The following is a 55,583-nucleotide window of genomic DNA, read 5'->3' as shown; positions in this document are numbered from 1 at the left end:
TCGGTCCGTTCAAGACCTTCTTCTTCGGCGTGCTGCCGCAGGTCCTGCCGACCTGGCTCGGGACGATCTTCTACCGGCTGGAGACCAATGTCCGGCAGTCGACGGTGCTCGGCATGGTCGGCGCAGGCGGCATCGGCTTCGAGCTGGTCTCATCGATGAAGCTCTTCAAGTACCAGGACACCGCCACCTGCATCCTCGTCATCCTCGCGATGGTCTTGGTGGCCGACCTCGTCTCGTCCCGCGTCAGGGCGCTGATCCGCTGAGCGGCGCCGGCGCAAGGAGTTGGTCATGAACGCACATTCCAAGATCGGCTCGGATGTTGTTGCGAACGGTCGCAACTATGCCCGCCCGCAGCGCCCGACGGTGGTGATCTGCATGGACGGCTCGGAGCCGGCCTATATCGAGGCGGCCAGCGCCAAAGGCCTGACGCCGAACCTCGACCGGATCATGAAGACCGGCGCCAGCACGCACGCCTATTCGGTGATCCCGAGCTTCACCAACCCGAACAACCTCTCGATCATCACCGGCCGCCCGCCGGCCGTGCACGGCATCGCCGGCAACTTCTTCTATGACCGCGAGGCCAAGGAAGAGGTGATGATGAACGACGCCCGCTTCCTGCGCGCGCCGACCATCCTGGCCGAGTTCCAGAAGGCCGGCTTCAAGGTCGCGATGGTCACCGCCAAGGACAAGTTGCGCACTTTGCTCGGCAAGGGGCTCGACTTCGCCTCCGGCAGCGCCATCGCTTTCTCCTCGGAGAAGGCCGACAAGGCCAATAGGCCTGAGAACGGCATTGCGGACGTGCTCGATTTCGTCGGCATGCCCGTGCCGTCGGTCTATTCGGCCGATCTGTCGGAATTCGTCTTCGCCGCCGGCGTCAAGCTGCTGGAGACCTTCAAGCCCGACCTGATGTATCTCTCGACCACCGACTATGTGCAGCACAAGGCGGCGCCCGGTTCGGAGATGGCGGACTCGTTCTACGCCATGTTCGACGGTTACGTCGGCAAGCTCGACGCGCTCGGCTGCACGCTGGTCATCACCGCAGATCACGGCATGAACGACAAGCACCTCGCCAATGGCGAGCCGGATGTCGTCTATCTCCAGAGCCTGATGGATGAATGGTACGGCAAGGGCACGATGCGCGTGATCCTGCCGATCACCGACCCTTACGTGGTCCATCACGGCGCGCTCGGCTCCTTCGCCACGGTCTATCTGCCCGATGGCGTGAGCCAGGAAGAGGTTGCGGCCCGCATCTCCGGTTTGGACGGCATCGCGCTGGCGGTGACCTCGGCGGAAGCCTGCGAGCGCTTCGAATTGCCGGCCGACCGGATCGGCGATGTCGTGGTCGTCTCGACCCGCCAGAAGGTGATCGGCACCTCGCCGGACAGGCATGATCTCTCCGGCCTGACCGAGCCTTTGCGCTCGCATGGCGGCATCACCGAGCAGCGCGTGCCGATGATCGCCAACCGGCCGATCACGGTGCCGATGGGTCGCACGCTTCGCAATTTCGACGTCTTCGACGTCGCCCTGAACCTGGTGAACTGAGATGAACGCTGCGGTGAAGCCGCCGGTGCGGCGCGAGGCGATGCGCATCGCCGGCAAGCTGGTCACGACCGACGACATGGTCGAGGTCAGGAACCCCTATGATGACAGCATCGTCGGCCTGATCCCGGCCGCCCGGCCCGAGCATGTCCGCGAGGCCTTCGCCAAGGCGAAGGCGTTCAAGCCGACGCTCTCGCGCTACGAGCGCCAGCAGATCCTGCAGAAGACGGCCGAGCTGCTGCGGGACCGCAAGGAACTCTTCGCCAAGCTGATCACGGCGGAAGCCGGCCTGTGCTGGAAGGACTCGCTCTATGAGGCCAGCCGCGCCTATGACGTCTGGTCCTTCGCGGCGCAGCTCACCATCAAGGACGATGGCGAGATGTTCTCCTGCGACATCTCGCCGAACGGCAAGGCGCGCAAGATCTTCACGACGCGCCAGCCGCTGCTCGGCGTGATCTCGGCGATCACCCCGTTCAACCACCCGCTCAACATGGTCAGCCACAAGCTGGCCCCGGCGATCGCGACCAACAACCGCCTCGTGCTGAAGCCGACCGAGCTGACGCCATTGACCGCGCTGGCGCTCGCCGACGTGCTCTACGAGGCCGGCCTGCCGCCGGAGATGCTCTCGGTCGTCACCGGCAATCCCTCGACCATGGGCGATGCGATGATCACCGACCCGGACGCGGATCTGGTGACCTTCACCGGCTCGGTCCGCGTCGGCAAGCACATCGCCGCGACCGCCGGCTACAAGCGCATCGTGCTGGAACTGGGCGGCAACGACCCGCTGATCGTCATGGAGGATGCCGATCTCGACAAGGCGGCCGAGCTCGCCGTCACCGGCGCGACCAAGAACTCGGGCCAGCGCTGCACGGCGGTGAAGCGCATCCTGGTGGTCGAGAGCGTCGCCGACGCCTTCTCCAGGCTCGTCGTCGAGAAGGCGAAGAAGCTGAAATGTGGTGATCCGATGGACCCCGCCACCGATGTCGGCTGCGTCATCAATGCCCGCTCGGCCGCGCTCTTCCAGGCTCGCGTCGACGATGCCGTGAGCAAGGGCGCCGAGGTGCTCTACGGCAAGCGGGCGGAAGGGGCGCTGTTCCACCCGACCGTGGTCGACAAGATCCCTTACACCTGCGAGCTGGTGCATGAGGAGACCTTCGGCCCGGTGATCCCGATCATCCGCGTGCCCGACGACATCGCCGAGGTGATCCGGATCTCGAACTCCACCGCCTATGGTCTCTCTTCCGGCATCTGCACGAACCGCTACGATTACATCCAGCGTTTCGTCGCTGACCTCGAGGTCGGCACGGTCAATCTCTGGGAGGTGCCGGGCTACCGGATCGAGATGTCCCCCTTCGGCGGCATCAAGGATTCCGGCCTCGGTTACAAGGAGGGCGTCGTCGAGGCCATGAAATCCTTCACAAACGTCAAGACGTGGTCGATGCCCTGGACCGCGTAAGCAGTCCTCGCGATCTTCTCGCAGCGCGATAACGTCGACGCGGGTGCCATCATTCGCCGATACCGTGACCATGACCGGACGCGTTGCTCACGCGGACGGCTCGTGGAGCGCCCTCGTCTCAGGCTTGAGTGCCGTTCCGCAACGACTGCAAGGTGCTTGCGCGTGGCTCTAGCCGAAATCGGCGAACAGGAAAGTCAGCAAGCGATCTGCCGTTTTGCGCCGGCAAACCTGGGGGTCGAACACCGCCGTGAGGAGAGACCCGTCTGATTTGAGATGTGGGAACGGCAGCTCCAGGCGCTTCTGCCGGATCAGGTCGGCCAGCACGCCAGGCGGCCCGATCACGCACCCCTGATCCGCGACGGCAGCCTCGACGGCAATATAGAAATGCGGCGTCGAGCGCGTCGCAACTGGCGCGTCGATGCCGGCTACAGCCAGCCAACCCTCAAGCTCGCCGGCCCGCGTCCGGGCGACCAAAAAAGTCTCCTGGGCAATCGCCGCAACGCCCTCTTGCCGGAGGCGTTGCGCGCGTTCCGGCGTGGCCAGCACCGTCAGGCGCTCGATTCCGATCGGCCGCCGTTCCAACCCGCCGGTATCGTCGGCCTGCCGTACGATTGCGATGTCGAAAGGCAGGCGCCGCCATTCGTCGGTCGTGTGCATCTGGCTGACCCGGACCGGGCGTCCGCCCATTTTCGCTTCCGCGTCGACGAGCCGGGGCAGGATCCAGTGCATCGACAGGGTGGCGTTGGCGGCGATGGTGATGACCCGCGTGTCCGACACCCGGGTCGCCGACATCCACGCCTCCTCGATATGCCGCAATGCGGTACCGACCGCCTGGGCCAGCTCGGTTGCCAAGGGGGTCGGCTTCAGCCGGTGGCCGCTTTCGAACAGCGGCGCCTCGATCTCATGCTGCAGCTGAACGAGCTGCTTGCTCACCGCGCCTGGTGTCACACGAAGGTCATCGGCGGCCGCCACGACGTTGCCGGTGCGAACGACGGCTTCCAGAACGGACAACGCGCGCAAGGACGGGAGGTGCATATCGATGTGAATTTGAGAAAACCTCACATTGGCATGACCATAATTCGCTTTCGTAAATCCGTAAAGTGAAGAAGTCTCAAGAACTGCCCGAGTTGTCCAAAAGTAAAATGGTGCGGTGCACAATGTCTATCGAAGTGAATGGGCGTGTTTACGCTTGCCCTGCGCGCCCGAGCGTCGTGATCTGTTATGACGGTTGTGATCCGGCCTATGTGGCAGATGCGGTCATCCGCGGTGTCTCGCCGCGTTTGAAACAGATGCTGGCGGACGGGTTCTACGCCAATGCCCTGTCGGCGATGCCGAGTTTCACCAACCCCAACAATGTCTCGATCATTTGCGGCGCGCCGCCGAGGGTTCACGGCATCTCGGGCAATTACTGGTATGACCGCGCCACGAAAACCGAAGTGATGATGACCGACGCAGGGCCGCTGAGCGCCCCAACGGTGCTGGCCAGCCTGTCCCAGGCCGGCGTCAAGGTGGCGGCGGTGACCGCAAAGGACAAATTGCGCAAGGCGCTGGCAGTGGGTTTGGCCGGTCCCGGCGCGAGCGGCATCGCCTTCTCGGCCGAGAAGGCCAGGAGCTGCACCGTGGAGGAGCACGGTATCGACAGCGCCGAGGCGCAAGGCGATGCGCCCGTGCCCGACCAATACTCGCCGGAGCTTTCGCTGTTTGTGCTCGACGCCGGCGTGCGCCTGCTCAAGGCCGCCCGCGCCGAGCTGCTTTATCTCTCGCTGTCGGATTTCGTGCAGCACGCTTACGCGCCGGGCGCACCGCAATCCGATGCATTCATGAAGGCGGTCGACGACCGCATCGGGGCCCTCCTCGATCTCGGCGCCGTTGTCGGCGTCGTGGCCGACCATGGCATGACCGACCTGTCGCTTGCCGACGGAACGCCAAACATCCTCTATCTCGGCGACGTGCTCGATGCCCGCTTCGGTCCGGGCTGCCTCAAAGTGATCTGTCCGATCACCGATCCTTTCGTGCGCCATCACGGGGCCCTTGGCGGCTTCGTGCGCGTCCATGTCGTCGGCGAAGCCGACCATGCCGAGGTTCGCGATTTCATCGCCGGGCTGCCGGGCATCCAGCACGCCCTGATCCGCGAGGACGCCTGCCGCATGTTCGAGCTGCCGATGGAGCGGGAGGGCGATGTCACGGTGGTGGCCAGCAAGGGCGTCGCGCTCGGGACCAGCAAGGGCGCCCACAAGCTCGAAGAGCTCGCCGGCGCCAGATTGCGCTCGCATGGCAGCCTCGCCGAGCGCGACGTGCCCTTTGCGGTCTCCAGTCCGCTGAACGCCGAGTACCGGCAGAAGGCACGGAGCGGCCAACTCTACAATTACGATATCTTCGACTATGTCCTCAACGGCACGCAGGAGGCTCGGTGATGGCCGCCGGTTCGCAGATCAACAGCGGCCGTCGCGCGGTCGCGCTGATCCTCGATGGTCTGCGGCGCGATTTCGTGACGCCGGAGCATACGCCGAACCTCGTCGCCCTGAAGGCGCGGGCCACCTGGTGCGACAGCCACCGTTCGGTGTTCCCGTCGGTGACGCGCGTCGTCTCCTCGTCCTTCGCCACCGGATACCGGCCCTCGGGACATGGCCTGGCCGGCAATACTGTTGCGTTGCTGAACGGCGACGATCTCGAGCTCTATGATGTCGGCAAGCCCGAATTCCTTGGCCACAAGGAGCGCCTGACAGGGCATGTCCTGCGTCAGCCGACCCTGACCGAGCGGCTCGCCGAGACCGGCGGCGCTGTGATTTTCAACAATGTCTCGCCGGGTGCCGCCTACATGCACGACCCGCGCGGCCACGGCCATGTCTATCATCGCGCCGGCTCTTATGGCCCTGGCCGCAAACCGATCGAAGGGAGCGACGCGCTGAGCGTCGCCGGTGACATCGGCGGAGACAGGGCGGTGCTCGACCGCTTCATCGCCGAGGTCGTGAACACGCGGAAGCCTGCCTTCGCGCTGGCCTGGCTCGGCCACCCCGACACGACCCAGCATGAGGTCGCGCTCGGCTCGCCGCGTCATCTGGAAGCCCTCAGGATCGTCGACGGCCATGCCAAGCTCTTGATCGAAGCGGTCGATGCGGCGCGCGCTGCAGGCGAGGACATCCTCCTGCTGATCGGCTCCGACCATGGTCACCAGACTGTCACGGGGATCGTCGATATAGCCGGCGAACTTGTCGCCGCCGGGCTGAAGGATTCAGCCCAGTCCGGCGACGTCGTCGTCGCTCCCAACGGTACCGCCGCCTTGATCTATGTCGACCGCCGCAATGCCGACCGCATCCCCGCGCTTGGCCGTTTCCTCGCCGAGCAAGGCTGGGCGGGACGCGTGATGGGACCGGATGCCTTCGCCGCCGCCGGCATTCCCGAAGGCGGTGGCCTGGCGTTCGCTGTGGCGCTGAAGGCCGATGACGAAGGCGTCAATGAGTTCGGCGTTCCCGGCCTCAGCCTTGCGGCCAAGCCCGTCGAGGGCAAGGCCGACCGGCTCGGCTGCGGCCAGCATGGCGGTCTCGGCCGTTACGAGCAATCGCCCTTTCTGATCCTCGACGGCCCGGGTTTCGCAAGGGGCCACGAGATCTCGGCCGAGACCTCGGCGATCGATATCGCGCCCAGCATTCTGACCTTTCTCGACCAGCCGGCAGACGGGCTCGACGGACGGGCCCTGCAGAATCGGCAATTCGCCTGAACCCCTCAAAGGAGGCTCGCATGACAGACCGCATAACCGATCTCGCGATCAGCCGCCGCGCCCTGCTGGCGGGTACGGCCGCCATGACGGCCGGCGTCCTCGGCGTTCCCGGCCTGCCGCAGGCTCAGGCCGCCCGCAAAGGCGTGCTGAAATACGCCACGCTCGGCCTCGACACCGCCGATCCGCACCGCCACACCGGTTCGATCGCGGTGCAGCAGGCCTATGTCGAGACGCTGACCTCGATCGCGTCGGACGGCGCCGTCGAGCCGTTCCTGGCCGAGAGTTTTCAGGTCTCGCCGGATGGCAAGACCTACACCTTCAAGCTCCGCCAGAACGTCAAGTTCCACAATGGCGATACGCTGAAGAGCGCCGATGTCGCGGCCAATCTCGAGCGGGTGAAGAACAAGGTGAAGGGCGGCTGGCTCGTCACCGCGATCAAGCTCGTCAGCAAGCTCGAGACGCCCGACGACAACACGCTCGTGGTCACGCTCGACGCGCCCTATTCGCCCTTCCTCAACCTGCTCTCCGAATTGTGGATCCTGTCGCCGAAATCGGAAGGCTGGGACGAGACGATCAAGACGCCGATCGGCACCGGCCCCTTCACGTTCGGCACCTGGCAACCCAAGGTGAAGCTCGTCGCGCCTGCCTTCCCCGGCTACTGGAAGAGCGGCTTGCCGAAGGTCGAGCGGGTCGAGTTCGACCTGCGCGACGGTGTCGACAAGAGCCTCGCGCTGCGGGCCGGCGACCTGCACATCATCCAGCTCGACCGCGAGCCGGCCGAAACGCTGAAGAAGGTGGGCGCCGCCGACATTCTCGGTCTCAAGGACACCAGCTGGTTTTCGATCGCCTTCAACAACCGCAAGCCGCGCAAGCCGTTCGACGACATCCGCGTGCGCCAGGCGCTGGCACTCGCCGTCGACAAGCCGGCTTTCATGAACTTCATGGGCGGCGAGCAGGGCATCGTCACCAACCAGATCGTGGCCCCGGGCAATGCCTATTTCGACAAGGCCTGGCACGATGCCGATCCGTTTCGGAAGCCCGATCTCGACAAGGCCAAAAAGCTGCTGGCCGATGCCGGCGTGAAGCCGGCCGACCACACGATCGAGTTCGTGTCCTGGCAGGAATCATATGCACAGGTCGTGGTGCAGATGGTCCGGAAGCTCGGCTTCAAGGTCAACCATGTCGCGCTCGATGATGTCGGCGCGCAGAAGCGGCTTGGCCAATACGACTGGGACATGAATGTGATGTCGTCGGGGCCGCGCGCCGACATCTTCCTGCGCTATGTCCGGCTGATGAGCGACGGCCCCAACCCGACGCTGTGGGGTGGCATCCAGGATCCCGAGCTCGACAGGATGATCAATGCCGGCGTGCAGGAGCCGGACCAGGCCAAGCGCAAGGCGAACTATCTGACCGCGTCCAAGCACATCGACGACAAGGCCTATTTCTATGTCATCGGCCATTCGCCGAGCCTGATCGCGGTTAAAAAGGGCGTCAAAGGCTACGAGTCCGGCTTCACCTGGGCGTGTCACTGGGCGAGCGGCGGCGTCGCCCACACGACGATCGACAGCTGAGCGCGGATGGAAGGATTCGCGCCATGTCCGCTCCACCCATCGCCATGAGCGCGCCGCGCAGTGCTGGCCGGCGCTGGCCTGTCGGCGTGCTGCTTGCGACTGTTGCCGTGGCCATCGTCGCGCTGGCCGGCCTCGTGGCGCCGTGGCTGACAGCCAATTCGCCGCTGGACCAGGATCTGCTCGCGATCAACAAGGGGCCGAGCGCGGATTACTGGCTCGGGACCGACCATCTCGGCCGCGATATCTGGGCGCGCCTGCTCTATGGCGCACGCTTCACCTTCGGTATCTCGATCGCCGGCACGGCCATCGCCTTTGCGATCGGCGCCGGTCTCGGTCTCTTCGCGCTGGCGCTCGGGCGCTGGAGCGAAGCGATCCTCTACGCCGGCATCGACCTGATCCGCGCGCTGCCGGGAACGTTGCTGGCGCTGCTGCTGATCGTCGGCCTCGGCAGCGGCACCGGCCCCCTGATCGTGGCGCTCGGCATCTCGTTCGCCCCGCTCGTGGCCTATGTCGCGCGCGCCGCGTTCCATCGCGAGGCGGTGCGGGACTACGTGCATGCCGCCACCAGTTTCAGCGGCGGGCGCATCCACGTCCTGGTGCGGCACATCCTGCCCAACATCGTCGGAGCGCTGGTCACCCAGGCCGCGATCATTTTGCCGCGCTGCATCGTGACGGAATCGGTCTTGAGCTTTCTCGGAGTCGGCTCCTCGCCCGATGCTCCGACCTGGGGGCGGATGATCGCCGATTCCAGCCGCTTCATCGAGCGCGCGCCGCACGCCATCGTCATACCGGTCCTGGCGCTGGTGGTTCTGACGCTCAGCCTCTCGGTGCTTGGCAACGATCTGCGACGCTGGCTCGACCCGGTCCGCGAGAACGCCGGGGAGGCGGCCGAGCCGGCGGAGATCGACCCGCAACTCGCAATGCCGCGCTGAGGAGGCACAAGCATGGATCGTCTCGCTTCCGTCCTCTTCGCCGTGCTGCGCGGGCTCGTCCAGGCCGCCTGCATCGTCGCACTGACCTTCTTCCTCTGCCGCGTGATGCCCGGCGACGTCGTCGACGTGCTCGGTCTCGAGGGCGGGCTGACCGCCGACCAGCAGGTCGAGATGCGCCGCGCGCTCGGCCTCGACCAGCCGCTGCTGTCACAGTTCGTGACCTGGGTCTCGCACGCGCTGCAGGGCGATTTTGGTCGGTCGCTGCGCTTCGATCAGCCTGTTTCGGACATGCTGGCGAACGCGCTGCCGGTGACGCTGAGATTCGCCTTCCTCAGCTTTGCCTTCGGGGTCGGGCTGGCGCTGCTGCTGGCGATCGCTGCCACGGCTTTCCGCTCGCGCTGGCTCGACGGGCTGATCGACGGCATCAACATCTGGTCGATCGCGGTGCCGACCTTCTGCGCCGGTTTCGCCGCGATCCTGATCTTTTCGATCTGGCTCGGCTGGCTGCCGGTGATCGGCGGCCTGCTGATGCCGGTGATCATCATCGGGCTCGACAACGCCGGGCAGATCGTCAAGTCGCTGCGCGAGGAGTTGAAGGAGGCGGTCATGCTGCCCCATGTCCGCACGGCGCGCGCCAAGGGGCTCTCGCCCTGGCGCATCGCCATCGCCCATGTCCTGCCGGCGGCCGCGCCGATCATGCTGGCGCTGTCGGGTCTCGCGCTTGGCGGGCTCGTCGCGGGGTCGCTGACCATGGAGGTGCTGTTTGCGCTGCCCGGCATCGGCAGCCTGACGCTGAACGCCATTCACGGCCGCGACTATCCGATCATCCTCGCTGCCGTAACCGTCATCGCAGTGGCTCTGGTGCTGATCAACACTGTGATCGACATCCTCCACCGCCTGATCGATCCGAGGCTTGCATGATCGGCAAACTGCTCGAAATCCGCGACCTCGACGTCATCATCCACGGCCGAAAACTGGTCGACTCGATCTCCTTTGCGCTGGCGCCGGGCGAGACTGTGGCGCTGATCGGCGAATCCGGCTCCGGAAAATCGATGACGGCCTCAGCGATCATGGGTCTGCTGCCGCCCGGGATCACGCTGGCAGCGCGCTCTGCGATCGTATTCGACGGCAAGCTCCTCGATCCGGCGGACGAGGCCGCGATGCGGCCGTTGCGCGGTCGCGACATCTCGGTCGTCTTTCAGGACCCGATGAGCTGCCTCAATCCCTTCATGACGGCAGGCGCGCAAATCGACGAGGCATTGCGTCGGCTCGGGCACGGCGACGGCACCAAGCGCCGCGTGCGGATCCTCGAATTGCTTCAGCTCGTCGAGATGTCGGATCCGGCCACGATCGCCAGCCGCTATCCGCATGAATTGTCCGGCGGCCAGCAGCAGCGCGTGATGACGGCGATGGCGCTTGCTGCCGAACCGAAACTGCTGATCGCCGACGAGCCGACCAGCGCACTCGACGCCACCGTGCAGGCGGAGATCCTGGCCCTGCTCAGGCGCCTGCAGGACCGGCTCGGCAACGCGATGCTGTTCATCACCCATGATCTCGCCGCGGCAAGCCAACTCGCCGACCAGATCGTGGTCATGCACAAGGGGCGCTGCGTCGAGCAGGGTCCCACGGCCGAGGTGCTGCGCTCACCGAAGGACCCGTATACGCGGATGCTGGTCTCCACGCGCACCATGCTCGCCGAATTGCCTGTAGCCGCGCCGCGTTCGAGCGCCGAACCCCTGCTCGCGATCAGCGGCCTCCAATACGAATATCCGGCCAAGCGTCTGTTCTCGAAGCCGTTCCGGGCGGTGGACGATATTTCGATCGCGATCGCGCCGGGCGAAACGCTCGGCATTCTCGGAGAATCCGGTTCGGGCAAGTCAACCCTGGCCAAGCTGATCATCGGGCTGGCCCGGCCGGGCGGCGGCGACATCGCCTTGTTCGGTGAATCGCTGGCGGCGCGGAACTTCCGCCTGACACCTGCCATGCGCAAGCGCTGCCAGATCATCTTCCAGAATCCGTATGGTGCGCTCAACCCGCGGCTCACCATCGAGAAGGCGATGCGCGAGCCGCTCGAACTGCTCGGCCTCAGCGGTCCCGACGATCGTGCCAAGCTCGGCAGCGCACTCGCCGATGTGAACCTGACGCCCGACTATCTCGGACGCTATCCGCACCAGCTTTCGGGCGGGCAGCGCCAGCGCGTCTGCATCGCCCGCGCGCTTCTTTCCGAGCCGAGCCTTTTGATCTGCGACGAGATCGTTTCCGCGCTCGACGCGACCGTGCAGATGCAGGTGTTGCGCACACTCAAGGCGCTACAGCAGAAACGCGGCTTCGCCATGTTGTTCATCGGCCACGACATCGAGATCGTGCGCTGGGTCTCCGACCGGATTGCAGTGATGCATCGCGGCAAGGTCGTCGAGCAGGGCGAGGCCGGAGCGCTCGTCACGCACCCGATCGAGGCTTATACGCGCAAGCTGGTCGCCGCGATGCCTCGCCCTATCGCCCAGTAAGTCTAAAGGTAAATCGGGTTCGACCAGGCGATTTTGCCTGCTTCGTCGATGACGACGAGGCGGCACCAGTCGCCCTCGAATTTACGGCAGGGCAGGCGCGCAGAGGTCGTGCCGAGCCCCGAGATCTTCTCGTTCTTGGAAGCACGCCCGACCAACAAGATCTGGAAGGCCGGCGAGCACGCGATCTCGATGAAATCCCCGTCGACGGTGACGTTCTCGATGAGCGGGCCCTGGCTGGAATAGTGGCGGCCCTGCTTCAGCGCATCGACCAGCGCCTGCGGCTCGTTGGCCTCAGCCTTGACCATGACCCAGCCGCCGAAGGCATCCCGGTTACGATCGACCTCGACGGCCCAATGGGCATCGTCGCAGGCAAGTGCATCGATGCGCCGGCCCGTGCTGACTGATCCGACGAGCGATTATGCCCGCAAGCTTATCGATTCCGTCCCCGACATCGCTGGCCACCTCCAATTCCGCAGCAGCGCAGGCGAGGCTGCTTGGCCGAGTTCGGCAATTCAAGCAGAGAAGGTCAGCATCTCGTACGGCCGCTGCTTCGAAGACCGCACCAGCCCATCACCTCCTTCGCGAACGGCACGCCCTTGCCCGCAACAATCGCCGATTCTTTGGCGTAAAATTCAGCCGTTCTGTCGCCGGCCCTGTAGTAGCCTCGCCTGGTTGGGGCCGCTGACCGCCGAACCGTTGCGATGATGGCGGCCTTCAGTGGCCCATGTGGGCGCCATGCATCGCGGGAGAAGGCAGTGCAGAATACCGACAAGATTTGGACGATCGTCGATGCAAAGCAGGCTGATTACATCGAACTGAGCGATCGCGTCTTCGAAATGCCCGAGCTCAACTATCGCGAGGTCAAGTCGGCCGCGGCCCATGCCGAGCAGCTTCGGCGCGAGGGGTTTCGCGTGGAGACGGGCATCGCCGGATTGCCGACCGCGGTCATGGGCGAGGCGGGGGAAGACGGCCCGGTGATCGCCATCCTCGGCGAATACGATGCGTTGCCGGAGCTGTCGCAGACGCCGGGCGTGTCCGAGCATCAGCCGCTGCCGAACCAGCCGGCCGGCCATGGCTGCGGCCATAACCTGCTCGGCGCCGGCGCCATGCTGGCGGCTGCCGCGGTCAAGGATTTCCTCGCGGAACGCGGGCTCAAGGGCCGCGTCCGCTATTATGGCTGCCCGGCCGAGGAAGGCGGCGCCGGCAAGGCGTTCATGGTCAAGGAGGGCGCCTTCAAGGATGTCGACATCGCGATTTCCTGGCATCCGGCGGATTTCGCGGCGGTGACGGCGGCGATCTCGCTCGCCAACACGACGATCGATTTCGAGTTCACCGGCCGCGCCTCGCATGCCGCCGCCGCGCCGCATCTCGGCCGGTCGGCGCTCGATGCGGCCGAGTTGATGAATGTCGGCGTCAACTACATGCGCGAGCACATGCCGAGCGATGCGCGTATCCATTACGCCTATCTGGACGCCGGCGGCATCGCGCCGAACGTCGTGCAGGCCAAGGCCAGGCTGCGCTATGTCGTGCGCGCGACGATGGTCTCACAGGTCCACGAGCTCCTCGCCCGCGTCCGGAAGATCGCCGATGGCGCCGCGTTGATGACGGAGACCACCGTCACCAGCGAAGTCGTCAGCGCGATGAGCAGCCTGCTGGCGAACACGCCGCTGGAAGACGCCATGCAGCGCAATTTCGACCGGCTCGGCCCGCCGCCCTTCGATGCGGAGGACGTCGCCTTCGCCAGGCGCATGCAGAAGACGGTGACGCCCGCGCATATCGAAAGCGCCTTCCGCCGTTCGGGATTGCCGGCGACGGATTTCCCGCTGTGCAACGCGATCGCGCCCAAGGAAGCACCGGGACCGCGGATGATGGGCTCGACCGATGTCGGCGACGTCTCATGGGCCGTTCCGACGGTCCAGGCACGGGGTGCGACCTATACGATCGGCACGCCCGGCCATTCCTGGCAATTGACGGCGCATGGGCAGTCGCCGCTGGCCCACAAGGGCATGGTTCACGTCGCCAAGATCATGGCGGGCGTCGCTGCGGACGTGCTCGTCGAGCCGGGCTTGCTGGAACAGGCCAAGGCCGATTTTGCGGAGCGCCTGACCCGAACGCCCTACAAGCCGCTCCTGCCCGATAATGCCAAGCCGCCCTTCCACATGTTCTGAAGCGGCTTGTCGATCACCGTGATGCAAGGACGCCCGGCCCCATGGCCGGGCGGGGACCGCTGCGGCGCGATCCGGGCCTGCCGACCTGGTTGGCGCGTCAGGCTTCGGCTGCCTGCTCCGGCAGCCGCGAGATCACGCCGACGATCGGGCGCAGGTGCTGCTCGAGGATCGCCAGCGCCTTCTCCTCATCCCATTCGGAGAGGGCGGCGATCAGGGCGTGATGTTCCCTGCTGATCCGCGCGACGCGGGTCGGGTCGGTGCTGATCGCCGTCATCGCGACGCGCTGCTGGCGGGCGCCCAGCGACTGGTAGAGGTCCGACAAGACGACATTGCCGACCGCGGCGATCATGACGAAGTGAAACTCGCGGTTCAGCTCGACCCGATTGAAATAGTCGCCCTGCGGCAGGTGCTCCAGCTCTGCGAGGATCGCATGCATGTCGGCCGGAAGCGGCAATTCCTCTCGGCAGATGCGGCGGATCGCATGGCTTTCGATCATGCGCCGGGCCTCGTAGAGGTCGAGCAGCTCCTGCGCCGTGACCTGCCGGACGAGGGCGCCGCGGCGCGGCAGCAAATCGATGAAACGTTCCGCCTCCAGGCGATGGAAAGCCTCCCGGACGGGCGTTCGTGACACCCCGAGCGCCGAGGAGATTTCCTCCTCCTCGATGAAGCAGCCGCCGAGGAAGCGGCCGCGCAGGATCTGCTCGCGCACATAGAGATAGACCCGTTCCCGGGTTGGCTTGCCCCGCAAGGCAGCCATCTCGTCCTGTTCGATCATGGCCATCGACAACGCGCCCCCTTCGGTCTTTTCTAGGGCTGTCGAGAGTAGACAGCAAAAAATCCGCCACGTATACATGGCGCATCAAGAGCGCGGCTCGCCTATTCGTCTATAGCGAAGCCGTGCCGGGGAACCGCATGACCGTGCACGCCACCTTCGCGACAGGAAGCTGCAGACCGGGCCGATCGGCCCGGCGCAGGCGGCTTTGTCGGATCGCTGGCGCGGTTATTGCTCGCATCAGCCCGGCTCCGCCCTTCCCGCCATCGACGGGAACCGACAGGGCTTAAGCCCGCGGACAGCCGGACCCAGCAGCAGAGGATCAGCCCATGACCATCTCTCGCCGTTCCGTCCTTGGTGCCGGCCTTGCCGGCCCGCTGCTGGCCTCGCCTTTCCTGATCCGCCCCGCGAGCGCACAGCGCGCTGCCGGCATCATCCGCTACGGCCTGTCGGCCTTTCCGCCGAACCTCCAGCCATGGGTCTCGACGGGGGCGTCGGCCGGCACCGTCAAGATGCTGATCAACCGCAGCCTCGTCTCCTACGATTCCAAGGGTGAGCTGCGCGGCGAACTCGCTGAATCCTGGTCGCGCGATCCCGAGGGCGCCTGGGTCTTCAAGCTGCGCAAGGGCTGCGTCTTCCACAATGGCGAGCCGGTCACCGCCGATGACGTGAAATGGTCGATCGAGCAGATCGCCGGCGAAAAATCGACCGCTTATATGCGCACGCAATTCCAGCTGATCGAGAAGGTCGAGATTCCCGATCCGCAGACGGTCCGCCTCATCACCAAGGGGCCGCAGGCGACGCTGCCGAGCTGGTTCGCCAACTACAACACCTTCGTCATCTGGCGGAAATCGAGCCCGAACGAGCCGATCGGCGCAGGTCCCTTCCGCCTCGTCGGGCAGGAGCGCGGCACCTCGGTGGAGCTTGCGGCCTTCGACAAGTTCTACAAGCCGGGCATCCCGAAGGCGAAGGGCATCAAGTTCATCGTCTATGCCGACGAGAACCTGCGCAACGCCGCGCTGATCTCGGGCGATGTCGACATGATCGAATACGTGCCCTGGCAGTCGATGGCGACGGTCGAAGCCGATCCGCGCCTCAAGCTCGACAACCAGGAGGGGCCGTTCATGGACGTGCTCTTCAACGGCACGAAACCACCTTTCAATGATCCGCGGGTGCGCCGGGCCGTCGCGCATGCGGTGAAGCGCGAGGACATCGTCAAGGTCGCCTTCTTCGGGCGCGGCAAGCCGCTCGAAGGCGTGCCGATCGTCGAGGGCACGCCCTGGTACGACAAGGAGCTGGCGCATGGCTGGAACTACGATCCGGCCCGGGCCAAGGCGCTGCTGGCGGAAGCCGGCCATGCCAACGGCTTCCAGACGACGCTGCTCGCCACCGCCCAGTTCGGCATGCACAAGGACACCGCCGAGATCGTCCAGCAATATCTCGCGGCGATCGGCATCCAGGCGGAGCTGCAATTGCCGGACTGGTCGACGCGGGTGAGCCGCGGCTCGCGCGGCCAGTACGACATGGCGATCCACGGGGTGTCCTCGGACAACAACGATCCGGACGGATTGACCGTGGTGCTCGACACCTCGCTCTCGCCGACGCATGGCCGCTCCTTCAAAGTCGATGCGCCGCGCACCATCGCCGCACTCGCCAAGGGCCGGGCCGAGTTCGACCAGGATAAGCGCGTCGAGATCTACAAGGAGATGCAGCGCGCCGCGCTCGAGGAGGTGCCGCTCGTCGGCCTCGCCTGGCGCCAGCAGGGCTATGGCATGGACAAGGGCATCCAAGGCTTCACCAACCTGCCCGGTGCGCTCTCGACATCCTCCGGCAACCAGCTCGAGGAGACCTATTTCGGATGAGCGCGGCCTGGCTCGGACGGCGGCTGGCTCTGACCCTGGCGATGGCCTGGGTCGTGGCGACGATCGTGTTCCTGGCGCTGCATATGGTGCCCGGAGACCCGGCCGAGCTGCTCCTGTCGACATCGGGCGCCATGCCTGATCCGGCGACCGTGCAGGAACTGCGCGAGAAGCTCGGGCTCGATCAGCCGCTCCTGGTCCAGTACGGCCATTTCCTGGCGGGGCTGGCGCGCGGCGATCTCGGCACGTCACTGATCGACGATTATCCCGTGATCCAGGAGATCGGGCTCCGGCTGCCGCGCACGCTGGAGCTGATCCTGACGGGAACCCTGATCGCGCTCGTGATCGGCGTGCCATCGGGCGTCTATGCCGCGGTTCATCGGGGGGGCGCCTTCGACCGCGTCGCCTCCTGGATCACCGCGCTGTTGCTGGCGGTGCCGGTCTTCGTCGTCGGCACCCTGCTGGTGCTGCTGCTGGCACAGACGCTACGATTGATGCCAGCGGGCGGCTTCGTTCCGCTCACGCAGGACCCGGCCCAGCACTTCAAGCTCCTGACGCTGCCGGCGGTGGCGATCGCCAAGGGGCTGGCGGCCGTGCTGTTCCGGATGACGCGCGCCGCGACACTCGACGCGCTCGCCCATGATTATGTCAGGACCGCGCAGGCCAAGGGGCTTTCGCCGCGACGGGTCCTCGTCGTGCATGTGCTGCGCAATGCGCTGAACCCGGTCGTCACCGTGCTGGGTCTCCAGATGGGAACCTTGCTCGGCGGGACCGTTCTGGTCGAATACGTCTTCAACTGGCCGGGCCTGTCGACGCCGCTGCTGCGCGCCGTCGAGGGGCGCGACTACCCGATGGTGGTCGGCATCATCCTGACGATCTCGGTGCTGTTCCTGCTGATCAATCTCCTCGTCGAATTGCTGCACGCGGCGATCGACCCACGGGTGCAGCACGCATGAGGCGGCGCAGGTTCACACGGCTTCTGGTGCCCGGCGGCGTGGTCGCCGTGATCCTGCTGATGGCTCTGACGGCACCGCTTCTGCCGCTGCCCGATCCCGTCAAGCAGGACGTGGCGCAGCGCCTGGCCGGGCCGATGGCGGGGTCCTGGCTCGGGCGCGACGAATTCGGCCGCGACGTGCTCTCGCGACTGGTCTGGGGCGCCCGCACCAGCTTGTCCGTCGCCTTCGTCTCGGCGCTGTTTGCCGGGCTCGTTGGCATCACGCTCGGGCTGATCGGCGGCTGGGCGCGGAGCTGGGGCGCTTTTCTCACGGTGCGCAGCGTCGAGATCATCATGTGCTTCCCGCCGGTGCTGCTGGCGCTGCTGGTGGTGACGCTGCTCGGCCCCGGCGCCGGAACGCTGATCCTCGTGCTCTCGGTGCTCTATTTGCCCGGTTTTGCGCGGGTGACCTATGCCGAGGTGATCGCGGTGAAGGGACGCGACTATGTCGAGGCGACGCGAGCGCTCGGCGCCACGCAGTCGCATCTGCTGTTCCGCACCGTGCTGCCCAATATCGCCGGGCCGCTGCTCGTGCAGTTCTCGCTCGCGGTCGCTGCCGCGGTGGTGATCGAGAGCGGCCTGTCCTTCCTGGGCTTGGGCGTTGTGCCACCGGCACCGTCCTGGGGGCTGATGATCCGCGGGGCGCGCTCGACCATGGAGCAGGCGCCGCTGCTGCTGCTCTGGCCCTGTGCCGTGCTGACCCTGACGATCCTCGCCATGAACCTGCTCTGCGACGCGCTGCGCGACATCCTCGACCCGCGCACCAGCGAGCGCTGACGAACCAAGTATTTCCCAAGGAAGGACCACGCCATGGCTACCAAGACAGACCCTCTCGTCCATATGGGCACCATCACGGGCGGGGAGGCGCGCGAGCTGCTCCAGTCCAACCCGGTGATCCTGCTGCCGATGGGCAGCCACGAGGACCAGGGTCCGCATGCGCCGATGGGCGACTACCTGCTGGCCGAAAAGATCGCCGAGCTTGCCGCGCTGCAGGCGAGCAAGGCCGGCACGCGCACGCTTGTCGCGCCGGTGCTGCCCTATGGCGGGGCGGACTGGTTCGGCCCGATGATCGGCGGCATCGCCATCTCGCAGAGCACGCTGACGGCCGTGATCGCCGAGATGGTCGACTCGCTGCATCGCAACGGCCTGACCCGGATCATCGTGATCAATGGCCATGGCGGCAATGTCGGTCCGATTTCCGAGGTCGCGCGCGAGCTCTATCAGCGCGAGCGCATCGTGCTGCCGAGCCTCTATCTCTGGCGCATCGCCTACGGCATGCTGCCGGGCATCGTCGGCGCCGAGACGTCGGCGAAGGTCTCCGGCCATGGCGCCGACCCGCTGACCAGCCTCGGCCTGCACCTCTTCCCCGAGTTGATCCGCAAGGACCTCATCCCGGCCGGCAAGCCGATGAAGCGCGATCCCATCCTCGACCTGCCCTTCACGGGCCTGGGCACCGCGAGCTTCGACGGCGCCGAAGTGGGGGTGCCGCACGAATACGACGAGGTCTATCATGACGGCGTCGGCAAGGGCGATCCGACGCTCTGCTCGGCCGAGACGGGGGCGAAGCTGGCGGAGAAGCTGAGCGATGTCGTCGCGCGCTTCGTGGCTCATTTCGCCGCCAAGATTCCGGCCTGAGCTGACAGCTCGCTAACCAGCCGCCCGAGGCGGCGTCACAGCAGGAGTTATCCCATGCTCACCCGCCGCCTCGTCATCCAGTCCGGCCTCGCCACGATCGCGATGCCGGCCGTTCTCCGGGCGCAGACGCTCTCGGGGCAGATCACGCTGATGTCCTATGCGGGCATCTTCCAGGACAACTACACCAAGGCGGTGATCGAGCCGTTCCAGCAGGCGCATCCGGGCGTGAAGGTGAACTTCGTGCCCGGCGGCTCCTCGGCCCAGATGGTCGGCAGCGTGCGAGCGCAGAAGGCCGATCCGCAGACCGACGTGGTGATCATGGACGTCACCACCTCCAGCATCGGCAATCTCGAGGGGTTGTTCGAGAAGCTCAATCCCTCCGAATTCCCGGTGCTGAACGAGCTCCTGCCGGAGGCGCGCGCGGCCGGCGGCGAATTCGGCCCGGCGGTGACCTTCGACCATCTCGTGATCGTCCAGGATGCGGCGCTCTCCCCCCAGATCGCCAAGCTGGCCGATCTCTGGCGCCCGGATCTCAAGGGCCATATCGCGCTCGCCGCGCCGCCGAACATCCAGGGCCTGGCGCTGACGGCAATGACCGAGAAGATGGAGGGCGGCGACTACCGCAAGTCGATCGACGCCGCGATGAAGAAGCTGAAGGAGCTCGCGCCGGGCGTGAAGACCTTCGACCCCAACCCGGACGGTTATTCGCTGATCCTGAACGGCGTGGCGAAGGTCGCGACCGGCTGGAATGCGCGGGCCCAGCTCTATTCCGACCAGACCGGCGGCAAGATCAATGCGCTGCTGCCGCCCGAGGGCTCGGTCTTCCAGGTCAACACCATCAACCTGACGGCCGGCTCGAAGAACCGCGCTGCAGCGGCGGCTTTCGTCGCGCATGCGCTGTCGCAGGGCCCGCAGAAGGCCTTCACCGAGCGGATGTTCTATGCGCCGACCAATGCCAAGGCCGATATCGATGCCAAGGCACTGGCGCGCACCGCAGCCTCGCCGGAGAACCGCGCCCGTATGATCCCGGTCGACTGGAACGAGGTCCTGAAGGTGCGCGACCAGTGGAACAACCGCTGGCGGCGCGAGGTCATCGCGGCGGCACGCTGAGCGGCAGGCGATGAGCTATCTCGAACTCGCCGGGTTGCAGAAGCGCTACGGCAACTCGGTCGCGGTCGACGACGTTTCGCTCTCGGTGGAGCAGGGCGAATCCGTCGCGCTGCTCGGCCCCTCAGGCTGCGGCAAGACCACGACCCTGCGCATGCTCGCCGGGTTGATCGAACCGAACCGCGGCACGATGACGCTCGACGGCAGCGAGATCACCAGGCTGCCGGCTCATAAGCGCAACATGGGCTATGTCTTCCAGTCCTATGCGCTGTTCCCGCATCTTTCGGTCGGCCGCAACATCGCTTTCGGCCTGGAGGAGCGTGGCGTCTCCCGCGCCGAGATCGACAAGCGCGTTCAGGAGGGACTGGCACTGGTTCGGCTCAGCGGCCTAGAGCAGCGCCGCCCGAAGGAACTCTCGGGCGGCCAGCAGCAGCGCGTCGCCCTGGCCCGTGCGCTGGTGATCCAGCCTTCCGTGCTGCTGCTCGACGAATCCCTGTCCAATCTCGACGCCAAGCTGCGCGACGCGATGCGCCACGAGATCCGCTCGATCCAGCGCACGCTCGGCATCACCACGCTCTTCGTCACGCATGATCAGGTCGAGGCGCTGACGATGTGCGACCGGATCGCGGTGATGCATCGCGGCCGCATCGCCCAGATCGGCAGCGCCGAGGATATCTACGACCGGCCGGCGACGCGCTTCGTGGCCGAGTTCGTCGGGCGCGCCAATGTGCTGCCGTTGGCGCGCGACGCGCAGGGCCGTGCGACCGTCTGGGGACAGGTCGTGCCTGTGGAGGCGGCTGTCGATGCCGATCTGTTCGTTCGGCCGCAGCGCATGCGCATCGTGCCGGTTTCCGAGCCGGCCAGCGGCGATGCGGCGCGACTGACAGGCCGCGTCCTGCGCAGCGTCTTCGTCGGCGACCATGTCGAGGTGCTGGTCGAGGGTGCAGGCGGGCAGCTTACGGTCGAGATGCCGTCGGGCTCGGCCGCGCCGACCGAGGGCACCGAGGTCGCGGTCGTCTGGCCGCGGACTGAGAGCCGTGTCTTCGCGCGCGAGGCGTCATGACCGCCTCGCGCCGCTTGCCGCTGCTGCTGATCCCGGCGACGCTGTTCCTGCTCGTCATCTATGTCTGGCCGTCTCTGGGGCTGTTCCGCAACGCCTTCAACGAGGTCGGGCCGACCGGCGCGATGGTCGAGGCCTGGTCGCTGGAGACCTGGCGCGCGACCTTCCATGACAGCTTTACCTTCGAACTGACGCTGAATTCGCTCTGGCTCTCGTCGGTCTCGACGCTGATCGCGCTCTGCCTCGCCTATCCCGTCTCGCTCTTTCTGTTCCGTACCGATTCCCGTTTCCGTGGGCTGCTCGCCGTCGTCGCGATCATGCCGATGCTGGTCTCCGGTGTGGTGCGCGTCTTCGGCTGGCTCGCCATTCTCGGCGATCGCGGACTGGTCAATACGACGCTACAATCGCTCGGCCTGATCTCGACGCCCTTGAAGCTCGTCTTCAACTGGACCGGCGTCACCATCGGCCTCGCCGAGAGCATCATGCCCTATATGATCCTGGCGCTGCTCGCCGGCTTCGGCCGGCTCGACCGCACGCTGGAGGAAGCCGCGCGCTCGCTCGGCGCTTCGCCGTTCCGCACCTTCCGGCGCGTTACCTTGCCGCTCAGCCTGCCGGCGATCGCGCTCGCGGCGGGTTTGGGCTTCGTGCTGTCGATGTCGGCCTATATCACGCCCAAGCTTTTGGGCGGCGGGCGCGTCTTCGTGCTGGCGACCGAGATCTTCGAGCAGGCGACGACCAACACGAACTGGCCCGTTGCGGCCGTGTTGGCGATCTACACCCTCGTCCTGCTGCTCGCCCTGCTTGTGGTCTCCAATGTGGTGGCGCGGAGGCTGCAGCGATGACCGGGGCGGGGCGCGTTCTCTCCAGCTTCGCGGCGCTGGTCTATGTGCTGATCCTGGCGCCGATCGTCGTCGTGGTCATGCTGGCCTTCTCGGCGGATAATTTCATCCTGTTCCCGCCATCCGGCTATTCGCTACGCTGGTTCAACCAGCTCGCGAGCAACGGGCCGCTGCTGACGGCGCTCTGGCTCAGCGTGCGGATCGCGGCGGTGGTGACCTTGCTGTCGCTGGTGGTCGGCGTGCCTGCCGCGCTTGCCCTGGCGAAGGGGCAGTTCTCGGGCAAGGCGGCGCTGACGAGCTTCTTCCTGGCGCCGCTGCTGCTGCCGACATTGATCACCGGCCTCGCACTGCTGCTGTTCTTCTCGCCGCTGAAACTGACCGCGACGCTGCCCGGCCTCGTGCTCGGCCATATGACGGTGACTGTGCCCTTCGTGATCCGGATGATGACGACGGCGCTCGCCAACCTCCCTGATGATATCGAGGCGGCGGCCGCGACGCTTGGCGCCACGCCCTGGCGGGTGGTGCGACGGGTGACGCTGCCTCTGGCGACGCCGGGCCTGATCGCCTGCGCCTGCCTGTCTTTCCTGCTCTCCTTCGACGAGACGGTGATTTCGCTGTTCATCGCCGGTCCGCGCGCCTCGACCCTGCCGGTCGAGATGGTGCGCTATGTCGAGGGGCGAACCGACCCGCTCATCGCGGCCTTGTCCGTGGTGCTCATCGTCGCGACGCTCGCCGTCGTTCTCGTGGTCGAACGCCTGGTCGGCGTCGCCCGTGCCGTAGGGAAGTAGGAGATTTAAATGCCCGATTATCGCATCGAAGCCATGCCCGAGCAGCTCCCGGCGGCGCTGGTCGAGAAACTGCAGAAGGTCGAGACCGCGACCATCGGCCATTCCCAGCACTGGGGCTTCATGGATCGCCGCATCCAGCCGCTGCTGCGCGGCAAGCGCATCGCCGCGGCGGCGGTGACGCTGGCGATCCCCGGCCAGGATTCGACCCTGCTGCATCACACGCTCGGCCTGCTGCGCCCCGGCGACATCCTCGTGGTCGACCGGCTCGGCGACGACAAGCATGCCTGTTGGGGCGGCGGCGTCACCGTCGCGGCGAAGGCGGCCGGCGCGGTCGGCGGCATCGTCGACGGGCCCTGCACCGATCTGGCCGAGATCGAGGATTCCGATTTTCCGATGTGGTGCCGCGGCATGTCGCCGATCACGACCCGGCTCTACAATCTCGGCGGCACGCTCAACCTGCCGATCTCCTGCGGCAATGTCCCGGTCAAGGCCGGCGACGTGATCCTCGCCGATGAATCCGGCGTGCTGGTGCTCCCGCGCGCCGAGGCCGAGGCGATCGCCGACGCAGCGATTGCGCGGCAGGAGCGCGGCGAGCGCAGCCAGGGCCGGGTCAAGGCGGGCGAAAAGCTCGGCGACATCTCCGGCGCGACCAAGATGGTGCTCGACGCCATCGCGGCGGCGAAGGGCTGAAGAGGCCGATCATGAACGCTCCCGTCCCGGTCCCGCGCGTCGCTGACTTCACCTGCGAGAAGAAGCCGGCGAGCGGCTCGCGCGGCATGGTCGTCACCAACCATCCGCTCGCTTCGGCAGCCGGCGCGCAGATCCTGCTCGCCGGCGGCAACGCCATCGACGCGGCCGTCGCCTCGCTATTCGCGCTGACGGTCGCGGAGCCGATGATGGTCGGCATTCTCGGCGGGGGCCTGAGCCATATCCGGCTCGCCGACGGGCGCCATGTCGTGATCGACAATCTCTCGACCGCGCCGGGCAAGGCGACGGCCGACATGTACGAATGCCTGTCCGACGAGATCGGCAAGCAGCGCGACACGCGCGACCGCGAGAACGTGGTCGGCGCCAAGGCGGTCGCGGTTCCCGGTGCGCTCAAGGGCTGGTGCGAGGCGCTCGCCCGCTTCGGCACGCTGACGCTCGCCGATGTTCTCCAGCCGGCGATCGGGCTGGCGGAGCGCGGCTTCGTGGTGACGCCCTATCTCTCGAACTGCATCACCGACAATGCGGCCGATCTCGCTCGTGATCCCGGCCTTGCGGCGATGTTGTTGCCGGACGGAAAGCCGCTCCAGCCGGGCATGCGGCTTGTCCAATCCGACTATGCCGCGAGCCTGAAGCTGATCGCGGCGGAGGGGCCTGAGGCGCTCTATGGTGGGAAGCTCGGGCGGGCGCTGACCGATTACATGGCGAAAAATGGCGGGCTGATCGACCAGGCCGATCTCGCGAATTACCGGATCGAGACCCGCGAGCCGATCCGGGGCTCCTATCGCGGCTACGAGATCATCGGCCCGCCGCCGCCCTCGTCCTCGGGCGTGCACATCACGCAGATGCTCAACATCCTCGAAGGCTACGATATCGGCTCGCTCGGCTTCGGCTCGACGGATGCTGTGCATCTGCTGGCCGAGGCCCTGAAGATCGCCTTCGCCGACCGCGCCGTGGCGACCGCCGACCCCGCCTTCGTCAAGGTCCCGGTCAACAGGCTGATCGACAAGGCCTATGCCGACGAGCGCCGTGCGCTCATCGAGATGGAGCAGGCGAAGAGCTGGACGGCCGGGCTTTCCGGCGGCGAATCCGCCGATACCACCCATGTCACCGTCGCGGATGCCATGGGCAATGTCGTCAGCGCGACGCAGACGATCAACGGGCTGTTCGGCGCCTGCGTGCAGATCCCCGGCACCGGCATGATCGCCAACAACTACATGTACAACTTCGATCCGCATCCCGGCCGCGCGCTCTCGATCGCGCCGGGCAAGCGGGTCTTCACCTCGATGGCGCCGATGATGGCCGTGAAGGACGGCCGGCTCGCCTTTGCGCTGGGCCTGCCCGGCGCATTGCGCATCTTCCCCTCGGCGCTGCAGGCGATCGTCAACCTGATCGACCACCGCATGAGCCTGCAGGAGGCGGTCGAGGCGCCGCGCGTCTGGACCGAGGGCGGCGTGCTCGAACTTGAGGAAGCCATCCCCGAGGCCGTGGCGCAGGCATTGATCGCGCGCGGCCACAAGGTGGTGCGCTCGCCGCGCGTCGCCGGCGGCATGAACGCCATCGCCTTCAACCCGGACGGCACCTTGACCGGCGCCGCCTGCTGGCGCGCCGACGGCACGCCCGTCGCCATCTCCGGCGGGCTCGCCCGCGCCGGTGCCCGTTTCACCATCTGACCTGATCTTTTCGACTGGACCATCCCATGCCCGAGACCATCTGCCTCCTCGACATGACCACGCCCGAGCGGGCCGACCGCCTGCGCGAATTCCTGCCCGATGGCTTCGTGCTGACCCATGGCACGGCCCGCGGCGACGAGCACATGAAGGAGATCATCGCCGAGGCCGATTATGCGATCTCCGGCCAGGTCGGGGTCTCCGGCGATGTGCTGCGGGCCGCGAAGAAGCTGAAGCTCCTGCATAAATGGGGCGTCGGCTACGACAATATCGATATCGAGACGGCCAAGGAGCTCGGCATCAAGGTCGCCCGCACCACCGGGTCCAATGCGGTCGCCGTCTCCGAATTCGCGCTCGGCCTGACGATCTCGACGCTCCGCCTGATCGCCTATGGCAATGCCGAGCTGAAGAAGGGCAACTGGCGCACCGGCCAATTGCCGTCCGACACCTATACGCTCTCGGGCAAGACGGTCGGCGTCGTCGGTTTTGGCGCGATCGGCAAGAATTTCGCCAAGCTTCTGAAGGGCTTCGGCTGCACCATCCTCTACAGCAAGCGCACCCCGCTCGATGCCGCCGAGGAAGCGGCGCTCGGGGTGAAGCATGCCTCGATCGACGACATCCTGACCCAGGCCGACGTCGTCTCGCTGCATTGCCCGCTGACACCGGAAACCAAGGACCTGATCGACCTCGCGGCGCTCAGGAAGATGAAGAAGACCGCGGTGCTGATCAATTGCGCGCGTGGCGGCGTCGTCAACGAGACCGATCTTGTCACGGCGCTTCGCGCGAAGGAGATCGCGGGGGCGGCGATGGATGTCTACGAGATCGAGCCGCTGCCGGCGGATAGCCAGTTGCTCACGCTGGACAACCTTGTGACGACCCCGCATCTCGCCGCCATGGCGTCCGACAATTTCGCGCCGGTGGTGAAGCGGATGTTCGCGAACATGCAGCATGTCTCGCGCGGCGAGCCGGTGCCGCCGCTCGATCTGGTGGTGTGAGGTCGTTCCGGCGTCGGCGGCTCAGTGCAGCCCGCCGACGCCGATATAGCGTTCGAGCACGTCGGCATCCGCCCGCAACGCGTCTGGCTTGCCTGACCAGACGATCCGGCCGCGTTCGAGGATGATGACGTCATCGGCGAAGGCGAGGGCGCTTTCCAATCGCTGCTCGACGAAGAGGATGGTCATCGCGCCGCTGGCGGCGAGGCGGCCGAAAGCCTCCATCAGCATGTCGCAGATGACCGGTGCCAGACCTTCCAACGGCTCGTCGAGCAGCAGAACGGAGGGCTGGCCGAGGATGGTTCGCGCCGTCGCCAGCATCTGCTGCTCGCCGCCGGAGAGCTGTGACCCGAGATTGCGGCGACGCTCGCCGAGGCGCGGGAAGAGCGCATAGGCTTCTTCGATCGCGCTGCGCGGGCGGCCCTTCAATCCGGCGAAGAGGTTTTCCTCGACCGTCAGGCCCTTGAAGATCTCGCGGGTCTGCGGGACGAGACCGATGCCGCCATGGGCGCGCGCCGCGGTGCCGAGCGCGGTGACGTCCTGCCCATCGAGGCTGATGCTGCCGGCATAGCGGCGGGTCAGCCCCATCAGGCTCGCCATCAGCGTGGTCTTGCCCATGCCGTTGCGGCCGAGAATGGAGAGGCGCCCGCCCGCCGGCACCGCAAAGGAGACATCCTCCAGCACATGGGTCTGGCCGTAGCCGGCGCTCAGGTTCCGGACGTCTAGATCAGCCGCCGGCATGGGCATAGCTCCCGAGATAGGCTTCGCGGACCTTGGGGTCCCTGGCGACCTCGGCCGGCAGGCCCTGGAAGATGAGCTCGCCCGCGGCCAGCACGACGACACGCTTCGCAAAACGGAAGACGAGGTCCATGTCGTGTTCGATCATCAGCACGGCGAGCGATTCCGGCAGGCGGGCCAAGGCTTCCTCGATGCGCGGGGTATCGCTTGAGGGGACGCCGGCGGCGGGCTCGTCGAGCAGGAGCACCTTGGGGCGCTGCGCCAGGGCGATGGCGATCTCCAGCAGGCGCTGCTGGCCATAGGCGATGGCTCCGACCTTGCGGCGGGCGACCTCGGTCAGGCCCAGCGTGGCGAGGATCTCGGCGGCTTCGTCCTGAGCTTCGGAATCGCCGTGGAAGCGGGCGAGGATGCGCGTCGCGCGGCCGAGCCGCTGCAGGATCGTCATGACGACATGCTCTTCCGGCGTCATGTCCAAGAAGAGGCGCGTGACCTGGAAGGTGCGGACGAGGCCGCGCCTGACACGCTTCACAGCACCAAGCCCCGTGATGTCCTCACCGGCGAGGGTGACGCTGCCTGCGCTCGGCGGGATGCGGCCGGTGACGAGATTGACGAAGGTGGTCTTGCCGGCGCCGTTCGGGCCGATCAAGGCGAGGCGCTCGCCCTCGTTCATCGCCAGCGAGATGTCGCTGTTGACCTTCAGCCCGCCGAACGCCTTGGAGAGATGCGAGACTTCGAAGACCGCGCTCATCGGCCGGCCCTCCAGCGGTCGCGCGTCAGCAGCCGGGCGAGCTCATCGAGCGTGCCGGAAAGCCCGCGCGGGGCGAAGAGCACGATGGCGATGAGCACGGCGCCGACCAGCGTCATCCAGTGGAACGGGTTGATCGCCGCGACGATATGTTCGAGCGCCATGAAGATCACCGTGCCGATCAGCGCGCCATAAAGGTGGCCGATGCCGCCGAGCACGAGCATGACGAGCGCATTGGCGGAAACCTCGAAGCTCACGCTGTCGAGGCCGACGACCTGCGTCGCGATAGCCGCGAGCGCGCCGCCCATGCCGGCGACCGCGCCGGAGATGACGAACATCTTGAGCAGCACCGGGAAGGCATAGATGCCGAGCGCGCTGATCCTGAGCGGGTCCTCCTTCAGGCCGCGGCAGACCATGCCGAAGGGCGAACGCGTGACGAAACGCAGCACGGCGAAGACGATGAGCAGCAGGCCGAGCCCGAAGAGATAGGCGCTGCGGCCCCAGAGGTCGAATTCGAAGATGCCGAAGAGCGGGGCCGGGCTCATGCCGGAGAGGCCGTCGCTGCCGCCGGTGATCGAGGAGGCCTTGTTCGCGGCCTCGTGCAGAAGCTGGACGATGGCGATCGAGAGCACGAGCTGCGGCAGGCCGTGGGCGCGCAGCATGATCGCGCCCATCAGGAGCCCCATGACCCCGCCCGCTGCCGCGCCGATCAGGATGAGCAGGACAGGGTCGGTGACGCCATGGACACAGGCGATGCCGGCTGCATAGGCGCCGGCGCCATAGAGCGCGCCCTGGCCGAGCGAGGCGATGCCGCAATAGCCGACGATCAGGTCGAGCGAGAGCACGAGCAGCGCGATCGAGATCACGCGGGTCAGGAAGGCGAGGTTGTCGGGAAAGAGCCAGTAGCCGGCGAGGCCGACGAGCGTGATCAGGGCGATGCCGAGGAGATCGCGGCCGAGCGTACGTCCTGCGGATGCGGCAGCGGGCATGGGCGTTGCGCTCGCCATGCTACTGCGCCCGTCCCATCAGGCCGCGTGGGAAGGCGCAGACCACCAGGATCACCGCGAGATAGAAGAAGAAATTGCCGAAATCCGGCACGAGGTAGCGCGCGGTGACATCGATGGCGCCGAGCAGCAGGCAGGCCGCCAGCGCGCCGGCAATCGAGCCCGCGCCGCCGACCGAGACGACGACGAGGAAGGTCACCATGTAGCGCAGCGCGTAATAGGGCTCGATCGGCAGGAACTCGGCGCCGACCACGCCGCCGAAGGCCGCAAGCCCGATGGCCAGCGCGAAGCTCGCTGCATAGATGATCTCGGTGCGGATGCCGAGCGTCCGTGCCATCGGCGCGTTCTCGACGGCGGCGCGCAGATGGATGCCGAAGCCGGTGCGCTCGATCAGGAACCACAGGCCCCCGGCGACGACGAGGCCGCTCGCGATGACGAAGAGCCGGTGGCCGGCGATGCTGCGGAAGCCGAGGTCGACCGAGCGGGCGAGCTCTGCCGGCAGGGGAATGGTCTTCAGCGTCGGGCCGAAGAAATAGTTGGTGATGCCGATCACGCAGAAGGTGATGCCGATCGTCATCAGCACCTGCGAGAGCTCGCTGCGATCATAGATGCGGCGATAGAGCAACCGCTCCAGCGGCACGGCGATGATGACCGTGCCGATCATGGCGAGCACGATCGCGAAGGCATAGCCGAGGCCGAGATCGCGCGCCGCATAGGACGCGATATAGCCACCGATCATGGCGAAGGCGCCATGGGCGAGGTTCACCACCCGCATCAGGCCCATGGTCAGCGACAGGCCGATGCAGATGATGAACAGCGCCATGCCATAGGCCAGCGCGTCCATGGCGATGCTCAGCGCGGTCTGCATGCTGCGGGCCTCGTCGAACGGGAGCGGGGGGCGGGAGCTCGCATGCTCCCGCCGCGTTTCAGGCTGAGGGTATTACTTCGCCAGGCCGGGGTCCTTCTGCTCCGGCACGCTGGCGATCTCCTTGTTGATCCAGCGGCCCTGCGCATCCTTCGCGACTTCGCGCAGATAGATCGTCTGGGTGATGTGGCGGGTCTCCGGATCGATCTTGACCGGGCCGCGCGGGCTTTCCCAGCCGAGCCCCTTCACCGCCTCGACCGCCTTCTCGGCATCCTGCTTGCCGGCTGTGGCCGCGATCATCTTGGAGATCACGAACATCCCGTCATAGGCGCCGACCGCGGGGAAGGAGAGCAGATCGGGCGCACCGATCGCCTTCTCGGCTGCGGCGACGAAGCGCTTGTTGATCTCCGATTCATGCGAGACCGCATAGTGGAACGAGGTGATCAGGCCGGCTGCCGCCTCGCCCAGGGCCGGCAGGTCCGATTCCTGGGTCAGGTCGCCCGGCGCGAAGAGCTTGACGCCCGCCTTCTTCAGGCCGGTGTCGCTGAAAGCCTTGACGAAGCCGAGCGTCGGCGGGCCCGACGGCAGGAAGGCGAAGACGCCCTCGGCCCCGGCATCGCGGATGCGCTGCATGATCGGGCTGAACTCGGTGGTGTTGAGGGGAATGCGGATCGCTTCCTTGACCTCGCCGCCAGCCGCCTCGATCGCCTTCTTGAAGGCGCCCTCAGCATCGACGCCCGGACCGTAATCGCTGACGATCGAGACGAATTTCTTGACGCCGCGCTCCACTGCCGCCTTGCCGAGCGGCGTCGTGGTCTGCCCCAGGGTGAAGGAGGTACGTACGACCAGCGGCGAGGAATTCATGATCGCCGAGGTCGCGGCGTTGAAGATCACCAGCGGGACATTGCCCTGCTTCAGCAGCGGGGTGATCGCCATCGCATCCGGCGTGAAATAGACGCCGCCGAGATACTGCACCTTGTCGCGGACGATCAGCTCCTGCGCCAGCGCGCGGGCCTGCTGCGGATTGGCGGTCGGCAGGTCGCGATAGACCAGCTCGATATCGTGGCCGGCAACGGTCTTGCCGTTCTGGGCCAGCCAGGCTTCGGCGCCGGCCTGGAAGTTCTTGCCCTGCAGGGCGAAGGGGCCGGAGAACGGCCCGATGATGCCGACCTTGATCGTATCGGCCCAGGCGGAAGCACCGAGCGCGAGCGCTCCGGCCAGTGCCAGCGCGCTCGCGGGCAGCAATCTGTTCAGGAAACCCTTGGTCATTTCATCTCCTCCCGATCCTGCCTGACTCGGCACTGCTTTAGCTCTTCGGGCCGGTCGCCGCCATGGCGCCAAGCCTCTTGTCGTCACCAACGCAATTTTCTGCCGCAAGGGCAAGACGGCCTTCAGTACGGCAGGCCGACATAGTTCTCGGCGACGGCCGTCGCTGCCGCGCGCGAATGCACGAGATAATCGAACTCGGCCTGCTGGATGCGCTGGTCGAAGCCGTCGCGCTCCGGGAAGCGATGCAGCAGGCCGGTCATCCACCAGGAGAAGCGCTCCGCCTTCCAGACGCGGGCGAGTGCGCGGGCCGAGTAGCCGTCGAGCCCGGCATCCGAGCCGTCGCGATAATGCTCGCGAAAGGCGTCGAAGAGATAGCGGATGTCGCTGGCGGCGAGATTGAGGCCCTTGGCGCCGGTCGGCGGCACGATATGGGCGGCGTCGCCCGCCAGGAAGAGCCGGCCGAAACGCATCGGCTCGGCGACGAAACTGCGCAACGGCGCGATGCTCTTCTCCAACGAGGGGCCGGTTATCACCGCTTCGGCGACCTCGGCCGGCAGGCGGCGGCGCAGTTCGTCGAAGAACGCGTCGTCGGACCAGTTGCTCGCCTTCTCTTCGAGCGGGACCTGGACATAGTAGCGGCTGCGCTCGGCCGAGCGCATCGAGCAAAGCGCGAAGCCGCGTTCGTGATTGGCGTAGACCAGCTCATGAGCAGCCGGAGGTCTGTCGACCAGCAGGCCGAGCCAGCCGAAGGGATAGACGCGCTCGAAGGTTTGCAGGGAGCGCGCCGGGACGGAGGCGCGGGAGACGCCGTGATAGCCGTCGCAGCCGGCGATGAAATCGCAGTGCAGCTCCTGCTGCTCCCCGTTCGCCTGGAAGGTCAGGCGCGGCGCGGCGCCGTCGAAATCATGGAGCGCGACGTTCTCGGCCTCGTAGACAGTGGGGCGGCCGAGCGCCTGACGAGCCTCGATCAGGTCGCGCGTCACTTCGGTCTGGCCGTAGACGGTGACCGTTCTGCCGCCGCTCAGGTCTTTCAGATCCAGCCTATGGAGCGTGCCGCCGAAGGCGAGCGAGAAGCCGTCATGGACCAGGCCCTCCTGATCCAGCCGTGCGCCGACGCCGGCCTCGTGCAGGAGATCGACCATGCCTTGTTCGAGCACGCCGGCGCGGATGCGCGAGAGCACATAGTCGGCGCTGCGCCGTTCGAGGATGACGTTGTCGATGCCGGCGCGCGACAGGAGCTGCCCGAGCAGCAGTCCCGCGGGCCCCGCGCCGATGATGGCGACCTGCGTCCGCATTGTTCTTTTTTCCTCCCGCGAAGCGATCGGCTTGCACCGTTCGATCCGCGTGAAGAGGCTAAGCCCTGACGGGCAGTTGACGGAATGGAGGAAACGCGCAGTGTCTTGGACAAATCGATCCTGAGGTCGGCATGCCCGCGACCATCGTCCCTGCTTATTGGCTCTATGGCGAGCGTCTGGCGGAACGCTTTCCTGACGCGCTCCATATCGAGCCGATCGTGGCGCGCAGCTCGCTCCATGGCTGGACGATCCAGCCGCATCTGCATCACGACCTCTTCCAGTTCTTCCTGGTCACGCAGGGCGGGGGGCGGACGCGCGTGGACGGGCGCGACCATCGGCTTGCGCCGGGCGCGGCCCTCCTGCTGCCACCCTCGACCATCCATGAATTCGCGTTTCTGGAAGATACGGACGGTTTCGTCGCCAGCGCGGCCGCGACCTCGCTGAGGCGGCTGTTCGAGAGCGAGCCGGAGGCGCGTTCGCTGCTCGGGGCGCCGGCCGTGCTGTCGGTGGCTGCGTCAGGCGCGCAGGCGACAATGCTCGAAGCCCTGATGCAGCTTGCCATGCGCGAGTTTGCCGCCAACCTGCCGGCGCGCGAGTTTTCGCTCGGGGCCTATGCCGATCTCATCGCTTCCTGGTTCGTGCGGGCGATGCGCGGCGCGAAGGCCAGTGGCGAGCCGGCCAAGGACCCGCGCGCCGGGCTCGTGCGCCGTTTCGTCGAGCGCGTCGAGAGGCGGTTCCAGCACCATGATTCACTCGACGATCACGCGCGCGAGCTCGGCGTCTCCGTGCCGCATCTGTCGCGTTCCTGCCGGGAGCTGCTCGGCCGTTCCGCCGCGCGGGTCATCCAGGACCGGTTGATGATCGAGGCGCGGCGCGACCTCGTCTATACCGCGATGTCGATCTCGCAGATCTCGTTCCGGCTCGGCTTCACCGATCCCGCCTATTTCTCGCGGTTCTTCGCCAAGCGGGCGGGCGTGTCGCCTTCGGATTACCGAGCGAAGGCCTGAGACGATTTACCCGGCCGCCTCGATCTCCTTCATTACCGCGGCGGCCTCGGCGAAGGCGGTGTTGCCGGCGGGGACGCCGGCATAGATCGCCGTCTGCATCAGCACCTCCTTGAGGTCGTCGCGGGTAAAGCCGCCGCGCGTCAGGCCGGCGCGGACATGGAGGCGGAATTCCTCCCAACGGCCGAGGCTTGCGGTGATCGCCAGGACGAGCAGGCGGCGCGTGCGGTCGTCGAGGCCGGGCCGGCTCCAGATCTCCTGCCAGGCGATGCGGGTGATCATCGCCTGGAAATCGGCATTGAACGGCGTGCGGTTAGCGAGCGATCGGTCGACCCAGTCGTCGCCGAGCACGCGGCGGCGGTTCTTGAGGCCGGCTTCGAACAGGGCTTCCGCCGCATCCGCGGTGCCAGGGCCGGGCGAGAGGAAGGCGCGCAGGGCGCCGGCGAGCGCGGCGGGGGCTTCGAGCGGCGCGAGATGTCCGCAATCGAGCCGCTCAAGCGTCGCGCCAGGGATGGCGGCGAGAAGGTTCACGCCATGGCCGGCGAAGGGTGTGGAAGCATCGCGCTCGCCGACGATCACGAGAGTCGGACAGGTGAGGCTGGGGATACGGCCGATCAGCTCCATGTCGCGAATCGCGGCGCCGGCTCCGGCATAGCCCTCGCCGTTCATGGCGACGAGGTTGCGCCGGACGCTCTCCGTGATGGCCGGCTGGCCGGCGGAGAAGGCGGGCGAGAGGAAGCGCTGCATGGCGAGATCGGCGATCGCCGCAGTGCCCCCGGTGCGGACCTTGGTGATCCGGTCCTGCCAGGCTGTCTTGTCCATGGTCGCGGAGGTGCAGATCAGCGCCAGCGCCGAGACGCGCTCGGGCCGGGACAGCGCCAGCTCCATCGCGATCATGCCGCCGAGCGAGACGCCGGCGATCGCGGCCTGCGGAATGCCGGCTCTGTCCATGACCGCGGCGACATCGTCGGCCAGAAGGGCGAGGGAATAGTCGCCCCCCGGGGCATCGGAGGCGCCATGGCCTCGCGTGTCGAGCCGCAACACCCGGAATGTGGTCAGCAGGGCGGGCATCGCGGCATCCCACAAACCGAGATCGGTGCCGATCGAGTTGAGCAGGACGAGGGCGGGCTTGTCGTCCGTGCCCTCGAGCTTCCAGTAGATGCGGGCGTCATTGCTCGCTGCGAAAGGCATCGTCCGTTCCTCAATCGTCCTGCGCGAGCAGAGCGGCGACCAAGCCTGCGCTCTCGCCGATGTCGCTGCCAAGGCCGGCTGCCGCGAGATTGCGGGCGATGGCGGCCTCGTCGATCTCCAGCCCTTCCGCGACCGCCGCCATGGCGTCAGTTGCGCCGGCGGCGAGCAGGAAGAGCTCGGCCAGCGCCGGGCCTTCCGCCTGCCAGCCGCCGAGGCCGCGTTCCTGCTCGGCGGGGAGGCCTGCGAGGATGCCGGCAGCGAGGCCGGGTGCGCGCAGGCTGGCGGAGAGCGCGATCTGGCAGCCGGTCGGGTTGCGCTTATGGGCCATGGCGGATGAGCCGCCGCGGCCGGGGATCGCCGGCTCGTGGGCCTCACCGATACCGTTCTGCGCGAGAAGCGAGACGTCGCGCGCCATCTTGCCGAGCGCGCCGATCGCAATGGCGAGCGCCGTCGCGATCCCGGCGATGCCCCCGCGGCGCGCGTGCCAGGGCGGTGCATCGGGCAGGTTAAGCGCCGCGGCGAGGCGGGCGGAGACGGCCGCGCTCTTGCCGGCGAGACCGGCACGCGAGCCGGCGGCCCCGCCGAATTGCAAGGTCGCCCCTGTTTCCACTTCGCTGCGGAGGCGGTTCGCAGCTTCCGCCACACCGGCCTGCCAATGCGCGATGCGCAGGCCGAAGCCGATCGGCAATGCGTCCTGCAACAGCGTTCGGCCGATGGCGGGGGTCTCGGCATGGCGCCGTGCGTGGGTGGCCAGCGCTGCTGTGATGCGCGTCAGGTCGCGGTCGAGCAGGCTGCTCGCAGCACGGATCTGGCAGGCCAGAACGGTATCCGCGACATCCTGGCTGGTCGCGCCCTTGTGGAGGACCTTGGCCGCCTCGCCGGTCAGGGCGGCACGCAGGCGCGCGACCAAGGGAATCGCCAGCGTGCCGGCGAGCGCCGCTTCTTCCGCCAGCTCGGCGGGATCGATGGCGATCGTGGCGCAGAGCGCCGCGATCGTTTCGGCAGTCTCGGTGCCGATCAGACCCTCGGCTGCCTCGGCGCGTGCGAGTTCGGCCTCGAACGCGAGCGCAGAACTCAACGTGGCCGCGTCCGAGAACGCGGCCAGCATGGCTGGGGTCGTCGCCGGCCTGGAGCGAAGGAACCCGCTCACGCGGCCTTTGCGAGGCTTGGCGCGACGGTGAAGGGTGCGCCGGTCCTGGCCTTGACCTCGTCGAGCGTGACGCCTGGCGCGAGCTCGACCAGGGTCAGCCCGCCGCCGTTTTCCTTGGCGCAGCTCATCACGCAGAGATCGGTGACGATGAGGTCGACCACGCCCGCACCGGTCAGCGGCAAGGTGCAGCGCTCCAGCACCTTGGATTCGCCCGCCTTGTTGGCGTGCTCCATCACGACGATGACCTTCTTCACGCCGGCGACGAGATCCATCGCGCCGCCCATGCCCTTCACCATCTTGCCGGGGATGGTCCAGTTGGCGATGTCGCCATTCGCAGCCACTTCCATGGCGCCGAGGATGGTCAGGTCGATATGACCGCCGCGGATCATCGCGAACGAGTCGGCCGAGGAGAAGAAGCTCGAGCTCGGGAGGGTGGTGATGGTCTGCTTGCCGGCATTGATCAGGTCGGGATCGGCCTCGCCCTCATAGGGGAAGGGGCCGATGCCGAGCAGGCCGTTCTCGGACTGCAAGGTGACGTTGACGCCGTCGGGAATGTAGTTCGCCACCAGCGTCGGGATGCCGATGCCGAGATTGACGTAGAAGCCGTCCTTCAACTCCTTGGCGGCGCGGGCTGCGATCTCTTCGCGGGTCCAGGACATCAGGCGGCCTCCCTCTTGCGCTCGGTCAGCTTCTCGATCTTCTTCTCGTTGATCGTGCTCTTGATGACGCGGTCGACATAGATGCCGGGCGTGTGGATCGCCTCCGGATCGAGCGAGCCGACCGGCACGATCTCCTCGACCTCGGCCACCGTCACCTTGCCGGCGGTCGCCATGTTCGGATTGAAGTTCCGCGCGGTCTTCCGATAGACGAGATTGCCGGCGGTATCGGCCTTCCAGGCCTTGACGATGGCGAGGTCGGCGCGCAGCCAGGTTTCGCGGACATAGAGCTGCCCTTCGAATTCCTCGACCGGCTTGCCCTCGGCGACGACCGTGCCGACGCCGGTCTTGGTGTAGAAGGCCGGGATGCCAGCGCCGCCGGCGCGGATGCGCTCGGCCAGCGTGCCCTGCGGGTTCAGCTCCAGCTCCAGTTCGCCGGCGAGGTACTGCTGCTCGAACAGCTTGTTCTCGCCGACATAGGACGCGATCATCTTCCTGATCTGGCGGGTCTGCAGCAGCATCCACAGGCCGAAGCCGTCGGCGCCGGCATTGTTCGAGATCACGGTGATGTTCTTCACGCCGGAATCGCGAATCTGCGGGATCAGGCTCTCGGGGTTGCCCGACAGGCCGAAGCCCCCGGACATGATCGTCATGCCATCGAAAAGCAGCCCTTCGAGCGCCGCGCCCGGGCCGTCATAGATCTTACCTGTCATCGCTTCTCCCCGGCGCGGCCTGATGCCGCGTCACGCAATCCCGGCCGGGACGGAGCAGGCCGTCCCGGTGGTTCCGCTTCGATCAAAATACGATCGCCGGCGAATGTCCATGGCTGCCGTGGCATAGGCTGCCGGCACGCAGAGGGGAAACCGGAGAGTTTCGCCGGTCAGAGCGGCAAAGAGGCTCAGGCTGCGGCCATTTGCGGCACCGTGGGGATCGGGAAGACCCGGTCATAGGCCAGATTGAAGAGGAAGGCGTAGACCACGTAGAAAACCACGATGGCGAGGTCCATCAGGAAGGTCTCCCACAGGCCCATGCCGAGATACCAGGCCATAGGCGGCAGCAGCAGGACCAGCAGACCGCCTTCGAACAGCAGCGCATGCAGCACGCGCAACGCCAGGCTCTTGCGGGTGTGTCCGATGAAGCGAAGCATCGCGTGGTCGAAGCCGAGATTGTAGACGAAGTTCCAGAGCGTCGCGACGGTGGCCGAGCCGACGCCGATCACGCCCATATGCGTTGCCGGCAGGTTGAAGAGCATGGCGCCGCCGGGGATCACCAGCGCAAGCCCGAGCACCTCGAACAGCGCCGTATGGCGAACCCGGTCGGGGAAAGAACGCATGGACATCCGAAACACCTGTTGTTCTCGTTGACGCGCAGCCTTCTATCGTCAAATCTGGCTTTCTCAAGTTAGGTTATATCTGATTGTCAGATAGATGAATCTCTCCTTCGAGCAGCTGGAAGCCTTTGTCGCGGCCGCCGAGCAGGGTTCCTTCTCGGCAGCGGGGCGGGCTTTGCGCAAGGCGCAGTCGGCGGTGAGCACGCAGGTCGCCAATCTGGAAGAGGATCTGGGCGTCGCATTGTTCAGTCGCGCCGGTCGCAATCCCGTGCTCACGGCGGCAGGCGAGCGCCTGTTGCGCGAGGCCAGGGTCATCCTGGACCGCCGCGAACACCTGATCGGCGTCGCCAGCAGCTTCGAGAGCCATGTCGAGACGCGGCTCGTCGTCGCCATCGACGAGCTTTATCCGGAGCATCTGCTGGGCGCGCTCTTCGCCGATTTCGCGCGGCATTTCCCGCATGTCGAACTGGAGCTGCTGTTCCCCCTGATGGAGGATGTCAGCCAGCTCGTCCTCGCGGGCCAGGCCGATATCGGCGTGATGTGGCGCCAGGAGGTGCTGCCGCCGGAGCTCGGCTTCCAGACGGTCGGCTGGGTACCGATCAAGCTGGTCTGCGGCAAGGGCCATCCGCTCGCCGGCACCCGCGTCGACTGGGAAGAACTGAAGCGGCATCGCCAGATCCTCGTCGCGGCGCGTGGCGACGGGCCGGAAAAGCAGCGCCTGCGCGTCGCGGCCGAGGTCTGGTGGGTCGAAAGCCATTGGGTGATCCTGCAACTGGTCAAGCAGGGTATCGGCTGGGCCTTCGTCTCCAGCTACGTCATCGAGAATTCGCCGGTGACGGCCGATCTCGTCACGCCCGATCTTCAGTTCGACAATTTCGACCTGCCGGTCGCACTGGAAATGGTCTGGCACAAGCAGCGTCCCTGCGGCCCGGCAGCGCGCTGGCTGCGCGAGCGCTTCGCGGCAGCGCGCATCGGAGCCGCCTGAGCCTCCTGTCCGCTACTGGTGGAACGTCCAGAGCAGATTTTCGCTCAGCTCCTTCAGGGCTTCGACCGCGTCCGGGCGCTCCCGCGCGATGGCGGCGATGAGCGCATCCACCAATGCGAAGACCGCGGTCGGCGAATTCGGCAGCAGCCTGCTGCGGGCGGGTGCGAACAGGGTGACGTCCGCGACGGGAGCGAGCGGCGAGGTCGGGCTGTCGGTCAGGGCCAGCAGCGCGGCGCCGCGCTTCTTGGCGAAGGTCGCGAGATCGAGCGTGGCGCGTGAATAGCGCGGCACCGCGATCGCGACGACGAGGTCGTCCGGGCGTGCCGACATCATGTGTCGGATGGCGCGCTCCGGCCCGGTGCGCGAGGAGGCGAAGGTCACGTCGGCATCGAGATAGAGCGCCAGCCCGTCCTCCAGGAAGGAGGCGACATGATGGCTCGCGCCCGAGGCGGCGATGAAGACGCGCGGCGCCTTCAGCAGCAGCTCGACGGCCTTTGTCACGGACGCCTCGTCGAGCCCGTCGCGGGCGGCCTGGAGATTGGCGTTCTGGTCGGCGAGCGCGGCGGTGAAGGTTGCGAAGATCGAGCCGGCGGCGGAGCGAGCGCCGGCGAAATTGTCGACCGGGTCATGGGCGAATTTCAGAGCAGCCGAGAGCGCGCCGCGGAACTCGCCATAGCCGCCATAGCCGAGCGCCCGGACGAAGCGCGTCACGGTCGCGTTGGAGGTGCCGCTGCCCTCGGCCAGCCCCTCGATCGTCATGGTCGCGACGTCGAGCGGATGCTGCAGCACGAAGTCCGCGGCACGGCGGTGGCCGTTGCTCAGCGAGGGGTAGATCCGGGCGATCCGGTTCGAGAGATCCGTCGTCGGCTTCAGGCCCTGTGACATGCGCGGCTACCCGATTGACGTTCGAAAATTTTCATGTTTGCTACTGGACGAAAATAAAGCTGTCAAAAGCGGTTCTCAATCGGGAGCGGACCACACCATGCGTAAACCCCTTTTCCTCGCGGCTTTCGCGGCCGCCTGTCTCGCCGGTACGGCGGTTTCGGCGCAGACGCTGCGCATCGCGTTGTCGTCGGAGCCGACGGCGGTCGATCCGCACTACCATGATCTCTCTCCCAACAATGCGCTGGCCCAGCACATCTTCGATTCGCTGGTGCGCCAGGACGAACAGCAGAAGCTGCATCCGAACCTCGCGACCTCCTGGCAGAACGACGGCAAGAACCGCTGGACCTTCAAGCTGCGCGACGGCGTGAAGTTCACCAACGGCAAGCCCTTCACCGCCGAGGACGTGGTTTTCACCTTCTGCCGCACGCTGAAGAACGAGACCAAGGTCTCGGATTCATTCGCCGATATCACCGGTAATTTCGCCTCGGTCGAAATGCCCGACGCGCAGACGCTGGTGATCAACACGAAGGAGCCCGAGCCGCTGCTGCCCAACCTGCTTTCGGGCCTCAGCATCCTCTCGGCCTCGATCGTCGAGCACGGCCCGATCAGCTACGACATCGCCAAGAATTGCGGCGTCACCGGCCCCTGGCCGACGGTGACCGGCTTCAACGACGGCACGCTCGCCATCGGTACCGGCCCCTACAAGCTCAAGTCCTATGTGAGGGGATCGGCGATCGAGCTCGAGCGCAACCCGACCTATTGGGGCAAGGCCGAGCCTTGGGCGACCGTGCGCCTGCTCCCGGTGACCAATGCCGGCCCGCGTCTCGCGGGTCTCCTTGCCGGCGACTATGACGTGATCGAGAACCCGGCGGCGCGCGATCTCGGCCGGATCAAGGGCGACAAGCGCTTCGGCCATGTCATCACGCCCTCGACCCGCGTGGTCTATTTCCAGCTCGACGTCGCCCGCGACCAGAGCCCCTTCGTCAAGTCCGAGGACGGCAAGAATCCGCTGAAGGACCTGCGCGTCCGCAAGGCGATGTCGCTCGCCATCGACCGCGATGCCATCGTCAAGCGCATCATGGACGGTGCGGCGGAGCCGGCCTACCAGTACCTGCCGACCGGCATGTCCGGCACGCGGCCGAACCCGCCGAAGCTGGCCTATGACCCGGCGCAGGCGAAGAAGCTGCTCGCCGAGGCCGGCTATGCCAAGGGCTTCCAGCTCACGCTCTCGACCACCAACGACCGCTACATCAACGACAGCCAGATCACCCAGGCCGTCGCGCAGTACCTGACCCAGATCGGCATCAAGACCGAGGTCGACGCGATGACCCGCGCGATCTATTTCCCGCGCCGCGCCAAGAAGGAATTCTCCGTCGCGATCGGCGGCTGGGGCTCCGGAACCGGCGAGGCGGCCTCCTTCCTGCGCCAGTGGCCGCCGACCCCGAACGAGGCCAAGACGATCGGCGGATCGAACTATGGCGGCTACAAGAACGACCAGTTCGACAAGCTGATCCGCGAGGCGATCTCGACGCTCGACGACAACAAGCGCTCGCAGCTCCTGCAGGAGGCCGGCAAGATCGTCGTCGAGGACTACGCCTTCATCCCGCTGCACTTCGAGAGCGGCATCTGGGCCTTCAAGTCCGAGCTCGACGTCAAGGGCCGCGCCGACCAGTACATGCTGGCGATGTCGGTCAAGCCGAAAGCCAAGTAACCGTCGGCCGACAACCCATCGACAAGCCGGGCCGCCCGCCAAGGGCGGCCCGCGAACCATTCAGTGGAGCCGGTCGAGCGTCATGACCGCCTATGTCCTGCAGCGATTGATCCAGAGCGTGCTCGTGCTGCTCGCGGTTTCGGTCGTGGTGTTCTTCGCCGTCTACGGCATCGGCGACCCCGTCGAATTGCTCGTCTCGCCATCGGCCAGTGCGGCCGAACGCGAGGCGCTGGTCCGCCGCCTCGGTCTCGACCTGCCGGTCTGGCAGCAATATTTCGTCTTCATGGGCAATGCGCTGAAGGGCGATCTCGGCCGCTCCTTCGTGCATGGCGTGCCGGCGATCGAGCTGATCCTCGGCCGCCTGCCGGCGACCTTCGAACTCGTGCTGCTCTCGATGACGCTCGCCATCGTCACCGGCGTTCCGGTCGGCCTCTATGCCGGGCTCGACCCGGACAGCCGGCCTTCGCGCATCATCATGGGCGGTACGGTGCTGGGCTTCTCGCTGCCGAGCTTCTGGAAGGGCATGATGTTGATCCTGCTCTTCGCGGTGGTGCTGGGCTGGCTGCCGACGGCAGGCCGCGGCGAGACGGTCTCCGTCCTGGGCATCCAGACCAGCCTTCTGACCCGGGACGGCCTCACCCATCTCGCGCTGCCGGCGATCAACCTCGCCATACCCCAGATCGCTCTGATGATCCGTCTTGTCGCCGCCGGCACGACCGAGGCGATGACGCAGGATTACGTCAAATATGCCCGCGCCAAGGGCGTCAGGCCGCGCCGCGTCGTCGGCCGGCATGTGCTGCGCAACATCCTGATCCCGGTCGTCACCGTAATCGGCATCGAGTTCGGCAGCCTCGTCGCCTTCTCGACGATCACCGAAACGGTCTTCGCCTGGCCGGGCATGGGCAAGCTTTTGATCGACTCGGTCTACCAGCTCGATCGGCCCGTCGTCGTCGCCTATGTCCTGCTGGCGACGCTGCTCTTCGTCACCGTGAACTTCCTCGTCGACATCCTCTATGCCGCGCTCGACCCGCGCGTGAAGCTGACGGGAGAGATGGCATGAGCGCCGAGGCCAAGGCTCCGGCCGTCCCCGATTATGCCGACACGCCGCTCCGCGAAAAGGTGCTGCGGCGCATCCGCAACCGGCCGACGACGCGCGGCGCGGCGATCCTGCTCGGGATCATGGTGGCGCTGGCGCTGCTCGCGCCGGTCATCGCGCCGCAGAATCCGCATGATCTCGCTTCGCTCAGCGTGATGGATAACCGCCTGCCGCCGGGCGAGGCCGGCATGAACGGCATGACCTACTGGCTCGGCACGGATTCGCAAGGGCGCGACATGTTGAGCGCCATCCTCTACGGCCTGCGCACCAGTCTGATGGTCGGGCTCACCGCGACGCTGGGCGCGCTCTTCATCGGCATCTCGGCCGGGCTTGTCGCCGCGCAGTTCGGCGGCGTGGTCGATGCGGTGATCATGCGCGTCGTCGACTTCATGCTCGGCTTCCCCTCGATCCTGATCGCGCTCGTGCTGCTCGCCTCGATCGGACGCGGGGTCGACAAGGTCATCCTCGCCATCATCCTCGTGCAATGGGCGCAGTACGCTCGGTTGATGCGCGCGTCGGCGCTGGTCGAACGGCGCAAGGAATATATCGAGGCGGCGCTGAATTTCGGCCTGCCGACCCGGCACATCATGATCGCGCATCTCTTGCCGAACTCGGTCGGCTCGGTTCTGGTCGTCGCCTCGATCAGCATTGCCGGCGCGATCACGCTGGAGGCGACGCTCTCCTTCCTCGGCGTCGGCGTGCCGGTGACGCAGCCCTCGCTCGGCCTGCTGATCGCCAATGGCTTCGAGTTCCTGCTCTCCGGCGAATACTGGATCGCGGTCTTTCCCGGCATCGCGCTGGTGCTGCTGATCGGCTCGCTCAACCTCGTCGGCGACCGGCTGCGCCGCAGCTTCAACGTGCGCTCATGACCGATCTCACGACCGACCCCTTGCTCGAGGTCCGCGGCCTCCGAACCGTTTTCCATGCGGTCGACGGCGCCTGGCCTGCCGTCGACGGCGTCGATCTCAGCGTCTCGCGCGGTGAGGTTTTGGGGCTCGTCGGGGAGTCCGGGTCCGGCAAGTCGGTGACCGGCTTCTCGCTGGTGCGCCTGATCGATCCGCCAGGTGAGATCGTCGCCGGCACGATCAGCTTCGGCGGCGAGGATCTGCGTGCTGCCAGCGAGGAGCGCCTGCGCGATCTTCGCGGCGACCGCATCGCCATGATCTTCCAGGATCCGCTGATGACGCTGAACCCGGTGCTCAGCATCGGCGAGCAGATGAGCGAGGCGATCCTGGAGCATCGCGATTGCAGCCGCGATGAGGCGCTCGGCGAAGCGGCGAAGGCGCTGGCTCGCGTCGGCATCTCCTCGCCGGAAGCGCGGCTCAAGCAGTTCCCGCACGAGTTCTCCGGCGGCATGCGCCAGCGCGTCGCGATCGCGACGGCGCTGCTCAACGCGCCCGACCTGATCATCGCCGACGAGCCGACGACGGCGCTCGACGTCACCATCCAGAGCCAGATCCTGTTCGAGGTGCAGAAGCTTGCGCGCGAGACCGGGACGGCCGTGCTCTGGATCACGCATGATCTCGCCGTGGTGGCCGAACTCGCCGACCGGGTCGCCGTGATGTATGCCGGCCGCGTCGTCGAGATCGGGCCTGTCGACGCGGTGCTCGACGCTCCGCGCCATCCCTATACGCTCGGCCTGCTCAACTCCTCGGCCGCCAATGTCGCGCCCGGCGCACGCCTGAACCAGATTGACGGCGTGGCGCCGCGCATCGACGCGCGTCCGAGCGGCTGCCCGTTCCGGCCGCGCTGCCCGCGCGTCCAGCCGATCTGCGCCGAGCACGACCCCGAAACGACAGGCGATGGCGCGCATCGCTTCCGCTGCCATAATCCGGTGCCGGTGGGAGAAGCGGCATGAGTGCTTCGACAAGTGCCCAGACCAGCGCCCCGATCATCGAGCTCAAGGGCATCACCAAGCATTTCCGCCGCAAGCCGACGCTGGCCGAACGCATCCTGATGGCGACCGGACGTGGCAAGGCGCCGCCGGTCCTGCGCGCCGTCGACGGCATCGATCTCAGCGTCAAGCGCGGCGAGGTGCTCGGCCTCGTCGGCGAATCCGGCTGCGGCAAGTCCACGCTGGCGCGTGTCGTCACCGGCATCCTGAAGCCGACGACCGGCGAGGTGGTCTACGAACAGCAGCCTGTGGCGGGCCTGAAGGGCAAGGAGCGCCTCGATTTCCTGCTCAAGGTCCAGATGATTTTCCAGGACCCCTATGCCTCGCTCGATCCGCGCATGAAGGTCAGTCGCATCGTCGGCGAGGCCTTGAGCGTCCACAAGCTGTTGCCGAAGGCGGAGATCGATGGAGCCGTCGACCAGGCGCTGAGCGAGGTCGGGCTCGATCTCGCCTATCGCGAGCGCTATCCGCACCAGTTCTCCGGCGGCCAGCGCCAGCGCATCGGCATCGCGCGGGCGCTTGCGGTGAAGCCGGATTTCCTGGTCTGCGACGAGCCGGTCTCGGCGCTCGACGTCTCGATCCAGGCGCAGGTCATCAACCTGTTCATGGATGTGCGGGAGCGCCACGGCCTGACCTATCTCTTCGTCAGCCATGATCTCGGCCTCGTCCGGCATATCAGCGATCGCGTCGCGATCATGTATCTCGGCCGCATCGTCGAGATCGGCACGGCGGCGGAGATCTTCGCCGAGCCGGCGCATCCCTATAGTGCGGCGCTGATCGCGGCGATTCCCTCGGCGGCGCGGCGCAAGCGCGCCTTCCAGCCGCTCAAGGGCGAGTTGCCCTCCCCATTGGCGCCGCCGCCCGGCTGCCCGTTTCATCCGCGCTGCGAGCAGGCGATGCCGGTCTGCCGCGAGGTCCGGCCGGTCCTGACAGAGATCGCGCCCGGCCGCAGCGCCGCCTGCCATCTGCACAAGGCTCCGGAGGCCGCATGACCACCAAGACCCTCAACCCGCCGGTCGGGCGCAGCGCGCTGCCCTTCATCGATGCGAGCCATCCGGACAAGCCGCTGGAGGTCAATTTCTACCGCCCGGCACGGCATCAGCCGAATGATCCGGTCATCGTCGTGCAGCATGGCATGCTGCGCAATGGCGACGACTATCGCGACTTCTGGATCGATGCGGCCGAGAAGCACAATTTGCTGATCGTCGCGCCGACCTTCCCGAACGAGCCCTTCCCGAAGGCCGAGGGCTATAATAATGGCCTGGTCATCACGACGGATGGCGCCGTGGCGCCGCGCGCTGAATGGCTCTATGCGGTGCCCGGCCGCGTGCTCGACGCATTGCGCGCTGCCGGCGTGATCGACCAACCTGTCATCCGCATCTTCGGCCATTCGGCCGGCGGCCAGTTCGTGCATCGCATGCTGGCGACGGAGGGCGGCGCGCTGTTCGAAGCGGCGATGGCGTCCAATCCCGGCTGGTACACCTTGCCGACGCCGGAGCGCAATTTCCCGGAAGGACTCGGCGGGCTCGGGCTCGACAAGACGGCGCTCGTGCGCTGGCTCGCCTATCCGATGATCCTCTTCGCGGGTGACCGCGACATCGTCACCGACGACCCGAACCTGCCGTCGCAGCCGGAAGCCCTGGCGCAGGGGCCGCATCGCTATGGCCGCGCCCATAACATGCTGGAATTCGGCCGAGCCGAAGCGGCACGCCTCGGCATGCCCTGCAACTGGCAATTGATCACGGTCGGCGGCATCGGCCATGACGGGGCGGCGATGTCGCGCGCGGCCGCGTCCTACTGGTTCGAGGACGGCCGGATTCCGCCGGCCGAAGAGCTCGGCAAGCAGGCGGCACCGGTTCTCTGACAGCCTGCTATACAGCCTCGCCCGTCGCGGGCAGAGGATTCGGCCACGCCAATGCGGCAGCGGCCGATTCGACGGGGGCTTCATGACGATTGCCGCGTTGTTGCAGCCGTTCAGCACGGGGCAGGTTTGCGCCTGCATCCTCGTCGTCTTCCTGACGGCGATCATGCGCGGCTATACCGGCTTCGGTTTTGCGCTGGTGGCCGTGCCGCTGCTCGCCGTGATCGCCGATCCCGTCACGGCCGTGCCGATGGTGCTTTTGCTGGAGGTGGTCGGCAGTCTGCAATTGCTGCCGGGCTTGTGGCGCTCGGCGCATCTGCGCTCGGTCCTGCTGCTCGTCGGCGGCGCCTTGCTGGCGACGCCGATCGGGCTCTATGGCCTCGCGGCTCTGCCGGCCGATGTGATGCGTCTCGTCATCGCGCTCGTGGTGCTCGCGACGACCTGCGCCCTCGCCGCCGGGTTGAAAGCAAGCCGCGAGCCGGGCGCGCCTGCGACCTTCGGCGTCGGCATCCTCTCCGGCCTGCTCAATGGCGCCGCCGCGATGAGCGGCCCGCCCGTCGTGCTGTTCTATCTCAACGCCCAGACGGCGATGCATGTCGGGCGCGCCTCGATCGTGCTGTATTTCCTGCTCTCCGACACGGTCGCGATCGGTTTCGCGGGGGCGTCCGGACTTCTGGGGACCTCGACGGCGCTGCTGGCGGCGGTGACGGTTCCCGCGTTGTTCCTTGGACAGGTGATCGGGACGCGCCTGTTCCGCTCCGCCCTGCAGCGCCATTATCGCATCGTCGCGATCGTGATCCTGCTCGCGGTCAGCGGCTTCGCCATCGCGCAATCGCTCCATGCGCTGTGGATGAGCGGCAGCTGAACGCTTCGCGCCGCCGCTTGCATTTCGCGTCGGGCGGCTATCATACGCGCGTGGCCGGGCGGCCTTCCCGTGCCCGGCACGTCTGGCACGGACATGCGATGAGCCCTTCCGCTCCCGATACCGAGACCCTGACCTCGCGCCAGCGGCAGATCCTCGACCTCGTGCAGGAGCTCGGCTTCACCACGATCGAGACCCTGGCCGAGCGCTTCGGGGTTTCGGCCCAGACGGTCCGGCGTGAGATCATCCGCCTGCAGGCCGGCAATTTCCTGCAGCGTTTCCATGGCGGGGCGGGGCTTGCCTCCGGCGGCATCCGCTCGGCCTATGCCCAGAAGCTCACCGTCTCGCCGCGCGGCAAGGAGCGGATCGGCGCGGCGGTGGCGCGGATCGTGCCGCCCGGCGCCTCGGTCTTCCTCGATGTCGGTACGACGGTCGAGGCGGCCGCGCGCGCGCTGATCAACAAGCCCGGCCTGCGGGTGGTGACCGCGAGCGTCTCAGTCGCCCAGATATTCTGCAATCACGGCGTCTTCGACGTGGTGGTGACCGGCGGCACGACGCGCGGCGCCAACGGTTCCCTCGTCGGGCAGGCCGCGATCGCCAGCATCATGGGCTTCCGCTTCGACTATGCGATCATCGGCCTCGGCGGCTTCGATGATGACGGCGCGCCGATGGATTTCGACCTCGAGAAGATCGCGGTGCGGCAAGCTGCGATGGGCCGCGCCCGGCAGAGCCTGGCGCTGGCCGACCACAGCAAGTTCGAGCAGATCGGCACGGCCCGCGTCGCGCCGGCAGAGGCGCTGAGCCTCATCGTCGTCGATGCCGAGCCCGGCCCGCGCCTGCGCGAAAGCTGGGAGCGCAGCGGCGCGCGCTGGCTCGTGGCCTGAAGCGGCTTTTCGCCTTCAATTCTTAGCCGGCACTCTTGCGCCCGTGATCGCTTTTGATCAGGATGGAAGAAATCTTACACGAGCGCCGTCAGGGCGCCGCCGCTTCCAGGGAGGTTGCCATGCTGCGCGCCAAGATCGCGTCCCTTTGCCTGCTCGCTTTCGGGATCGGGCTCGCCGGCCCGGTGAAGGCGCAGGATTGCGCCAATCGCGGGACGCTCGATGCCCGCTATTGCGACGCCAATCGCGACCTGCTGGCCGATACCCCGACCGATCCAGCGAAGCAGAAGGACCCGGACACGCTGATCTTCTCGTACACGCCGGTGGAGGACCCGTCGGTCTACGAGAACGTCTTTGCCGATTTCCTCGCCCATCTCAGCAAGGTCACCGGCAAGAAGATCAAGTGGTTCGGCGCCGAGTCTTACGCCGCGCAGGTCGAGGCGATGCGCTCCGGCCGCCTCCATATCGCCGGCGTCGCCAGCGGCCCGACGCCCTTCGCGGTCAACCTCGCCGGCTTCGTGCCGATCGTCGCGATGGCCAAGAAGGACGATTCGATCGGCTATACGCTCCAGCTGATCGTGCCGAAGGACTCGCCGATCAAGACCATCGCCGATCTCAAGGGCAAGCGCGTCGCCCATGTCGCGCCGTCCTCGAACTCGGGCGATACCGCGCCGCGCATCCTGTTCAAGGAGAAGGGCGTCGTGCCCGGCAAGGACTACGAGGTCCTCTATTCCGGCAAGCACGACAACTCGATCATGGGCGTGGTCAACAAGGACTATGATGCCGCGCCCGTCGCCTCCAGCGTGGTCGAGCGCATGGCCGATCGCGGCATGTTCAAGCGCGACGACATCCGCATCGTCTATGAATCGAGCCCGTTCCCGCGCACGGCCTTCGGTCTCGCGCATGACCTCAAGCCCGAGCTGCAGGCCAAGATCAAGCAGGCCTTCCTCAGCTTCGACTTCCTGAATTCGGCGCTCGCCAAGGAGTTCAAGGACACCAAGGGCTTCAAGGAGCTGAGCTACAAGGATGCCTGGGGCGACATCATCCTGATCCAGGGCAATAGCGGCATCACCTATACCCAGGACGGCCTCTCGAAGCTGAAGGGCGATTGATGTCGGCTGTTTCCGGAGCTGCGGCCGGCGGCGCTCCGCTGCTGGCCGTCGCGGGGCTGGCCAAGGTCTATCCGACCGGCAAGAAGGCATTGGGCGGTGTCGATGTCGTGATCGACCGGCCGCAGCTCGTCGCGGTGATCGGCTCGTCCGGCGCCGGCAAGAGCACCTTCATCCGCTGCATCAACCGGCTGGTCGAGCCGACCGCCGGCAGTGTCAGGCTCAATGGCGAGGAGATCGTCGCGCTCGACCGCAAGGGCCTGCGCGCGGCGCGGCGCCGGATCGGCATGATCTTCCAGGAATACAACCTGGTCGAGCGGCTCAGCGTGATGCAGAACGTGCTGTCCGGGCGGCTCGGCTATACCGGCCTTCTCGCCTCGCTGCGCTACCGCTTCCCGCCCGAGGATATCCAAGCGGCCTTCGCGCTGCTCGACCGCGTCGGGCTCGACGGCTACCACAACCAGCGGGCGGACGCGCTCTCCGGCGGCCAGCGCCAGCGCGTCGGTATCGCGCGCGCCCTGATGCAGCGGCCGGACCTCCTGCTGCTCGACGAGCCGACCGCGAGCCTGGACCCCAAGACCTCGCGCCAGATCATGCGGCTCGTGCGCGAGCTCGTGGCCGAACGCCAGACGCCGGCGATCATCAATATCCACGACGTCGCGCTCGCCCGCGCCCATGCCGACCGCATCATCGGCATGAAGGATGGGCTGATCGTCTTCGATGCCGAGGCTTCGGCCCTGACCGATGCGGCGCTGACCCGGATCTATGGCGAGGAGGACTGGTCGACCCCGCAGGACGAGGACGACGAGGCGCCCGCTCCGACGGCAACGATGGCGCCGGTCGGCGCGCTGTCATGACCACGGCTGCCGCTTCCTATCCCAGCCGCTGGCGCGCGCCGAGCATCTTCGGCAGCCCCGGCCGGCGGCTTGCCTTCTGGGCGTTAGTTGCCGCCTATCTGGTCTGGTCGCTCTCGACGCTCAATGTCGACACGGCCCGCATCCTGGCCGGCCTGCCGCGGGCCTGGACGATCCTGGCGCGGATGGTGCCGCCGGATTTCGGCCGCTGGGAGCTTCTGCTCACTGGCATGGTCGAGAGCGTGCAGATTGCCATCGCCGCGACGATCATCGGTGCGGTGCTGTCGATCCCGATCGGCATCGCGGCTTCGGCCAATCTCTCGCCGCGGCCGCTCTACCTGCTGGCGCGCGCCTTCATCGTCACCGGCCGGACCTTCCACGAAGTCATCATCGCGATCTTCTTCGTGAAGCTGTTCGGCTTCGGTCCGGTCGCGGGCCTGCTGACGCTCGCCTTCTCGTCGGCGATCTTCCTCGGCAAGATGCTGGCCGAGGATATCGAGAACATGAAGCCCGGCCCGGTCGAGGCGATCCGTGCGACGGGCGCGAGCTTCGGCCAGACCTTCTTCTACGCGGTGGTGCCCCAGGTTCTGGTCAAGACGCTGGGCGTGCTGATCTACCGGCTCGATTCCAACCTCCGGCACTCGACCGTGATCGGCATCGTCGGGGCCGGCGGCATCGGGCAGACGCTCTCGGCCTCGTTCTCGCGCTATGATTTCGACTTCGCCAGCGCGATCCTGCTGACGATCGCCGCGATGGTCGCCTTCGGCGAATGGTTCAGCGACTGGGCCCGGCGGAGGCTGAGATGACGGCGCATCATCTCCCGCAAGGCAGCGCGCCGAAGCCTCGCTATCCCGACCATTGGGAACGCTATTCGCTGCGCGAGCGCGTCGTGCACTGGCTCTGGCTCGGCGGCATCGCGTTTGCCGCGGCCTGGTCCGTCTCGGCGCTCGACATCGAGTGGGCCTTCTTCGCCGATGCCCACGAACAGGCGGCCGACCTGATCTCGCGGATGTGGCCGCCGCGCTGGTCCTATCTGCCGCGCATCGTCCAGCCGCTGATCGAGACGCTGCATATCGCGACGCTCGGCACGATGATCGCCATCGTCTTCGCGCTGCCGGTCGCCTTCCTCGCTGCGCGCAACACTACCTACAACCAGGCGACCTGGCTTCTCGGCCGGGCCATGCTGGTGATGTCGCGCTCGATCAATACAGTGATCTGGGGGCTGCTCTTCGTTGCGATCTTCGGGCCGGGCCCCGTCGCCGGCATCTGCGCGGTTGCGGCCCGCTCGATCGGCTTCATCGCCAAGCTCGTCGCCGAGGCGATCGAGGAGGTCGATGCCGGCCAGATCGAAGCGGTGGAATCGACCGGAGCCAGCACCTTGCAGGTCTATGGAGTCGCCATCCTCCCGCAGATACTGCCCGTGTTGATCGGCACCTCGATCTACCGCTGGGACATCAATGTGCGGGAGTCGAGCGTGCTCGGTTTCGTCGGCGCCGGCGGCATCGGGCTCCTGCTCTACGCCTCGATCAACCAGTTCGCCTGGTCGCAGGCGATCGTGATCCTGATCGCCATCCTCGGCATCGTCATCATCAGCGAGGCGCTTTCGGCCTATGTCCGCTCCCGCATTGTCTGAGCCGCAAGTCGAGATCGGCTTCCCCGGTGGCCTGTCGGCGCTGGTCGACCGCTATGACGGCTTCCTGCTCGACCAGTGGGGCGTGCTGCATGACGGCACGCGGCCCTATCCCGGGGCTGTCGCCTGCCTCGAACGCCTGCGGGCGGCGGGCAAGGCGGTGATCATCCTCTCGAATTCGGGTCGGAGCGGGCGCGACAACGAGGCCGTGCTTGCCAGCATGGGGTTCCCCCGCGATCTCTACGACCGCGTGGCCTCGGCCGGGGACGATGCGCGCGAAGCGCTGCTGGAACGCTCCGAGCCGGCCTATCGCGATCTCGGCTCCCGCTGCCTGCTGCTGGCGCGGCCGGGCGAGGATCGCCTGGCGAGCGGACTGGGCCTGACGCTGGTGGAAACGCCGGAGGCGGCCGATTTCCTGTTCGTGATGAGCATGGACCCCGACAGCCAGTCGGTGGCCGGCTGGAAACCGGTTCTGGAACAGGCGCTGCGACGCGGCCTGCCGATGGTCTGCGGCAACCCCGATCGTTACCGGGTCCATGCCGACGGCACCTTGCACGAGGCGCCGGGGCTGGCTGCGCTGATCTACGAGGAGATGGGCGGCTCGGTGCATTATCATGGCAAGCCGCATCCGCGGATCTACCGGAGCTGCCTGCACTATCTCGATCGTCCGGCCGAGCGCCTGCTCGCCATCGGGGATTCGCTGGAGCACGATGTCGCGGGCGCAGCGCAGGCCGGGATCGACGCGGCCTTCATCGCGGGCGGTATCCATCGTGGCGATCTGGACTGGAGCAAGGACGGCAAGGTCGATCCCGAGAGCTGCCGGCGGCTATTTGCTCGCGAGGGCCTTCAGCCGCGCTACGGGCTGTCCTGGTTCACCTGGGGCTGATTCGAGCGGGGCCCTTTCGGGATTGCCCATTGTGATGAGACCATCGGGGTCGGTCGAAACGATCGGCTTCGATCCGAAATCCGGTTTCGGGAGGGCGATGCAGGCGCGGTCGCGCAGACCGGCGAATGCTCTCTCGGGCAAATCATCCTCTTGTAAAATTTCACAACATGTTTAGGCTCCTCCTCAACAGGCGCCGACCAAGAGCGCCCTCGCGGAGGAAACCCGGGAATGGCGCGCAGCGCGATCCAACCCCGACAGGCAGAAGATGCGCCTGCGCCCAAGCGGCGCAACCGCGTCAACCTGTTCGAGCTCGCCTATGAGCGCCTCGAGGCGATGCTGATCACCTGCGAGCTTCCGCCGGGCCGTTTCCTGTCGCTCCAGGATCTACAGGATATGACCGGCTATGGCCGCACGCCGGTCCATCATGCCGTCAACCGGCTGGCGGCGGATACGCTGATCGTCATCCGCCCGCGTCACGGCCTCCAGATCGCGCCGGTCGATCTGGCGCGGGAGCGCGTGCTGCTGCGCCTGCGCCGCGATCTCGAACGCTTCGTCATCGGGCTGGCGGCCGAGAGGGCCGGCCCGTCCCATCGCAACCAGCTGCTGCATATCGAGCGCCTGCTGCGCGAGCGCCGGGACCGGTTTAGCCTGGCGGAGTTCAACGCGCTGGATCGCCGTATCGACGAGACGGTGCTGTCGGCCGCCGCAGAGCCGTTCCTCGAACATACCCTGCGCCCGCTGCACACGATCTTCCGGCGCATCGGCTTCATCTATCACAGCGCGATGCCGCAGAGGGTCGGCCTCGCGGTCTCGGTCGACCACCATATCGCGGTTTTGAACGCCATCGCAGCGCGCCGGGCGGATGAGGCTGTCGCCGCCTCCGATGCGCTGATCGGCTTCGTGGACGGCATGTTCGACGAGATGGAAGCGGCGATCGACCCGTCCCTGCTGGATTGCAGGGTCGAGCCGCTGCTGAAGACCTGACGGAAGGAATTACCGGACCATGCGCGTTGTCTTCCACGGCGAGAATGCCGCTTCATTCAGCCACGGCTTTGCCGAGCTGGTCGGCGACAAGGCCGAGATCCGGCTCTTGCCCGACCATCTCGAAGCGGGTGCCGACCAGAAAGCCTATGCCGAGGCCGAGGTCATCGTCGGCGTGAAGTTCGATGCCGGCCTGCCGCAGCCTGCCGGGCTCAAGCTGTTCCATGTGCCGGGCGCCGGCTACGACATGGTCGACCTCGGCGCGCTGCCGGTATCGGCTGCCGTCTGCAACTGCTTCGGCCATGAGCAGGCGATCGCCGAATACGTGATGGCGGCGCTGCTGGCGCGGAATATCCCGCTCGCCGATGCCGACCGGCGCTTGCGCCAGGGCGACTGGGCCTACTGGGCCGGCGCGCCGGAGCGCGTCCATGGCGAGATCGCCGGCCAGACCATCGGTCTCCTCGGCTTCGGCCATATCGGCAAGGCGATCGCGGCGCGAGCCAAGGCCTTCGAGATGAAGGTCCATGTCGCCAACCGCAGTGCCGTGCCGGCCTCAGCCCTGGTCGATCGCTCCTTCACGCTCGATGCGCTCGCAGAATTCTGCGGTTCGGTCGATGTCGTCGTCGTCTCCGTGCCGTTCACCGAGGAGACCAGGGGCATCCTCAGTGCCGCCGCCTTTGCCGCGATGCGGCCGGGCGCGGTCGTCGTCAATGTCGGGCGCGGCCCGACCATCGACGAGCAGGCGCTGTTCGACGCCCTGAAAGGCGGCCGGATCGGCGGGGCGATCATCGATACCTGGTACCGCTATCCCAGCGCTGGGGACAGCCATCCGTTGCCTGCGAATCTGCCTTTCCATGAGCTTTCAAACGTTTTAATGACGCCGCACATGTCCGGATGGACGAGCGGCACCATCAGCCGCAGGCAGGGGATCATCGCCGACAACATCAGGCGTCGCTTCGCCGGCGAGCCGCTCGTCAACGTCGTGCGCGCCAGCGCCTGACGCTCCGGCATCGGACCGAGAGGTGGCAGCACCTTTCGGGGAATTCGATGCGTCGAACCAAGTTCTTCCACAGCCGGCCACAAGAAGCCGGGCCAAGACAGGCGGCGCCGCCGCAGCAGAGGAGACACCACGTGAAAATGTTCAAGCATCTCAAGATTGCCGGCCTGGCTCTCGCGCTCGGCGCGGGCATGCTCGCCGCCAGCCAGGCCTCGGCCCAGACGATCACCGACATCATCAAGCGCGGTTCGGTGAAGGTCGGCGTGCTGATCGGCGCCCCGCCCTATGGCTCGGTCGATTCCCAGGGCAACGCCATCGGCTACGATGCGGATGTCATCGCGCTGATCGGCAAATATCTCGGCGTGAAGGTCGAGCTGGTGCAGTTGACGCCGCCCGCCCGCATCCCGGCGTTGGAGGCCAACAAGGTCGACTTCCTCGTCGCCACGCTGGCGCCGACGCCGGAGCGCGCCAAGGCCGTGATGTTCTCGATCCCCTACAGCGCCTTCCAGACCGGCATCTATGCCAAGAAGGGCGTCGCCATCAAAACCTGGGCCGACCTCAAGGGGAAGAAGGTCGGGGTCAATCGCGGCTCCAGCGTCGAGCGTGAATTCACCAGCCGCGAGAAGGAGCTGAACCTCACGATCCTGCGCTTCGAGGACGACGCCACCACCATGCAGGCGCTGTTCTCCGGCCAGGTCGAGGCCATTGCCGGCCCCGACGCCCAGGCCAACGCGGCCATGAAGGCGCGCGGCGAGACCGATACCGAGCTCAAGTTCGTCTTCGGCGTGCAGCCGAACTCGATGACCATGCGCAAGGACGCCTGGGAGCTGCGCCAGTGGCTCAACAACTTCATCTACTACGTCAAGCAGAACGGCGAGCTCGACGCGATCGCGCAGAAGTGGGTCGGCAGCCCGCTGCCGCCGCTGCCGACCTTCTGATCCGACGTCCTGATCGGACTTCCGATCGGATACACCAATGTCCCGGCGCGTCCAGAACGCGCCGGCGACCACCATCGACCTTCCCGGACGAAGGAGCGGGCCGTTGCTCTTCCAAGACGTCTTTTCCAAATGGCCCATGATCCTCCACGGGGTCTGGCTCACGATCGCGCTGTCCTTCGTCGCGATCACGCTGGGCCTCGTGCTGGCGACGGCGATGACCGCGCTGCGCAGCCTCGCGGGGAGCTGGGCCGGCTATATCGTTGACGCCTATGTCGAGCTGATGCGCAACACGCCGTTCCTGGTGCAGCTCTTCATGATCTTCTTCGGGCTCCCGCAGATCGGCATCCGTCTCGATGGCCTGGAAGCCTCCGTCCTGGCGATGACGCTCAACCTGGCCGCCTACGCCACCGAGATCATCCGCGCCGGCGTCGACTCGATCCACAAGTCGCAGATC

The 55,583-nt window shown here is 66.8% G+C and carries 55 protein-coding genes (2 of these 55 cut by a window edge); 40 read left to right on the top strand and 15 right to left on the bottom strand.

Annotated features, from left to right (window positions below; translation table 11 throughout):
- The 3 genes in view from phnE (FHT98_RS10520) to phnY are tightly spaced (at most 25 nt apart) and all read left to right on the top strand, a layout consistent with a single transcriptional unit that may run on beyond the window.
- Positions 1-263: the end of a phosphonate ABC transporter, permease protein PhnE gene (gene phnE / locus FHT98_RS10520; protein WP_142113991.1), read on the top strand. It extends 541 nt beyond the left edge of the window; the window shows 263 of its 804 coding nt (coding positions 542-804); its start codon lies off the left edge, out of view; the stop codon is at positions 261-263.
- A 25-nt stretch (positions 264-288) separates the two neighbouring features.
- Entirely contained in the window at positions 289-1,542 is a 1,254-nt protein-coding gene (gene phnA / locus FHT98_RS10515; protein ID WP_142113990.1) for a phosphonoacetate hydrolase, read from the top strand.
- Position 1,543: 1 nt separating this feature from the next.
- Entirely contained in the window at positions 1,544-2,995 is a 1,452-nt protein-coding gene (phnY, locus tag FHT98_RS10510) for a phosphonoacetaldehyde dehydrogenase (RefSeq protein WP_142113989.1), read from the top strand.
- Between the two features lie 168 nt (positions 2,996-3,163).
- Here the strand turns inward: phnY and FHT98_RS10505 are convergent, their stop codons facing one another.
- Complete coding sequence (locus FHT98_RS10505; protein WP_185745125.1) at positions 3,164-4,015, bottom strand: LysR family transcriptional regulator; 852 nt, start codon at positions 4,013-4,015, stop codon at positions 3,164-3,166.
- An 80-nt stretch (positions 4,016-4,095) separates the two neighbouring features.
- Between FHT98_RS10505 and phnA (FHT98_RS10500) the strand changes: the two genes are divergently transcribed.
- Genes phnA (FHT98_RS10500) through FHT98_RS10475 form a run of 6 tightly spaced genes read left to right on the top strand, consistent with a single transcriptional unit; the run spans position 4,096 to position 11,723 of the window.
- The gene (gene phnA, locus FHT98_RS10500; protein WP_349236265.1) at positions 4,096-5,409 is read left to right on the top strand and encodes a phosphonoacetate hydrolase; all 1,314 of its coding nucleotides are present in this window, start codon (positions 4,096-4,098) and stop codon (positions 5,407-5,409) included.
- Positions 5,409-6,713: an alkaline phosphatase family protein gene (locus FHT98_RS10495; RefSeq protein WP_142113987.1), complete on the top strand. Its 1,305-nt coding sequence runs from the start codon at positions 5,409-5,411 to the stop codon at positions 6,711-6,713. Before phnA (FHT98_RS10500) ends, FHT98_RS10495 begins: the two co-directional genes overlap by 1 nt.
- Positions 6,714-6,733: 20 nt before the next feature.
- Positions 6,734-8,284: an ABC transporter substrate-binding protein gene (locus FHT98_RS10490; protein ID WP_185745124.1), complete on the top strand. Its 1,551-nt coding sequence runs from the start codon at positions 6,734-6,736 to the stop codon at positions 8,282-8,284.
- A gap of 23 nt (positions 8,285-8,307) precedes the next feature.
- On the top strand, positions 8,308-9,216 hold the full coding sequence (locus FHT98_RS10485; protein ID WP_200959623.1) for an ABC transporter permease: 909 nt from the start codon (positions 8,308-8,310) through the stop codon (positions 9,214-9,216).
- Positions 9,217-9,228: 12 nt separating this feature from the next.
- Complete coding sequence (locus FHT98_RS10480; RefSeq protein ID WP_091862856.1) at positions 9,229-10,137, top strand: ABC transporter permease; 909 nt, start codon at positions 9,229-9,231, stop codon at positions 10,135-10,137.
- Positions 10,134-11,723, top strand: a complete 1,590-nt coding sequence (locus FHT98_RS10475; protein WP_142113986.1) for a dipeptide ABC transporter ATP-binding protein — start codon at positions 10,134-10,136, stop codon at positions 11,721-11,723. The genes FHT98_RS10480 and FHT98_RS10475 overlap by 4 nt, the downstream gene beginning before the upstream one ends.
- Positions 11,724-11,725: 2 nt before the next feature.
- Here FHT98_RS10475 and FHT98_RS10470 read toward each other — a convergent pair whose 3' ends face one another.
- The gene (locus tag FHT98_RS10470; protein WP_142113985.1) at positions 11,726-12,028 is read right to left on the bottom strand and encodes a hypothetical protein; all 303 of its coding nucleotides are present in this window, start codon (positions 12,026-12,028) and stop codon (positions 11,726-11,728) included.
- Between the two features lie 450 nt (positions 12,029-12,478).
- On the opposite strand from FHT98_RS10470, the gene FHT98_RS10465 reads away from it, so the two are divergent.
- Positions 12,479-13,891, top strand: a complete 1,413-nt coding sequence (locus FHT98_RS10465; RefSeq protein WP_142113984.1) for a M20 family metallopeptidase — start codon at positions 12,479-12,481, stop codon at positions 13,889-13,891.
- Positions 13,892-13,988: 97 nt separating this feature from the next.
- Here the strand turns inward: FHT98_RS10465 and FHT98_RS10460 are convergent, their stop codons facing one another.
- Positions 13,989-14,672 carry a GntR family transcriptional regulator gene (locus FHT98_RS10460; RefSeq protein WP_061966706.1) on the bottom strand — a complete coding sequence of 228 codons (684 nt, stop codon included), beginning with the start codon at positions 14,670-14,672 and terminating at the stop codon, positions 13,989-13,991.
- Positions 14,673-14,992: 320 nt separating this feature from the next.
- Between FHT98_RS10460 and FHT98_RS10455 the strand changes: the two genes are divergently transcribed.
- The 11 genes from FHT98_RS10455 to FHT98_RS10405 are packed head-to-tail and all read left to right on the top strand — an operon-like array spanning position 14,993 to position 26,315.
- Positions 14,993-16,525 (top strand): ABC transporter substrate-binding protein, encoded by a 1,533-nt coding sequence (locus tag FHT98_RS10455; protein ID WP_142113983.1) that lies wholly within the window; start codon positions 14,993-14,995, stop codon positions 16,523-16,525.
- Complete coding sequence (locus FHT98_RS10450; protein ID WP_113587531.1) at positions 16,522-17,478, top strand: ABC transporter permease; 957 nt, start codon at positions 16,522-16,524, stop codon at positions 17,476-17,478. The genes FHT98_RS10455 and FHT98_RS10450 overlap by 4 nt, the downstream gene beginning before the upstream one ends.
- On the top strand, positions 17,475-18,293 hold the full coding sequence (locus FHT98_RS10445) for an ABC transporter permease (protein WP_061966703.1): 819 nt from the start codon (positions 17,475-17,477) through the stop codon (positions 18,291-18,293). Before FHT98_RS10450 ends, FHT98_RS10445 begins: the two co-directional genes overlap by 4 nt.
- 33 nt (positions 18,294-18,326) lie before the next feature.
- The gene (locus FHT98_RS10440) at positions 18,327-19,151 is read left to right on the top strand and encodes a creatininase family protein (protein WP_061966702.1); all 825 of its coding nucleotides are present in this window, start codon (positions 18,327-18,329) and stop codon (positions 19,149-19,151) included.
- A 54-nt stretch (positions 19,152-19,205) separates the two neighbouring features.
- Positions 19,206-20,261 carry an extracellular solute-binding protein gene (locus FHT98_RS10435; RefSeq protein WP_142113982.1) on the top strand — a complete coding sequence of 352 codons (1,056 nt, stop codon included), beginning with the start codon at positions 19,206-19,208 and terminating at the stop codon, positions 20,259-20,261.
- A 10-nt stretch (positions 20,262-20,271) separates the two neighbouring features.
- Entirely contained in the window at positions 20,272-21,321 is a 1,050-nt protein-coding gene (locus tag FHT98_RS10430; RefSeq protein ID WP_142113981.1) for an ABC transporter ATP-binding protein, read from the top strand.
- Positions 21,318-22,160 (top strand): ABC transporter permease, encoded by an 843-nt coding sequence (locus tag FHT98_RS10425; protein ID WP_142113980.1) that lies wholly within the window; start codon positions 21,318-21,320, stop codon positions 22,158-22,160. Before FHT98_RS10430 ends, FHT98_RS10425 begins: the two co-directional genes overlap by 4 nt.
- The gene (locus FHT98_RS10420; protein ID WP_142113979.1) at positions 22,157-22,945 is read left to right on the top strand and encodes an ABC transporter permease; all 789 of its coding nucleotides are present in this window, start codon (positions 22,157-22,159) and stop codon (positions 22,943-22,945) included. The genes FHT98_RS10425 and FHT98_RS10420 overlap by 4 nt, the downstream gene beginning before the upstream one ends.
- Before the next feature lie 9 nt (positions 22,946-22,954).
- A complete protein-coding gene (locus FHT98_RS10415) occupies positions 22,955-23,635 on the top strand; it encodes an RraA family protein (RefSeq protein ID WP_142113978.1) in 681 nt (226 codons plus the stop codon).
- 11 nt (positions 23,636-23,646) lie between these two features.
- The gene (locus FHT98_RS10410) at positions 23,647-25,323 is read left to right on the top strand and encodes a cephalosporin acylase I (RefSeq protein ID WP_142113977.1); all 1,677 of its coding nucleotides are present in this window, start codon (positions 23,647-23,649) and stop codon (positions 25,321-25,323) included.
- Positions 25,324-25,349: 26 nt separating this feature from the next.
- Positions 25,350-26,315 (top strand): 2-hydroxyacid dehydrogenase, encoded by a 966-nt coding sequence (locus FHT98_RS10405; RefSeq protein ID WP_142113976.1) that lies wholly within the window; start codon positions 25,350-25,352, stop codon positions 26,313-26,315.
- 21 nt (positions 26,316-26,336) lie between these two features.
- Here the strand turns inward: FHT98_RS10405 and FHT98_RS10400 are convergent, their stop codons facing one another.
- The 6 genes from FHT98_RS10400 to pobA all read right to left on the bottom strand — a co-directional run bounded on the left by FHT98_RS10400 (position 26,337) and on the right by pobA (position 32,228).
- Entirely contained in the window at positions 26,337-27,053 is a 717-nt protein-coding gene (locus FHT98_RS10400) for an ABC transporter ATP-binding protein (protein WP_142113975.1), read from the bottom strand.
- Positions 27,040-27,798, bottom strand: a complete 759-nt coding sequence (locus FHT98_RS10395; RefSeq protein ID WP_142113974.1) for an ABC transporter ATP-binding protein — start codon at positions 27,796-27,798, stop codon at positions 27,040-27,042. Before FHT98_RS10395 ends, FHT98_RS10400 begins: the two co-directional genes overlap by 14 nt.
- Complete coding sequence (locus FHT98_RS10390; RefSeq protein ID WP_142113973.1) at positions 27,795-28,802, bottom strand: branched-chain amino acid ABC transporter permease; 1,008 nt, start codon at positions 28,800-28,802, stop codon at positions 27,795-27,797. Before FHT98_RS10390 ends, FHT98_RS10395 begins: the two co-directional genes overlap by 4 nt.
- Position 28,803: 1 nt before the next feature.
- A complete protein-coding gene (locus FHT98_RS10385; protein ID WP_091862903.1) occupies positions 28,804-29,667 on the bottom strand; it encodes a branched-chain amino acid ABC transporter permease in 864 nt (287 codons plus the stop codon).
- Positions 29,668-29,739: 72 nt separating this feature from the next.
- A complete protein-coding gene (locus FHT98_RS10380) occupies positions 29,740-30,933 on the bottom strand; it encodes an ABC transporter substrate-binding protein (RefSeq protein ID WP_142113972.1) in 1,194 nt (397 codons plus the stop codon).
- Positions 30,934-31,055: 122 nt separating this feature from the next.
- Positions 31,056-32,228, bottom strand: a complete 1,173-nt coding sequence (gene pobA / locus FHT98_RS10375; protein WP_142113971.1) for a 4-hydroxybenzoate 3-monooxygenase — start codon at positions 32,226-32,228, stop codon at positions 31,056-31,058.
- A 131-nt stretch (positions 32,229-32,359) separates the two neighbouring features.
- Here pobA and FHT98_RS10370 point away from each other — a divergent pair, with 131 nt between their 5' ends.
- Positions 32,360-33,235, top strand: a complete 876-nt coding sequence (locus tag FHT98_RS10370) for a helix-turn-helix domain-containing protein (RefSeq protein WP_142113970.1) — start codon at positions 32,360-32,362, stop codon at positions 33,233-33,235.
- Between the two features lie 6 nt (positions 33,236-33,241).
- Here the strand turns inward: FHT98_RS10370 and pcaDC are convergent, their stop codons facing one another.
- The 5 genes from pcaDC to FHT98_RS10345 form a co-directional block, all read right to left on the bottom strand.
- A complete protein-coding gene (gene pcaDC / locus FHT98_RS26725) occupies positions 33,242-34,423 on the bottom strand; it encodes a bifunctional 3-oxoadipate enol-lactonase/4-carboxymuconolactone decarboxylase PcaDC (RefSeq protein ID WP_142113969.1) in 1,182 nt (393 codons plus the stop codon).
- A 10-nt stretch (positions 34,424-34,433) separates the two neighbouring features.
- Entirely contained in the window at positions 34,434-35,531 is a 1,098-nt protein-coding gene (locus tag FHT98_RS10360; protein ID WP_210244357.1) for a lyase family protein, read from the bottom strand.
- Positions 35,532-35,569: 38 nt separating this feature from the next.
- Positions 35,570-36,232: a 3-oxoacid CoA-transferase subunit B gene (locus FHT98_RS10355; protein ID WP_142113756.1), complete on the bottom strand. Its 663-nt coding sequence runs from the start codon at positions 36,230-36,232 to the stop codon at positions 35,570-35,572.
- The gene (locus FHT98_RS10350; RefSeq protein ID WP_142113967.1) at positions 36,232-36,942 is read right to left on the bottom strand and encodes a CoA transferase subunit A; all 711 of its coding nucleotides are present in this window, start codon (positions 36,940-36,942) and stop codon (positions 36,232-36,234) included. The genes FHT98_RS10355 and FHT98_RS10350 overlap by 1 nt, the downstream gene beginning before the upstream one ends.
- Positions 36,943-37,127: 185 nt before the next feature.
- On the bottom strand, positions 37,128-37,568 hold the full coding sequence (locus tag FHT98_RS10345) for a PACE efflux transporter (RefSeq protein WP_142113966.1): 441 nt from the start codon (positions 37,566-37,568) through the stop codon (positions 37,128-37,130).
- 88 nt (positions 37,569-37,656) lie between these two features.
- Here FHT98_RS10345 and FHT98_RS10340 point away from each other — a divergent pair, with 88 nt between their 5' ends.
- Positions 37,657-38,544 carry a LysR family transcriptional regulator gene (locus FHT98_RS10340; RefSeq protein WP_142113965.1) on the top strand — a complete coding sequence of 296 codons (888 nt, stop codon included), beginning with the start codon at positions 37,657-37,659 and terminating at the stop codon, positions 38,542-38,544.
- A gap of 12 nt (positions 38,545-38,556) precedes the next feature.
- Here FHT98_RS10340 and FHT98_RS10335 read toward each other — a convergent pair whose 3' ends face one another.
- A complete protein-coding gene (locus FHT98_RS10335) occupies positions 38,557-39,429 on the bottom strand; it encodes a MurR/RpiR family transcriptional regulator (protein WP_061966269.1) in 873 nt (290 codons plus the stop codon).
- A gap of 97 nt (positions 39,430-39,526) precedes the next feature.
- Here FHT98_RS10335 and FHT98_RS10330 point away from each other — a divergent pair, with 97 nt between their 5' ends.
- The 17 genes from FHT98_RS10330 to FHT98_RS10250 all read left to right on the top strand — a co-directional run.
- Positions 39,527-41,140 (top strand): ABC transporter substrate-binding protein, encoded by a 1,614-nt coding sequence (locus FHT98_RS10330; protein WP_142113964.1) that lies wholly within the window; start codon positions 39,527-39,529, stop codon positions 41,138-41,140.
- An 82-nt stretch (positions 41,141-41,222) separates the two neighbouring features.
- Positions 41,223-42,200, top strand: coding sequence for an ABC transporter permease (locus tag FHT98_RS10325; RefSeq protein WP_061966267.1), 978 nt, complete (start codon positions 41,223-41,225; stop codon positions 42,198-42,200).
- Positions 42,197-43,105, top strand: coding sequence for an ABC transporter permease (locus tag FHT98_RS10320; protein WP_061966266.1), 909 nt, complete (start codon positions 42,197-42,199; stop codon positions 43,103-43,105). The genes FHT98_RS10325 and FHT98_RS10320 overlap by 4 nt, the downstream gene beginning before the upstream one ends.
- Complete coding sequence (locus tag FHT98_RS10315) at positions 43,102-44,094, top strand: ABC transporter ATP-binding protein (RefSeq protein ID WP_091860698.1); 993 nt, start codon at positions 43,102-43,104, stop codon at positions 44,092-44,094. The genes FHT98_RS10320 and FHT98_RS10315 overlap by 4 nt, the downstream gene beginning before the upstream one ends.
- A complete protein-coding gene (locus FHT98_RS10310; RefSeq protein ID WP_113584428.1) occupies positions 44,091-45,122 on the top strand; it encodes an ABC transporter ATP-binding protein in 1,032 nt (343 codons plus the stop codon). The genes FHT98_RS10315 and FHT98_RS10310 overlap by 4 nt, the downstream gene beginning before the upstream one ends.
- Positions 45,119-45,994 carry an alpha/beta hydrolase gene (locus FHT98_RS10305; protein WP_113584427.1) on the top strand — a complete coding sequence of 292 codons (876 nt, stop codon included), beginning with the start codon at positions 45,119-45,121 and terminating at the stop codon, positions 45,992-45,994. The genes FHT98_RS10310 and FHT98_RS10305 overlap by 4 nt, the downstream gene beginning before the upstream one ends.
- Before the next feature lie 82 nt (positions 45,995-46,076).
- Positions 46,077-46,856 (top strand): sulfite exporter TauE/SafE family protein, encoded by a 780-nt coding sequence (locus FHT98_RS10300; RefSeq protein ID WP_162766148.1) that lies wholly within the window; start codon positions 46,077-46,079, stop codon positions 46,854-46,856.
- A gap of 98 nt (positions 46,857-46,954) precedes the next feature.
- Complete coding sequence (locus FHT98_RS10295) at positions 46,955-47,737, top strand: DeoR/GlpR family DNA-binding transcription regulator (RefSeq protein ID WP_142113963.1); 783 nt, start codon at positions 46,955-46,957, stop codon at positions 47,735-47,737.
- Positions 47,738-47,856: 119 nt separating this feature from the next.
- Entirely contained in the window at positions 47,857-48,846 is a 990-nt protein-coding gene (gene phnD, locus FHT98_RS10290) for a phosphate/phosphite/phosphonate ABC transporter substrate-binding protein (protein ID WP_142113962.1), read from the top strand.
- A 38-nt stretch (positions 48,847-48,884) separates the two neighbouring features.
- A complete protein-coding gene (phnC, locus tag FHT98_RS10285) occupies positions 48,885-49,700 on the top strand; it encodes a phosphonate ABC transporter ATP-binding protein (RefSeq protein WP_142115728.1) in 816 nt (271 codons plus the stop codon).
- Positions 49,697-50,503, top strand: a complete 807-nt coding sequence (phnE, locus tag FHT98_RS10280) for a phosphonate ABC transporter, permease protein PhnE (protein ID WP_142113961.1) — start codon at positions 49,697-49,699, stop codon at positions 50,501-50,503. The genes phnC and phnE (FHT98_RS10280) overlap by 4 nt, the downstream gene beginning before the upstream one ends.
- A complete protein-coding gene (phnE, locus tag FHT98_RS10275; RefSeq protein ID WP_142113960.1) occupies positions 50,500-51,330 on the top strand; it encodes a phosphonate ABC transporter, permease protein PhnE in 831 nt (276 codons plus the stop codon). The genes phnE (FHT98_RS10280) and phnE (FHT98_RS10275) overlap by 4 nt, the downstream gene beginning before the upstream one ends.
- Positions 51,308-52,213, top strand: coding sequence for a TIGR01459 family HAD-type hydrolase (locus FHT98_RS10270; protein ID WP_142113959.1), 906 nt, complete (start codon positions 51,308-51,310; stop codon positions 52,211-52,213). The genes phnE (FHT98_RS10275) and FHT98_RS10270 overlap by 23 nt, the downstream gene beginning before the upstream one ends.
- A 228-nt stretch (positions 52,214-52,441) precedes the next feature.
- Positions 52,442-53,197 carry a GntR family transcriptional regulator gene (locus tag FHT98_RS10265; protein WP_142113958.1) on the top strand — a complete coding sequence of 252 codons (756 nt, stop codon included), beginning with the start codon at positions 52,442-52,444 and terminating at the stop codon, positions 53,195-53,197.
- Between the two features lie 19 nt (positions 53,198-53,216).
- Positions 53,217-54,194 (top strand): 2-hydroxyacid dehydrogenase, encoded by a 978-nt coding sequence (locus FHT98_RS10260; protein ID WP_142113957.1) that lies wholly within the window; start codon positions 53,217-53,219, stop codon positions 54,192-54,194.
- A 131-nt stretch (positions 54,195-54,325) separates the two neighbouring features.
- Positions 54,326-55,129 (top strand): transporter substrate-binding domain-containing protein, encoded by an 804-nt coding sequence (locus FHT98_RS10255; protein WP_425284619.1) that lies wholly within the window; start codon positions 54,326-54,328, stop codon positions 55,127-55,129.
- Between the two features lie 136 nt (positions 55,130-55,265).
- Positions 55,266-55,583 carry the 5' end (the start) of an amino acid ABC transporter permease gene (locus tag FHT98_RS10250; protein WP_061966282.1) on the top strand. 342 nt of this gene lie beyond the right edge of the window, so the window shows 318 of its 660 coding nt (coding positions 1-318); the start codon lies at positions 55,266-55,268; its stop codon lies off the right edge, out of view.

This window comes from Allobosea sp. AK1 (genome assembly GCF_006714945.1).
Classification (GTDB): domain Bacteria; phylum Pseudomonadota; class Alphaproteobacteria; order Rhizobiales; family Beijerinckiaceae; genus Allobosea; species Allobosea robiniae.
Note: the sequence above shows the minus strand (reverse complement) of the source record. Positions and strands in the feature narration are given on the sequence as shown.

Excerpts from the sequence above, each read along its gene's own strand:
- FHT98_RS10435 (WP_142113982.1), top strand. The coding sequence starts at position 19,206 with ATGCTCACCCGCCGCCTCGTCATCCAGTCCGGCCTCGCCACGATCGCG.
- FHT98_RS10315 (WP_091860698.1), top strand. The coding sequence starts at position 43,102 with ATGACCGATCTCACGACCGACCCCTTGCTCGAGGTCCGCGGCCTCCGA.
- FHT98_RS10320 (WP_061966266.1), top strand. The coding sequence starts at position 42,197 with ATGAGCGCCGAGGCCAAGGCTCCGGCCGTCCCCGATTATGCCGACACG.
- FHT98_RS10475 (WP_142113986.1), top strand. The coding sequence starts at position 10,134 with ATGATCGGCAAACTGCTCGAAATCCGCGACCTCGACGTCATCATCCAC.
- FHT98_RS10270 (WP_142113959.1), top strand. The coding sequence starts at position 51,308 with ATGTCCGCTCCCGCATTGTCTGAGCCGCAAGTCGAGATCGGCTTCCCC.
- FHT98_RS10295 (WP_142113963.1), top strand. The coding sequence starts at position 46,955 with ATGAGCCCTTCCGCTCCCGATACCGAGACCCTGACCTCGCGCCAGCGG.
- FHT98_RS10430 (WP_142113981.1), top strand. The coding sequence starts at position 20,272 with ATGAGCTATCTCGAACTCGCCGGGTTGCAGAAGCGCTACGGCAACTCG.
- FHT98_RS10460 (WP_061966706.1), bottom strand. The coding sequence starts at position 14,672 with ATGGCCATGATCGAACAGGACGAGATGGCTGCCTTGCGGGGCAAGCCA.
- pcaDC (WP_142113969.1), bottom strand. The coding sequence starts at position 34,423 with ATGCCTTTCGCAGCGAGCAATGACGCCCGCATCTACTGGAAGCTCGAG.
- FHT98_RS10395 (WP_142113974.1), bottom strand. The coding sequence starts at position 27,798 with ATGAGCGCGGTCTTCGAAGTCTCGCATCTCTCCAAGGCGTTCGGCGGG.
- FHT98_RS10390 (WP_142113973.1), bottom strand. The coding sequence starts at position 28,802 with ATGGCGAGCGCAACGCCCATGCCCGCTGCCGCATCCGCAGGACGTACG.
- FHT98_RS10385 (WP_091862903.1), bottom strand. The coding sequence starts at position 29,667 with ATGCAGACCGCGCTGAGCATCGCCATGGACGCGCTGGCCTATGGCATG.
- FHT98_RS10480 (WP_091862856.1), top strand. The coding sequence starts at position 9,229 with ATGGATCGTCTCGCTTCCGTCCTCTTCGCCGTGCTGCGCGGGCTCGTC.
- FHT98_RS10345 (WP_142113966.1), bottom strand. The coding sequence starts at position 37,568 with ATGTCCATGCGTTCTTTCCCCGACCGGGTTCGCCATACGGCGCTGTTC.
- FHT98_RS10300 (WP_162766148.1), top strand. The coding sequence starts at position 46,077 with ATGACGATTGCCGCGTTGTTGCAGCCGTTCAGCACGGGGCAGGTTTGC.
- FHT98_RS10335 (WP_061966269.1), bottom strand. The coding sequence starts at position 39,429 with ATGTCACAGGGCCTGAAGCCGACGACGGATCTCTCGAACCGGATCGCC.
- FHT98_RS10360 (WP_210244357.1), bottom strand. The coding sequence starts at position 35,531 with ATGCTGGCCGCGTTCTCGGACGCGGCCACGTTGAGTTCTGCGCTCGCG.
- FHT98_RS10325 (WP_061966267.1), top strand. The coding sequence starts at position 41,223 with ATGACCGCCTATGTCCTGCAGCGATTGATCCAGAGCGTGCTCGTGCTG.
- FHT98_RS10260 (WP_142113957.1), top strand. The coding sequence starts at position 53,217 with ATGCGCGTTGTCTTCCACGGCGAGAATGCCGCTTCATTCAGCCACGGC.
- FHT98_RS10490 (WP_185745124.1), top strand. The coding sequence starts at position 6,734 with ATGACAGACCGCATAACCGATCTCGCGATCAGCCGCCGCGCCCTGCTG.
- FHT98_RS10415 (WP_142113978.1), top strand. The coding sequence starts at position 22,955 with ATGCCCGATTATCGCATCGAAGCCATGCCCGAGCAGCTCCCGGCGGCG.
- phnA (WP_142113990.1), top strand. The coding sequence starts at position 289 with ATGAACGCACATTCCAAGATCGGCTCGGATGTTGTTGCGAACGGTCGC.
- phnE (WP_142113961.1), top strand. The coding sequence starts at position 49,697 with ATGACCACGGCTGCCGCTTCCTATCCCAGCCGCTGGCGCGCGCCGAGC.
- FHT98_RS10495 (WP_142113987.1), top strand. The coding sequence starts at position 5,409 with ATGGCCGCCGGTTCGCAGATCAACAGCGGCCGTCGCGCGGTCGCGCTG.
- phnY (WP_142113989.1), top strand. The coding sequence starts at position 1,544 with ATGAACGCTGCGGTGAAGCCGCCGGTGCGGCGCGAGGCGATGCGCATC.
- FHT98_RS10310 (WP_113584428.1), top strand. The coding sequence starts at position 44,091 with ATGAGTGCTTCGACAAGTGCCCAGACCAGCGCCCCGATCATCGAGCTC.
- FHT98_RS10400 (WP_142113975.1), bottom strand. The coding sequence starts at position 27,053 with ATGCCGGCGGCTGATCTAGACGTCCGGAACCTGAGCGCCGGCTACGGC.
- FHT98_RS10470 (WP_142113985.1), bottom strand. The coding sequence starts at position 12,028 with ATGGTCAAGGCTGAGGCCAACGAGCCGCAGGCGCTGGTCGATGCGCTG.
- FHT98_RS10425 (WP_142113980.1), top strand. The coding sequence starts at position 21,318 with ATGACCGCCTCGCGCCGCTTGCCGCTGCTGCTGATCCCGGCGACGCTG.
- FHT98_RS10440 (WP_061966702.1), top strand. The coding sequence starts at position 18,327 with ATGGCTACCAAGACAGACCCTCTCGTCCATATGGGCACCATCACGGGC.
- FHT98_RS10405 (WP_142113976.1), top strand. The coding sequence starts at position 25,350 with ATGCCCGAGACCATCTGCCTCCTCGACATGACCACGCCCGAGCGGGCC.
- FHT98_RS10340 (WP_142113965.1), top strand. The coding sequence starts at position 37,657 with ATGAATCTCTCCTTCGAGCAGCTGGAAGCCTTTGTCGCGGCCGCCGAG.
- FHT98_RS10420 (WP_142113979.1), top strand. The coding sequence starts at position 22,157 with ATGACCGGGGCGGGGCGCGTTCTCTCCAGCTTCGCGGCGCTGGTCTAT.
- FHT98_RS10455 (WP_142113983.1), top strand. The coding sequence starts at position 14,993 with ATGACCATCTCTCGCCGTTCCGTCCTTGGTGCCGGCCTTGCCGGCCCG.
- FHT98_RS10370 (WP_142113970.1), top strand. The coding sequence starts at position 32,360 with ATGCCCGCGACCATCGTCCCTGCTTATTGGCTCTATGGCGAGCGTCTG.
- FHT98_RS10410 (WP_142113977.1), top strand. The coding sequence starts at position 23,647 with ATGAACGCTCCCGTCCCGGTCCCGCGCGTCGCTGACTTCACCTGCGAG.
- FHT98_RS10450 (WP_113587531.1), top strand. The coding sequence starts at position 16,522 with ATGAGCGCGGCCTGGCTCGGACGGCGGCTGGCTCTGACCCTGGCGATG.
- FHT98_RS10485 (WP_200959623.1), top strand. The coding sequence starts at position 8,308 with ATGTCCGCTCCACCCATCGCCATGAGCGCGCCGCGCAGTGCTGGCCGG.
- FHT98_RS10350 (WP_142113967.1), bottom strand. The coding sequence starts at position 36,942 with ATGACAGGTAAGATCTATGACGGCCCGGGCGCGGCGCTCGAAGGGCTG.
- FHT98_RS10380 (WP_142113972.1), bottom strand. The coding sequence starts at position 30,933 with ATGACCAAGGGTTTCCTGAACAGATTGCTGCCCGCGAGCGCGCTGGCA.
- phnD (WP_142113962.1), top strand. The coding sequence starts at position 47,857 with ATGCTGCGCGCCAAGATCGCGTCCCTTTGCCTGCTCGCTTTCGGGATC.
- FHT98_RS10265 (WP_142113958.1), top strand. The coding sequence starts at position 52,442 with ATGGCGCGCAGCGCGATCCAACCCCGACAGGCAGAAGATGCGCCTGCG.
- phnE (WP_142113960.1), top strand. The coding sequence starts at position 50,500 with ATGACGGCGCATCATCTCCCGCAAGGCAGCGCGCCGAAGCCTCGCTAT.
- FHT98_RS10355 (WP_142113756.1), bottom strand. The coding sequence starts at position 36,232 with ATGTCCTGGACCCGCGAAGAGATCGCAGCCCGCGCCGCCAAGGAGTTG.
- FHT98_RS10305 (WP_113584427.1), top strand. The coding sequence starts at position 45,119 with ATGACCACCAAGACCCTCAACCCGCCGGTCGGGCGCAGCGCGCTGCCC.
- FHT98_RS10445 (WP_061966703.1), top strand. The coding sequence starts at position 17,475 with ATGAGGCGGCGCAGGTTCACACGGCTTCTGGTGCCCGGCGGCGTGGTC.
- pobA (WP_142113971.1), bottom strand. The coding sequence starts at position 32,228 with ATGCGGACGCAGGTCGCCATCATCGGCGCGGGGCCCGCGGGACTGCTG.
- FHT98_RS10330 (WP_142113964.1), top strand. The coding sequence starts at position 39,527 with ATGCGTAAACCCCTTTTCCTCGCGGCTTTCGCGGCCGCCTGTCTCGCC.